At 71.9% G+C, this 55,185-nt stretch carries 52 protein-coding genes and 5 pseudogenes (1 of these 57 running past the window's edge); 23 read left to right on the top strand and 34 right to left on the bottom strand.

All coding sequences use genetic code 11. The annotated features are described in order from the left end of the window. The 3 genes in view from SSQG_RS34280 to SSQG_RS34270 are tightly spaced (each overlapping or abutting the next) and all read left to right on the top strand, a layout consistent with a single transcriptional unit that may run on beyond the window. Nucleotides 1-113 carry the 3' end of a GvpL/GvpF family gas vesicle protein gene (locus tag SSQG_RS34280; RefSeq protein WP_003994571.1) on the top strand. 739 nt of this gene lie to the left of the window's left edge, so 113 of the gene's 852 nt are visible here — the last part of the coding sequence; the start codon falls outside the window, past its left edge; its stop codon occupies nucleotides 111-113. Then, nucleotides 110-358 carry a gas vesicle protein gene (locus SSQG_RS34275; RefSeq protein ID WP_208865687.1) on the top strand — a complete coding sequence of 83 codons (249 nt, stop codon included), beginning with the start codon at nucleotides 110-112 and terminating at the stop codon, nucleotides 356-358. Before SSQG_RS34280 ends, SSQG_RS34275 begins: the two co-directional genes overlap by 4 nt. After that, the gene (locus SSQG_RS34270; protein ID WP_003994569.1) at nucleotides 355-648 is read left to right on the top strand and encodes a gas vesicle protein K; all 294 of its coding nucleotides are present in this window, start codon (nucleotides 355-357) and stop codon (nucleotides 646-648) included. Before SSQG_RS34275 ends, SSQG_RS34270 begins: the two co-directional genes overlap by 4 nt. A gap of 83 nt (nucleotides 649-731) precedes the next feature. Here SSQG_RS34270 and SSQG_RS34265 read toward each other — a convergent pair whose 3' ends face one another. Genes SSQG_RS34265 through SSQG_RS34255 form a run of 3 tightly spaced genes read right to left on the bottom strand, consistent with a single transcriptional unit; the run spans nucleotide 732 to nucleotide 4,097 of the window. Beyond that, a complete protein-coding gene (locus SSQG_RS34265; RefSeq protein ID WP_003994568.1) occupies nucleotides 732-1,478 on the bottom strand; it encodes a succinate dehydrogenase/fumarate reductase iron-sulfur subunit in 747 nt (248 codons plus the stop codon). Beyond that, nucleotides 1,475-3,424 (bottom strand): fumarate reductase/succinate dehydrogenase flavoprotein subunit, encoded by a 1,950-nt coding sequence (locus SSQG_RS34260; RefSeq protein ID WP_003994567.1) that lies wholly within the window; start codon nucleotides 3,422-3,424, stop codon nucleotides 1,475-1,477. The genes SSQG_RS34265 and SSQG_RS34260 overlap by 4 nt, the downstream gene beginning before the upstream one ends. Nucleotide 3,425: 1 nt before the next feature. Beyond that, complete coding sequence (locus SSQG_RS34255; RefSeq protein ID WP_039934237.1) at nucleotides 3,426-4,097, bottom strand: succinate dehydrogenase; 672 nt, start codon at nucleotides 4,095-4,097, stop codon at nucleotides 3,426-3,428. 118 nt (nucleotides 4,098-4,215) lie between these two features. On the opposite strand from SSQG_RS34255, the gene SSQG_RS34250 reads away from it, so the two are divergent. Then, a complete protein-coding gene (locus tag SSQG_RS34250) occupies nucleotides 4,216-5,100 on the top strand; it encodes a LysR family transcriptional regulator (RefSeq protein WP_003994565.1) in 885 nt (294 codons plus the stop codon). A gap of 95 nt (nucleotides 5,101-5,195) precedes the next feature. On the opposite strand, the gene SSQG_RS34245 is transcribed toward SSQG_RS34250, so the two are convergent. The 4 genes from SSQG_RS34245 to SSQG_RS43240 form a co-directional block, all read right to left on the bottom strand. Next, nucleotides 5,196-7,340 (bottom strand): putative bifunctional diguanylate cyclase/phosphodiesterase, encoded by a 2,145-nt coding sequence (locus tag SSQG_RS34245; RefSeq protein WP_003994564.1) that lies wholly within the window; start codon nucleotides 7,338-7,340, stop codon nucleotides 5,196-5,198. Next, nucleotides 7,337-8,149, bottom strand: a complete 813-nt coding sequence (locus SSQG_RS34240) for an SAM-dependent methyltransferase (protein ID WP_003994563.1) — start codon at nucleotides 8,147-8,149, stop codon at nucleotides 7,337-7,339. The genes SSQG_RS34245 and SSQG_RS34240 overlap by 4 nt, the downstream gene beginning before the upstream one ends. 334 nt (nucleotides 8,150-8,483) lie before the next feature. Next, the gene (locus tag SSQG_RS34235; RefSeq protein WP_003994562.1) at nucleotides 8,484-9,458 is read right to left on the bottom strand and encodes an SCO0930 family lipoprotein; all 975 of its coding nucleotides are present in this window, start codon (nucleotides 9,456-9,458) and stop codon (nucleotides 8,484-8,486) included. A 252-nt stretch (nucleotides 9,459-9,710) separates the two neighbouring features. Beyond that, nucleotides 9,711-9,875 (bottom strand): hypothetical protein, encoded by a 165-nt coding sequence (locus SSQG_RS43240; protein ID WP_244299341.1) that lies wholly within the window; start codon nucleotides 9,873-9,875, stop codon nucleotides 9,711-9,713. A 325-nt stretch (nucleotides 9,876-10,200) separates the two neighbouring features. Between SSQG_RS43240 and SSQG_RS43575 the strand changes: the two genes are divergently transcribed. The 3 genes from SSQG_RS43575 to SSQG_RS34215 all read left to right on the top strand — a co-directional run bounded on the left by SSQG_RS43575 (nucleotide 10,201) and on the right by SSQG_RS34215 (nucleotide 11,878). Next, entirely contained in the window at nucleotides 10,201-10,329 is a 129-nt protein-coding gene (locus SSQG_RS43575) for a hypothetical protein (protein ID WP_039934235.1), read from the top strand. Nucleotides 10,330-10,353: 24 nt separating this feature from the next. After that, the gene (locus tag SSQG_RS34220) at nucleotides 10,354-11,118 is read left to right on the top strand and encodes a DUF4239 domain-containing protein (RefSeq protein WP_003994560.1); all 765 of its coding nucleotides are present in this window, start codon (nucleotides 10,354-10,356) and stop codon (nucleotides 11,116-11,118) included. Between the two features lie 223 nt (nucleotides 11,119-11,341). Beyond that, entirely contained in the window at nucleotides 11,342-11,878 is a 537-nt protein-coding gene (locus tag SSQG_RS34215) for a hypothetical protein (RefSeq protein ID WP_003994559.1), read from the top strand. Nucleotides 11,879-11,999: 121 nt separating this feature from the next. On the opposite strand, the gene SSQG_RS34210 is transcribed toward SSQG_RS34215, so the two are convergent. After that, a complete protein-coding gene (locus tag SSQG_RS34210; RefSeq protein WP_003994558.1) occupies nucleotides 12,000-12,485 on the bottom strand; it encodes a hypothetical protein in 486 nt (161 codons plus the stop codon). Between the two features lie 352 nt (nucleotides 12,486-12,837). Between SSQG_RS34210 and SSQG_RS34205 the strand changes: the two genes are divergently transcribed. Then, a complete protein-coding gene (locus SSQG_RS34205; protein WP_003994557.1) occupies nucleotides 12,838-13,509 on the top strand; it encodes a class F sortase in 672 nt (223 codons plus the stop codon). Between the two features lie 36 nt (nucleotides 13,510-13,545). Here the strand turns inward: SSQG_RS34205 and SSQG_RS34200 are convergent. Continuing rightward, nucleotides 13,546-14,385: pseudogene (locus SSQG_RS34200) on the bottom strand (polysaccharide deacetylase family protein). A 63-nt stretch (nucleotides 14,386-14,448) separates the two neighbouring features. After that, nucleotides 14,449-14,817 carry a hypothetical protein gene (locus SSQG_RS34195; RefSeq protein ID WP_003994555.1) on the bottom strand — a complete coding sequence of 123 codons (369 nt, stop codon included), beginning with the start codon at nucleotides 14,815-14,817 and terminating at the stop codon, nucleotides 14,449-14,451. 88 nt (nucleotides 14,818-14,905) lie between these two features. On the opposite strand from SSQG_RS34195, the gene SSQG_RS34190 reads away from it, so the two are divergent. Continuing rightward, complete coding sequence (locus SSQG_RS34190) at nucleotides 14,906-15,367, top strand: universal stress protein (RefSeq protein WP_003994554.1); 462 nt, start codon at nucleotides 14,906-14,908, stop codon at nucleotides 15,365-15,367. Nucleotides 15,368-15,386: 19 nt separating this feature from the next. On the opposite strand, the gene SSQG_RS34185 is transcribed toward SSQG_RS34190, so the two are convergent. Next, nucleotides 15,387-16,541 (bottom strand): CapA family protein, encoded by a 1,155-nt coding sequence (locus tag SSQG_RS34185; protein ID WP_003994553.1) that lies wholly within the window; start codon nucleotides 16,539-16,541, stop codon nucleotides 15,387-15,389. A gap of 222 nt (nucleotides 16,542-16,763) precedes the next feature. Between SSQG_RS34185 and SSQG_RS34180 the strand changes: the two genes are divergently transcribed. The 6 genes and pseudogenes from SSQG_RS34180 to SSQG_RS43235 all read left to right on the top strand — a co-directional run bounded on the left by SSQG_RS34180 (nucleotide 16,764) and on the right by SSQG_RS43235 (nucleotide 21,254). Beyond that, complete coding sequence (locus tag SSQG_RS34180) at nucleotides 16,764-17,309, top strand: sigma-70 family RNA polymerase sigma factor (protein ID WP_003994552.1); 546 nt, start codon at nucleotides 16,764-16,766, stop codon at nucleotides 17,307-17,309. A gap of 152 nt (nucleotides 17,310-17,461) precedes the next feature. After that, a complete protein-coding gene (locus tag SSQG_RS34175) occupies nucleotides 17,462-17,974 on the top strand; it encodes a hypothetical protein (RefSeq protein ID WP_003994551.1) in 513 nt (170 codons plus the stop codon). A gap of 151 nt (nucleotides 17,975-18,125) precedes the next feature. Continuing rightward, a complete protein-coding gene (locus SSQG_RS34170; protein WP_039934232.1) occupies nucleotides 18,126-18,782 on the top strand; it encodes a zf-HC2 domain-containing protein in 657 nt (218 codons plus the stop codon). A 138-nt stretch (nucleotides 18,783-18,920) separates the two neighbouring features. Beyond that, the gene (locus tag SSQG_RS34165; RefSeq protein WP_039934231.1) at nucleotides 18,921-19,301 is read left to right on the top strand and encodes a hypothetical protein; all 381 of its coding nucleotides are present in this window, start codon (nucleotides 18,921-18,923) and stop codon (nucleotides 19,299-19,301) included. Further along, a pseudogene (locus tag SSQG_RS44155) lies at nucleotides 19,298-20,014 on the top strand (caspase family protein); the annotation flags it as partial. The gene SSQG_RS34165 and the pseudogene SSQG_RS44155, both read left to right, overlap by 4 nt. A gap of 163 nt (nucleotides 20,015-20,177) precedes the next feature. Next, nucleotides 20,178-21,254: a hypothetical protein gene (locus tag SSQG_RS43235; RefSeq protein WP_039934227.1), complete on the top strand. Its 1,077-nt coding sequence runs from the start codon at nucleotides 20,178-20,180 to the stop codon at nucleotides 21,252-21,254. Here the strand turns inward: SSQG_RS43235 and SSQG_RS34145 are convergent, their stop codons facing one another. Continuing rightward, nucleotides 21,255-22,118, bottom strand: a complete 864-nt coding sequence (locus SSQG_RS34145; RefSeq protein ID WP_003994547.1) for an Fpg/Nei family DNA glycosylase — start codon at nucleotides 22,116-22,118, stop codon at nucleotides 21,255-21,257. Between the two features lie 159 nt (nucleotides 22,119-22,277). Further along, a pseudogene (locus tag SSQG_RS34140) lies at nucleotides 22,278-24,370 on the bottom strand (SpoIIE family protein phosphatase). Nucleotides 24,371-24,591: 221 nt separating this feature from the next. Here SSQG_RS34140 and SSQG_RS34135 point away from each other — a divergent pair. Then, a complete protein-coding gene (locus SSQG_RS34135) occupies nucleotides 24,592-26,013 on the top strand; it encodes a lipase maturation factor family protein (protein WP_003994545.1) in 1,422 nt (473 codons plus the stop codon). On the opposite strand, the gene SSQG_RS34130 is transcribed toward SSQG_RS34135, so the two are convergent. Genes SSQG_RS34130 through SSQG_RS34095 form a run of 8 tightly spaced genes read right to left on the bottom strand, consistent with a single transcriptional unit; the run spans nucleotide 26,001 to nucleotide 33,893 of the window. Further along, nucleotides 26,001-26,834, bottom strand: a complete 834-nt coding sequence (locus SSQG_RS34130) for an amidohydrolase family protein (RefSeq protein ID WP_039934226.1) — start codon at nucleotides 26,832-26,834, stop codon at nucleotides 26,001-26,003. The genes SSQG_RS34135 and SSQG_RS34130 overlap by 13 nt on opposite strands. After that, entirely contained in the window at nucleotides 26,831-27,184 is a 354-nt protein-coding gene (locus SSQG_RS34125; protein WP_003994543.1) for an L-rhamnose mutarotase, read from the bottom strand. The genes SSQG_RS34130 and SSQG_RS34125 overlap by 4 nt, the downstream gene beginning before the upstream one ends. Beyond that, complete coding sequence (locus SSQG_RS34120) at nucleotides 27,181-28,179, bottom strand: aldo/keto reductase (RefSeq protein ID WP_003994542.1); 999 nt, start codon at nucleotides 28,177-28,179, stop codon at nucleotides 27,181-27,183. The genes SSQG_RS34125 and SSQG_RS34120 overlap by 4 nt, the downstream gene beginning before the upstream one ends. Further along, on the bottom strand, nucleotides 28,176-28,931 hold the full coding sequence (locus SSQG_RS34115) for an SDR family NAD(P)-dependent oxidoreductase (protein WP_003994541.1): 756 nt from the start codon (nucleotides 28,929-28,931) through the stop codon (nucleotides 28,176-28,178). The genes SSQG_RS34120 and SSQG_RS34115 overlap by 4 nt, the downstream gene beginning before the upstream one ends. After that, the gene (locus SSQG_RS34110; protein ID WP_003994540.1) at nucleotides 28,928-30,271 is read right to left on the bottom strand and encodes an L-fuconate dehydratase; all 1,344 of its coding nucleotides are present in this window, start codon (nucleotides 30,269-30,271) and stop codon (nucleotides 28,928-28,930) included. The genes SSQG_RS34115 and SSQG_RS34110 overlap by 4 nt, the downstream gene beginning before the upstream one ends. Before the next feature lie 31 nt (nucleotides 30,272-30,302). Beyond that, nucleotides 30,303-31,331: an ABC transporter permease gene (locus SSQG_RS34105; protein ID WP_003994539.1), complete on the bottom strand. Its 1,029-nt coding sequence runs from the start codon at nucleotides 31,329-31,331 to the stop codon at nucleotides 30,303-30,305. Continuing rightward, a complete protein-coding gene (locus SSQG_RS34100; protein ID WP_039934224.1) occupies nucleotides 31,324-32,823 on the bottom strand; it encodes a sugar ABC transporter ATP-binding protein in 1,500 nt (499 codons plus the stop codon). The genes SSQG_RS34105 and SSQG_RS34100 overlap by 8 nt, the downstream gene beginning before the upstream one ends. Next, nucleotides 32,820-33,893: a sugar ABC transporter substrate-binding protein gene (locus SSQG_RS34095; RefSeq protein ID WP_039934222.1), complete on the bottom strand. Its 1,074-nt coding sequence runs from the start codon at nucleotides 33,891-33,893 to the stop codon at nucleotides 32,820-32,822. Before SSQG_RS34095 ends, SSQG_RS34100 begins: the two co-directional genes overlap by 4 nt. Nucleotides 33,894-34,059: 166 nt before the next feature. Here SSQG_RS34095 and SSQG_RS34090 point away from each other — a divergent pair, with 166 nt between their 5' ends. Then, nucleotides 34,060-34,764, top strand: coding sequence for a FadR/GntR family transcriptional regulator (locus SSQG_RS34090; protein WP_003994536.1), 705 nt, complete (start codon nucleotides 34,060-34,062; stop codon nucleotides 34,762-34,764). 28 nt (nucleotides 34,765-34,792) lie between these two features. On the opposite strand, the gene SSQG_RS34085 is transcribed toward SSQG_RS34090, so the two are convergent. The 3 genes and pseudogenes from SSQG_RS34085 to SSQG_RS43790 form a co-directional block, all read right to left on the bottom strand. Next, nucleotides 34,793-35,266, bottom strand: a complete 474-nt coding sequence (locus SSQG_RS34085; protein ID WP_003994535.1) for a carboxymuconolactone decarboxylase family protein — start codon at nucleotides 35,264-35,266, stop codon at nucleotides 34,793-34,795. Nucleotides 35,267-35,362: 96 nt separating this feature from the next. Beyond that, the gene (locus SSQG_RS43795; protein ID WP_003994534.1) at nucleotides 35,363-35,542 is read right to left on the bottom strand and encodes a hypothetical protein; all 180 of its coding nucleotides are present in this window, start codon (nucleotides 35,540-35,542) and stop codon (nucleotides 35,363-35,365) included. A gap of 223 nt (nucleotides 35,543-35,765) precedes the next feature. Then, nucleotides 35,766-35,870: pseudogene (locus tag SSQG_RS43790) on the bottom strand (hypothetical protein); the annotation flags it as partial. A gap of 467 nt (nucleotides 35,871-36,337) precedes the next feature. Here SSQG_RS43790 and SSQG_RS34075 point away from each other — a divergent pair. After that, entirely contained in the window at nucleotides 36,338-37,684 is a 1,347-nt protein-coding gene (locus SSQG_RS34075; protein WP_039934220.1) for an amidase, read from the top strand. Nucleotides 37,685-37,889: 205 nt separating this feature from the next. Then, nucleotides 37,890-38,309 carry a VOC family protein gene (locus SSQG_RS34070; protein ID WP_003994530.1) on the top strand — a complete coding sequence of 140 codons (420 nt, stop codon included), beginning with the start codon at nucleotides 37,890-37,892 and terminating at the stop codon, nucleotides 38,307-38,309. Here the strand turns inward: SSQG_RS34070 and SSQG_RS34065 are convergent. Genes SSQG_RS34065 through SSQG_RS41140 form a run of 3 tightly spaced genes read right to left on the bottom strand, consistent with a single transcriptional unit; the run spans nucleotide 38,281 to nucleotide 39,613 of the window. After that, nucleotides 38,281-38,886, bottom strand: a complete 606-nt coding sequence (locus SSQG_RS34065) for a GNAT family N-acetyltransferase (RefSeq protein ID WP_003994529.1) — start codon at nucleotides 38,884-38,886, stop codon at nucleotides 38,281-38,283. The genes SSQG_RS34070 and SSQG_RS34065 overlap by 29 nt on opposite strands. A 16-nt stretch (nucleotides 38,887-38,902) precedes the next feature. Continuing rightward, nucleotides 38,903-39,385: a GNAT family N-acetyltransferase gene (locus SSQG_RS34060; RefSeq protein WP_003994528.1), complete on the bottom strand. Its 483-nt coding sequence runs from the start codon at nucleotides 39,383-39,385 to the stop codon at nucleotides 38,903-38,905. Nucleotides 39,386-39,439: 54 nt separating this feature from the next. Further along, nucleotides 39,440-39,613 carry a hypothetical protein gene (locus tag SSQG_RS41140; RefSeq protein ID WP_003994527.1) on the bottom strand — a complete coding sequence of 58 codons (174 nt, stop codon included), beginning with the start codon at nucleotides 39,611-39,613 and terminating at the stop codon, nucleotides 39,440-39,442. 340 nt (nucleotides 39,614-39,953) lie between these two features. On the opposite strand from SSQG_RS41140, the gene SSQG_RS41580 reads away from it, so the two are divergent. Both SSQG_RS41580 and SSQG_RS34055 read left to right on the top strand, forming a co-directional pair. Then, nucleotides 39,954-40,127 (top strand): hypothetical protein, encoded by a 174-nt coding sequence (locus tag SSQG_RS41580; protein ID WP_158681163.1) that lies wholly within the window; start codon nucleotides 39,954-39,956, stop codon nucleotides 40,125-40,127. Between the two features lie 25 nt (nucleotides 40,128-40,152). Beyond that, the gene (locus tag SSQG_RS34055; protein ID WP_003994525.1) at nucleotides 40,153-40,935 is read left to right on the top strand and encodes an SDR family oxidoreductase; all 783 of its coding nucleotides are present in this window, start codon (nucleotides 40,153-40,155) and stop codon (nucleotides 40,933-40,935) included. A 57-nt stretch (nucleotides 40,936-40,992) separates the two neighbouring features. Here the strand turns inward: SSQG_RS34055 and SSQG_RS34050 are convergent, their stop codons facing one another. From SSQG_RS34050 to SSQG_RS34025, 6 genes are all read right to left on the bottom strand, one after another. Then, nucleotides 40,993-42,495, bottom strand: a complete 1,503-nt coding sequence (locus SSQG_RS34050; protein WP_003994524.1) for an SDR family NAD(P)-dependent oxidoreductase — start codon at nucleotides 42,493-42,495, stop codon at nucleotides 40,993-40,995. Between the two features lie 105 nt (nucleotides 42,496-42,600). Next, a complete protein-coding gene (locus SSQG_RS34045; protein WP_003994523.1) occupies nucleotides 42,601-43,944 on the bottom strand; it encodes a wax ester/triacylglycerol synthase family O-acyltransferase in 1,344 nt (447 codons plus the stop codon). Between the two features lie 144 nt (nucleotides 43,945-44,088). Then, entirely contained in the window at nucleotides 44,089-46,707 is a 2,619-nt protein-coding gene (locus tag SSQG_RS34040; RefSeq protein WP_003994522.1) for a glycoside hydrolase family 2, read from the bottom strand. A 100-nt stretch (nucleotides 46,708-46,807) separates the two neighbouring features. After that, a complete protein-coding gene (gene glgC / locus SSQG_RS34035) occupies nucleotides 46,808-48,028 on the bottom strand; it encodes a glucose-1-phosphate adenylyltransferase (RefSeq protein ID WP_003994521.1) in 1,221 nt (406 codons plus the stop codon). Nucleotides 48,029-48,079: 51 nt separating this feature from the next. Beyond that, nucleotides 48,080-49,231 (bottom strand): glycogen synthase, encoded by a 1,152-nt coding sequence (gene glgA / locus SSQG_RS34030; RefSeq protein WP_039934218.1) that lies wholly within the window; start codon nucleotides 49,229-49,231, stop codon nucleotides 48,080-48,082. A 39-nt stretch (nucleotides 49,232-49,270) separates the two neighbouring features. Then, nucleotides 49,271-50,044, bottom strand: a complete 774-nt coding sequence (locus tag SSQG_RS34025) for a (2Fe-2S)-binding protein (protein WP_003994519.1) — start codon at nucleotides 50,042-50,044, stop codon at nucleotides 49,271-49,273. Between the two features lie 227 nt (nucleotides 50,045-50,271). Here SSQG_RS34025 and SSQG_RS40750 point away from each other — a divergent pair. After that, a pseudogene (locus tag SSQG_RS40750) lies at nucleotides 50,272-51,111 on the top strand (DMT family transporter); the annotation flags it as partial. A gap of 1,027 nt (nucleotides 51,112-52,138) precedes the next feature. Here the strand turns inward: SSQG_RS40750 and SSQG_RS34015 are convergent. After that, nucleotides 52,139-53,368, bottom strand: coding sequence for a peptidoglycan DD-metalloendopeptidase family protein (locus tag SSQG_RS34015; RefSeq protein WP_003994517.1), 1,230 nt, complete (start codon nucleotides 53,366-53,368; stop codon nucleotides 52,139-52,141). Between the two features lie 350 nt (nucleotides 53,369-53,718). Here SSQG_RS34015 and gndA point away from each other — a divergent pair, with 350 nt between their 5' ends. Next, nucleotides 53,719-55,158, top strand: a complete 1,440-nt coding sequence (gndA, locus tag SSQG_RS34010; protein WP_003994516.1) for an NADP-dependent phosphogluconate dehydrogenase — start codon at nucleotides 53,719-53,721, stop codon at nucleotides 55,156-55,158. The last annotated feature ends 27 nt before the right edge of the window (nucleotides 55,159-55,185 follow it).

Below are 55,185 nucleotides of genomic sequence, written 5' to 3'. Positions count from 1 at the left end.
GCGACGCCCACCGGTCGGCCTTGGAGGTCAGCATGTCGGGGCCCTGGATCCCGTACTCCTTCGCCCGCTCGGACGAGGCGGAGGGTGACGCGTACCAGGAGGCCGGCGCATGACCGTACCCGTCCCCGGCGGTGCCGACCGCACGGCGGTGCCCTGGGACGCCCCGGAGCCGTACGCACCCGTCGGGGTGCCGCTCGTCGACCTGCTCGACCGGGTGCTGGCGACGGGCGTCGTGGTCAGCGGTGACCTGGTGCTGGCCATCGCCGACGTGCCACTGGTGCGGATCTCCCTGCACGCCCTGCTGGCGTCGGTCAGTGACCGGGTCCCCGCGCCCTGGTCGGACAGCGGGCCGCTGTGACCGCCCCGCGCACCCACGCGCTGGACCTCGATCCCGAGCGCGTCACGAACGATCTGGCGGCCCTGGTGCTGACCGTGGTGGAGCTCCTGCGGCAGCTCATGGAACGTCAGGCGGTCCGCCGTTTCGACGAGGGCACGCTCAGCGCCGAGCAGGAGGACCGGCTCGGTACCGCGCTGATGCTGCTGGACGAGCGCATGGACGAACTGTGCGCACAGCACGGGCTGCGGCGCAGCGACCTCAACCTGGACCTCGGCCCGCTGGGACCGCTCCTCGCCGACCCCGGCGTGTGATGACGCCCCGGCAAGGGGCGCGGGGAACTGCGCGACCCGCCACAGTCCACCCGCAGCCGCCGAAGCACAAGAGCCCCTGGGCGCTACCGCTTCACCTTCCGCGCGGCCCGCAACCACTCCTTGTTCATGCTGGTGATGGACATGAGCGGAATCCCCTTCGGGCAGGCCGTGGCGCACTCGCCCGCGAGCGTGCACCCCCCGAACCCCTCCTCGTCCATCTGCTCCACCATGTCCAGCACCCGTGTCTCCCGCTCGGGCGCCCCCTGCGGCAGCACATTGAGATGGTTGATCTTGGCGGACGTGAACAGCATCGCCGCCCCGTTGGGACAGGCCGCCACGCACGCCCCGCACCCGATGCACTCGGCGTGCTCGAAGGCGAGGTCGGCGTCGGGCTTCGGCACCGGCGTGGCGTGCGCCTCGGGCGCCGCCCCGGTCGGCGCGGTGATGTACCCGCCGGCCTGAATGATCCGGTCGAACGCCGACCGGTCGACGACCAGGTCCTTGATCACCGGGAACGCGGATGCCCGCCACGGCTCGACGTCGATCGTGTCGCCGTCCTCGAACGACCGCATGTGCAGCTGACAGGTGGTGGTCCGCTCGGGCCCGTGCGCATCGCCGTTGATGACGAGCGAGCACGCCCCGCAGATGCCCTCACGGCAGTCGTGGTCGAAGGCGACGGGGTCCTCGCCCTTGACGATGAGCTCCTCGTTGAGCGTGTCGAGCATCTCCAGGAAGGACATGTCGGGCGAGATCCCGTCCACCTCGTATGTGGACATCGTGCCGTCGGCGTCGGCGTTCTTCTGCCGCCAGACGCGCAGGGTGAGCTTCATGCGTAGCTCCGCTGGGTGGGGTGGACGTACTCGAAGACCAGGTCTTCCTTGTGCAGGACGGGAGCCTCGCCGGTGCCGGTGAACTCCCAGGCGGCCGCGTACCCGAACTCGTCGTCCTTGCGGGCGGCCTCGCCGTCGGGCGTCTGGGACTCCTCGCGGAAGTGGCCGCCGCAGGACTCGGAGCGGTGCAGCGCGTCGAGGCACATCAGCTCGGCCAGCTCCAGGTAGTCGACGACGCGGTTGGCCTTCTCCAGCGACTGGTTGAACTCCTCGCCGGTGCCGGGCACCTTGATGCGCCGCCAGAACTCCTCGCGGATCTGCGGGATGCGCTCCAGCGCCTTGCGCAGCCCGGAGTCGGTGCGGGCCATGCCGCAGAACTCCCACATGAGTTCGCCGACCTCGCGGTGGAAGGAGTCGGGGGTGCGGTCGCCGTCGACGGACAGCAGCAGGTTGAGCCGGTCCTGGGTTTCGGCCAGCACCTCCTGGACGACGGGGTGTTCGTCGGTCACCGCGTCGTGGTGCGGGTTGCGGGCCAGGTAGTCGTTGATGGTCGAGGGGAGGACGAAGTAGCCGTCCGCGAGTCCCTGCATCAGCGCGGAGGCGCCGAGCCGGTTGGCGCCGTGGTCGGAGAAGTTGGCCTCGCCGATCGCGAACAGGCCGGGGACGGTGGTCTGGAGGTCGTAGTCGACCCACAGTCCGCCCATCGTGTAGTGCACGGCGGGGTAGATCCGCATCGGCACCTGGTACGGATCCTCGTCGGTGATCCGCTGGTACATGTCGAAGAGGTTGCCGTACTTGGCCTCGACGGCCGCCCGCCCCATGCGGGCGACGGCGTCGGCGAAGTCGAGGTAGACGCCCTGCCCGCCGGGGCCCACTCCCCTGCCCTCGTCGCAGACGTTCTTCGCGGCGCGCGAGGCGATGTCACGCGGCACCAGGTTGCCGAAGGACGGATAGATGCGCTCCAGGTAGTAGTCGCGCTCGTCCTCGGGGATCTCGTTCGGGGGCCGCCGGTCGCCCTTCGCCTTCGGCACCCAGATGCGCCCGTCGTTGCGCAGCGACTCGCTCATCAGCGTCAGCTTGGACTGGTGGTCGCCGGTGCGCGGGATGCAGGTGGGGTGGATCTGGGTGAAGCAGGGGTTGGCGAAGTACGCGCCGCGCCGGTGGGCTCGCCAGATGGCGGTGGCGTTGGAGTTCATGGCGTTCGTCGACAGGTAGAAGACGTTGCCGTAGCCGCCGGAGGCGAGGACGACGGCGTCAGCGAAGTACGTGCCGATTTCGCCCGTGACGAGGTCGCGGGCGACGATGCCGCGCGCCCGTCCGTCGACGACGATCAGGTCGAGCATCTCGGTGCGCGGGTGCATCTCGACGTTGCCCGCGGCGATCTGCCTGCTGAGCGCCTGGTAGGCGCCGAGCAGCAGCTGTTGCCCCGTCTGGCCCCGGGCGTAGAACGTGCGCGACACCTGGACGCCGCCGAAGGAGCGGGTGTCGAGCAGGCCGCCGTACTCGCGGGCGAAGGGCACGCCCTGTGCCACGCACTGGTCGATGATCTCGACGGAGATCTGCGCGAGCCGGTGGACGTTGGACTCCCGGGCCCTGAAGTCGCCGCCCTTGACGGTGTCGTAGAACAGGCGGTGGACGGAGTCGCCGTCGTTGCGGTAGTTCTTCGCCGCGTTGATGCCGCCCTGCGCGGCGATGGAGTGGGCGCGGCGCGGGGAGTCCTGGTAGCAGAACTGGACCACGTGGTAGCCCTGCTCGGCGAGGGTGGCCCCGGCGGAGCCGCCGGCGAGGCCGGTGCCGACGACGATGACGGTGTGCTTGCGCCGGTTGGCGGGGTTGACCAGCTTGGCTTCGAAGCGGCGCTTGTCCCAGCGCTCGTGAACGGGTCCCGAGGGGGCCTTGGTGTCGGTGACCGGCTCGCCGGTCGCGTAGTCCGTGTAAGAGGTCATGTCAGCTCACCACTCCGGTCATGACGCCCACGGGTACGGCGATGAAGCCGGCCGTGAGCAGCAGCGCGAGGACGTTCGCGACGGTCTTGAGGGCACGGTCCCGGCTGCGGCTGCCGACGCCGAGGGTCTGGGCGGCACTCCAGAAGCCGTGCCGGATGTGCAGGCCGAGCGCGAGCATCGCGACGATGTAGACGACGTTGCCGTACCAGGTGGAGAAGGTGTCCACGACGTTCTGGTACGGGTGACCGTGCTGGAAGCCGCCGGAGTGCACGGTGCCGGTCGTCAGGTCGAGGATGTGCCAGACGATGAACAGGCCGAGGATGACGCCGCCCCACCGCATGGTGCGTGTCGCGTAGGAGGCGCGCGGCTTCTTGTGCACGTACTTGCTGGGCCGGGCCCTGATGTCGCGGCGGCTGAGCTGGTACGCCGAGGTGGCGTGGGCGACGACGGCGACGACCAGCACGACGCGGACGAGCCAGAGCGTCCACTCGTCGTGCATGAACGGCTCACCGACGGTGCGCAGCCAGTGGGCGTAGTGGTTGAACTCGCCGGCCCCGAAGAAGATCTTCAGGTTTCCGATCATGTGGACGACCAGGTACAGCAGCATGATCAGCCCACTGACCGCCATCACGGTCTTCTTGCCGACGGTGGAGTCCCACACGGTGCGTGCCATGGACGGCCGTCGGTCCGTCCGCGTTGCCAGAGCCATGGCCAGAACGCTACGGACGCTCGGCCGATCGGTCCAAGACATGGTCCGGCTTGATTCCATAGGACGGGGCTATCGTACGAGTATGCAGTTCCAGCAGCTCCAGTACTTCGTGGCCGTCGCCGAGACCCGGCACTTCACCCGGGCCGCCGATCTGGTCCATGTCGCGCAGCCGTCGCTGTCGCAGCAGATCAAGGCACTGGAGCGGGAGCTGGGCGCGGACCTGTTCCTACGCGCACGCGGCAACATCACGCTCACGGACGCCGGGGAGGCGCTGCTGCCCCTGGCCAGACGCATCCTGGCCGACGCGGAGACGGCCCGGCACGAGGTGCAGGAGCTGGCGCAGCTGCGGAGCGGGCGGGTGCGGCTGGGGGCGACGCCGAGTCTGTGCACGGGACTGCTGCCGGATGTGCTGCGAGCCTTTCACGACCGCTATCCGGGGATTCGGCTGCTGATCGAGGAGGGCGGCTCGCACGACCTGGTGCGGGAGCTGGCGCGGGGTGCGCTGGACCTGGCGCTGGTGGTGCTGCCCCTGCCGACGCCGTCACCTGCGCTGACCACGGTGGAGCTGCTGCGGGAGGACCTGGTCGTGGTCTCGTCCCCGGACGCGCCGAGGCCCGGCCGGGGGCGGCGCACGGTGCGGGTCTGCGACCTGGAGGGCGAGCGGATGGTGATGTTCCGGCACGGGTACGACCTGCGGGAGCTGACGGTGGCGGCGTGCCGTGCGGAGGGGTTCGAGCCGGACTTCGCGGTGGAGGGTGGGGAGATGGATGCGGTGCTGGGGTTTGTGGGGGCCGGGCTGGGGGTTGCTGTGGTGCCGCGGATGGTGGCGGCGAGGTCGGATCGTGGCCTTCGGGTGACGCCGTTGGCCAGACCCGGCCTGCACCGCACGATTGCGCTGGCGCATCGCAGTGATGTGGCTCCGCCTCGGGCGGCTCGGGAGTTGCAGCGGATGTTGCTGGAACGTTGACTTTCCGGAGCGCCGTTGTGTGTCAGCGCCGTTCAGGGGTGCGGGTGCGTTGTGGCTGGTCGCGCAGTTCCCCGCGCCCCTAAAGGCATGACTCCCTAGCCCGTGGCGTCCACCAGGGCCAGTTCGTGCAGGCGTTCCGGTGGGCCCGGGCGGGCGTAGTACCAGCCCTGGGCCGTGTCGCAGCCCAGTACGCGGAGTTGTTCGGCCTGGGCTCCTGTCTCCACGCCCTCGACCGTCACCGCCAGGTCCAGGCTGTGGGCCAGGGAGACGATTCCCTCGACGATCTTGAGGTCGACGGGGTCGGCCGGGAACTGCTGCATGCTCTGGGTGAAGGAGCGGTCCAGTTTGAGGATGCTGACCGGGAGGCGGCGGAGGTTGGCGAGGTTGGAGTAGCCCGTGCCGAAGTCGTCGAGGGCGATGTCGACTCCCATTTCGGCCAGGCGGCGCAGCGGCTTCAGGAGGTCGTCGTCCGCGCCGATCAGGGCCGACTCCGTGACCTCGAGGCAGAGCGCGTCCGGTGCCATGCCCGTGCGTTCCAGGATGTCGACGGTGTCCTGGACCAGACCGGGGTGGGTCAGCTGGCAGGGCGAGAGGTTCACGTTGATCCGCAGCGGGCCCACGGCCTCCGCGCCGCCGTGCAGTTCCCGCCACTCGCGGGCCTGCCGTACGGACTGTTCCAGGACCCAGCGGCCGAGCGGCACGATCAGCCCGGTGTGTTCGGCGAGCGGGATGAAGCGGTCCGGGCCGAGGACGCCGTGCTGCGGATGCAGCCAGCGCACCAGGGCCTCCGCGCCGCGCACACTGCCGTCGCCGAGGTGCACCAGTGGCTGGTACTCGATGAAGAACTCGCCCCGCTCCAGGGCCGTCGGCAGCGCGGTCGTGAGCCCGTGGCGGGTGATCGCGCGGGCGTCCGCCTCCGGATCGGCCAGCTCGAAGCGGTTGCCTCCGGCCGACTTGGCCCGGTACATGGTGATGTCCGCGCTGCGCAGCACCTCCGCCGGGCCGCGCTCCCCGGCCGGGCCCTCGACGATGCCGATGCTGCCGCGCACGGTCAGCTCCCGGCCGTCGACGCTGATGGGGGCGAGCAGCGCGTTCATGATCCGGGCGGCGAGCTCGTCGACCTCGCGCTGGGTGTCGGGGCCGGTGGTCAGCGCCACGAACTCGTCACCGCCGAGCCGCGCGACCATCTCGCCGGGCGCGGTGGCGCAGGACTGGAGCCGGTCGGCGACCTCCACCAGCAGCCGGTCGCCGGCCGCGTGACCGAGACTGTCGTTGACGGTCTTGAAGCCGTCGAGGTCGAGGTAGCACAGCCCGAACCGCTGGCCCTTCCCGGCGCCCAGTGCCTTCTCCAGGCGCTCGAAGAAGAAGGTACGGTTCGGCAGGCCGGTGAGGGCGTCGTGCGTGGCCTCGTAGCGCAGGCGCAGGTTGAGCAGCCGCCGCTCGGTGGTGTCCTCCATGAGGGCGAGCTGGTACTGCGGTGCGCCGTCGGCGTCGCGCAGCAGGGAGACCGTCAGGTTGGTCCACAGGACCGTTCCGTCAGGGCGGTAGAACGCCTTCTCCAGGTGGTAGTGCTCCCGCTCGCCGCGCACGAGCTCCTCGTAGAGCCGCCAGGTCTGCGGCGCGTCGTCGGGGTGGGTCCACTCCATGACGTTGCGGCTGCGCAGCGCCTGTTCGGAGATTCCGAACATGCGCAGCAGCGCGCCGTTGACCTGGAGGATGTTGCCTTCGAGGTCGGCCATGCCGATGCCTATGGCCGCGCCCTCGAAGACGGCGCGGAAGCGGGCCTCGCTCGCGTGCAGGGCCTGCGCGACCACGCCCTGCGCCTTGAGGGCGGCCTGGGCGATGGCCTCCTGCTCGGCGAGCGTCCGGCTCCGCAGTGCCCGCGCGAAGCCGGCGGCCATCGCGTGCTGCAGTCGCGCGCAGCGGGCCCGCAGGTCCTCCTGGTCGCCGTCGCCGCCGCAGTACAGGACCAGGTAGGCGTCCACGCAGTCCAGCGTGCGGCTGAGCGCCTCCGGGTCGGTGCAGTGCGCCTCCACGAGGGCGGCGCCCACCGTCCGGCCCTCGTCGGAGTCGAAGGCGCGGGCCCGCAGTGCCTCGCTCAACCGCCGGGCCAGCGGCAGCAGTTGTTCCTCGAACTCCGGTCGGGTCGACGACGTCGAGGTCACCGGGAAGACCGCCCGGCTCCAGATCGTCGCGAACCGCCGCAGTCTGTCCTCCGGCCCGTCCGGTTCCGCGATCACGCCGTACGCCCCACGCCCGCGAACCCGGAGAACGCATACGGATCCTCGTCCTCCGGTGCGGTGTCGGGTCGCCAGCACGGCATCGCCACCAGTCCGGGTTCCACCATGTCGTACCCCTCGAAGAACCGCGCGATCTCCTCGCGCGAGCGCATGATCAGCGGACTGCGAATGTCCTCGTACACGCTCACCGCGCCCCCGGCCCGCTCCTGCGGCAGCGGTATGCCCTCGTAGGAGGCATGGGTGAGCACGAGCAGGCTGCCGGGGGCGAGCGCCTCGCCCAGCTCGGCCACCGCCCCGTACGGGTCGTCCTCGTCTTCCACGAAGTGCAGTATGGCAACGAGGAGCAGGGCCACTGGCTGATTCAGGTCGATCAGCCGCTCCAGCTCGACGCTGCTGAGGACGTCCTGGGGCTTGCGGAGGTCCGCGGCGACGATGCCCGCGTCGGCGTTGCCCTCCAGGACCGCCTGGCTGTGGGCGACGGCCACCGGGTCGTGGTCGACGTACATCACGCGCGCGCCGGGACTGGCGGCCTGGGCCACCTCGTGCACATTGCCGAAGGTGGGGATGCCGGAGCCGATGTCCAGGAACTGGGTGATGCCCTGGCCGGCCGCGTACCGCACGGCGCGGCGCATGAACGCCCGGTTCGCCTGCATGATCTTGGGCAGTCCCGGCATGAACTCCATGGCCCTGCGGGCCGCTTCCCGGTCGACCTCGAAGTTGTGCGATCCACCCAGGTAGTAGTCGTACATCCGGGAAACGCTGGGCACCGAGATGTCGATGCTCCGTGGAGCCCAGGCGGGACGCTCCATCTATCTCTCCAAGGCGTAGGCGATCCGGTGTTCGAGCAGAGGCTACTGATCGCCCGCCAATGGAGCGACCCGAAACGGAAATTGACCATCCGTTCCCGGTCACTGCCTGCGGCACGTGCCGAATTGATACCCGCCCGCATACGCTTCGAACACATGGCGAACAGTGTTCGAGGCATTTCCGGAGAGTTCCGGAGTGGAACGGGAAGAGCATCAGGAATTCGATGAGGTCAGGTGAAGCACGGCAAAACGGTCCGCCCCTCCGTGCGGCACGGAGGGGCGGACCGGGTCGGCGTCGCCGGGCGGCGAACTGATCAACCCTGGGGAGGTTTCACTACTACTCAGACGCGCCGACCAGCTTTCCGTCGGGCCGCACCGCGTACCAGGTGCCGCCGACGCCCTGGCCGTTGGTGTCACCGGGAGCCTTGTCACCGGCGAAGGTGTAGATGGGCGAGCAGTTGATCGTCTGCTGCTTGCCCTTGCCGTCGGTCCGGTCGAAGACCATGTAGCCCTTCTCCTGGATGCCCTTGGTGTCGGCGAAGTCGACGGGCTCCACGAGCGGCCACTTCTTCAGGCACTCGCCGATGCAGTTGGAGACGGGCTTCGGCCAGGCCTCGTCCTTCTTGAACCGGTAGACGGTCATGCCGTTCTTGTCGACGACGATCTCGCCGAGCTTGGGGTCCTTACGGGTGGACAGCCCGGCCTGCTCGGCCTCCCCCTCCCCGGCCCCGCCGCCCTGCGCCTTCTTGCCGTCGGGGGCGAGCGCGTACCACTTGCCGCCCACGCCCTGGCCCTTGACGTCACCGGCGTTGACGTCCTTGGCGTAGCGGTAGGCCGGCCAGCCGCCGACGGTCAGCTGCTTGGTGCCGTCGGCCCGGGTGACCGAGCCCAGCAGCGCCTTGTCGATGCCCTCGCCGGCCTCGGAGTCGTCCGCGGGGACCGGCGGCCAGGTCTTGGCGCAGTCGCCGTCGCAGTTCGACTTGGGCGGCTCTTCGGTGTCCTGGTCGAACCGGTAGAGGGTCAGGCCCAGGCTGTCGGTCACGACCTTGCCGACCTTCTCGGCGGTGGAGACGGACAGCTTGCCCGCGGGGTTGGACGGGCTGGAAGCGCTCGGCGAGGCCGGGGCGCTGGTGCCGGCCCCCACGCCCCCGGTGCCCGAGCCGGCGCCGATGCTTCCGTAGTCTCCGGGTGCCGCCGTGGCGCCCACGTTCTGACTGGCCGCCGGAGGGCTGTCCTGGCCGCACGCCGTCGTCAGCGCCATTACCGCCGCGGCGCTCGCCACGAGCGAAGCGCTCCGCCAGGAGGTCTTCATCGTCAACAACTCCCCATAATCGCAAGGGTGTTGCAGCGCCCTGCTGCGCCGCCGCACGGTCATGAGTACGCATGGGGACCGCGTCCGTGTTCAACGAACGGCCAAATTTCTTTCGGGAACCTGTGACGGGCACTGCCGCTGACCAAACCAGCCGCGCCCGGAAATCCCCCTTTCGGGGCAATTCCCTTGTATCCCGGCGCGTCCCGGCGGAACAAAGCTCATGATCTTCGTCGTGTATGGACCCCTATCGACTCAATCCGCCCTCGCCGCAAGGGCCTTGGCGGTGGCGACGCTGACCTGGGCGCTCGTCGGCGCACCGGCGGGACCGGCGACGGCCGACGCCTGCGCGTACGCCTCGACGGGGCCGGACGGCACAGAGGCGGTGGCGTACGCCGGGAGCAAGACCTGGCCGACCAAGCCGCCGTGCCCACCACCGCCACCGACCCCCACCCCCACGCCGCCGCCCCCTCCACCGAAGCCGACGCCGACGCCGACTCCGACACCAACACCGACTCCGACCCCGTCGCCGGAGCCCACACCGCCCCCGAAGCCCACACCTTGGCCGAAGCCCTCACCTCCGCCCCCGAAACCGTCACCCACGGCCCGGCCGAAACCGCCGCCGCCCGCTCCCCGCCCGGCTGCACCCCCGCCTCGGCCGGCCCCCAGGCCCGTACCTCCGCCACCCCCGGCCCCGGCACCCGCGCCGCCGGCCGAGCCCGCGCAGCGTCCCGCCGCCACGCCCGTGCACTACCCGGCGTACCGCATCGCGCCACGACCGCGACGCTCGAACAACACCATCTCGCCCCTCACCTTCGTCCTGCTCGTCACGGTGCCCGCGGTGGTCGCCGTCGCCGCGCTGCGCGCGCGCTGATCCCTGAAGCACTGGAGGCACCTCTTGCCGGAATGGCTTGTTCTCACCCTCGCGATGCTCGCCGCCTGCGTCGTGGTGGTCGTCATCACCTTCGTACGGCACCGCGCGGCGGCCGACGACGAGGACCCCAGCGAGACCCCGGACGTCATCGAATACATGACGATGTGGATCGGCGTGGTGTACGCCATCGTCCTGGGCCTGGCGATCGCCGGAGTCTGGGAGGGGCGCAGCGCCGCCCAGGACCACGTCCAGGCGGAAGCCACCGCACTGCACGAGATCTCGGAGCGGGTCCGGGTCTACCCGGCCGACGCACGCGACCGCATCCGGGAGGACATCCGGTCGTACGTGAGCCATGTCGTCACCACCGAGTGGGACACCATGGCCGACAAGTCCCAGGTCACGGAACGGGGCGACGAGCTCTTCGAACGCGTGCGCCAGGACGTCACCGACTACGAGCCGGCGACGGACTTCGAGGCCCAGGCCTACCAGCCGCTCCTCGACCAGGTGACCATGGCCAATCAGGCCCGGGTCGCCCGGGCGGAGTCGACCGGGGAGACCATGCCGGGCGTGGTGTGGTTCGGGCTGATCGCCGGAGCCGTCATCACCATCGGGATGATCTTCGCCCTGCAGATCCGCAGAACCACGCGGGAACTGGTCCTCGCCGGGCTGTTCTCGGCACTCATCGCCTTCCTGCTGTTCCTGATCTGGGACTTCGACTCGCCCTACGGCAGGGGCGTGACCGCCTCGGCGGACCCCTTCCTCAACCTCTTCCCGGGCGTCGGGGACTGACCGCCTCCGCACCACGGACGCGGACCGGGGGGCGAGCGACACACCGTCGCCGTCCCCCGACCGCCGTACGCGGGGTTCCCCCGGGCGGCCCACACGGGTGCCCCATTCGCGCGACTGCGATCGCGCCGTCGATCGCGAGTTCATAGCGTTTCGGGCATCGAGGTGCATTTGTGACGCGAGCGGAACAGGTCCGCGGCTGCTCCTCGGGGACCCGGAGGTCACCATGCGCGGGATATGCGTCGCCACGGCCGTACTGCTGGGCGCCGGCGCCCTCACCTCCTGCGTGCCGGCCGCCGACGCGGCGGTCCGGAGCGATTTCGGCTTCAGTGTCGATCCCTCCACCGTCAATCCGGGCGGCAAGGTCATTCTGCGGGTGGACCGCAACGCGTGCCGGGGGGAGGCGGCGGTCTCCTCGCCGGTCTTCGACGTGGTCACCATCGCGCCGTGGCAGTCGTGGACGACGGCGGTGGTCGACTGGAACGCCGAGCCCGGCGATGTCTACGACGTGGAGTTCGTCTGCGAGAGGACGAGCGGCACCGCACGCCTGACCATCTCCGGCCGCCCTCCGGCGGACCACCCGGGGCACCACCCCGGGCCCCAGGGCCGCCATCCGACGAAGGGCGTGCACGCCGGTGAGGGCGGCCCCTCGCCGGCTTCGACCTCAAGGAGATCGGACTCGGCGGTGTGCTCATCGCCGGTTCCGCTTCGGCGCGGCGTACAACTTCACACGCCGCTCGCACCGACTAGGAGGCCGCCTTGACCTGTCGCCCTGTGCCGCCTACAGGTCTTTCGCCCCGGATCCCCCCCCCCCCCCCCCGGGGCGAAGACCGTTCACGTGCGAGGCGACCGACCGTCCGGGAAGCGAGGAGCGAGACGTCGGGTCAGACGCGGCGCTCGGCACGGCGGCGCATCCAGAACACGCCGCCTCCGACGACCGCCGCGGCCACGAGGCCACCGCCGATGGCCATGTCGGTCGGGGTGGCGCCGGTGGTGCTGCCGCCGCCGACACCGCCGCGGACACCGCCGATGACGGTGAACGCCTGCGGCTTGGTCAGCCTCCTGCCGTCGCAGATGACCGTGATGTCGTACGGCCCCGGGCGGGCGTTGTTGTTGATGAGGGCGATGCCCCTCGCCGTGTTGTTGGCGCCGTGGATGGGCGTGAGTCTCGTCGGCGAGAACGCGTTGGAGGTCGCCGTGCCGCCATTGCGGCAGCCGTCGACCGTGATGGTCAGCTGGCCGCCGCGGGCGATCATGTTGGGCATCGCGACGATGTTGCTGGGCGTGTCCCAGGCGACGGCCGCGGGTGCGGAGAGGCCGAGGGCGGCGACCGCGGCGCCGGCGACCGCCAGGGCGCGAGTGTTGGGCATGAGAACCTCCGCGGAAGACGCCCCGGGACCCGTCCCCGGTCGATCGGCGAGAAAGCGCCTCCCAGAAAGACAGTCAGTTGCCTTTCCACGAGCCGCATTTCGGGAATGGTCCGTCCTGGTGATCAAGCATGCCGCGAAAAACCCGCGCAATCGGATATCGCCGCAGGTCACAGTGGGTCGGAAATTTCCGCGCGGCCGCAAACTCGGATGGCGCACCACTGCTCGGACGGCGCACCGACCCATGGGGCCGCCACCCGTTCGCCCCTGCTCCGTCGCCGCTTTCGCGCACGGCGCTTAGCGTTCTGGTATGCGCGAATGACACGGCGACGGCCGCGTCGAGAGGGGATGACGAATGTCTGCGTCCGAGCTGGCCGAGGCGGAGGAGGAGGCGCGGCGGAAGGCGAAGCGCGTCCCGTGGGGCGTGATAGCGCTTGTTCTGCTGACCGGCCTCGCGCTCATCCGGAACGGTTCGGGGGAGTTCGACGAGGGCCCGCCGCAGCCGGCGACCGCGGCCGCGGCGGACAGCCGTCTGCCCGGCGGCACCTTCGCCGGGGCCGTACGGCCGCTGCCCTTCGCCCCGCCGGCCCGGGTCAGGATCCCGGCGATCCGGGTCGACGCGCCCGTGCTGCCCGTGGGCCTGGACGCGGACGGCTGGGTCGGCGCGCCGCCGCCGGAGGACCCGAACCTGGCCGGCTGGTTCACCGGCGCCGTCACCCCCGGCGAGAAGGGCACCGCGGTCGTCGTCGGCCATGTCGACAACCAGCAGGGCCCCGCCGTCTTCTACGCGCTCGGCGCCCTGAAGAAGGGCAACCGCATCGAGGTCGCCCGGCAGGACGGAAAGACCGTCGTGTTCGAGGTATACGGCATCGAGGTGTTCGAGAAGGAGAACTTCCCCGGGGACCGTGTCTACGGTTCCAAGGGCGCGGCGGAACTGCGGGTCATCACCTGCGGTGGCGGTTTCTCCCAGCAGAGCGGATACGCGGGCAACGTCGTGGTCTTCGCCCGCCTGGTCGAGGTGCGCTGAGCGTCCCGAGCCGGGCGGGGGAAGGCCCGCTGTCACCTACGCGTAGTCCCGCCGGGGCACGGTGACGTGGTAGCCGGAGTCCAGCAGTTCGGGCAGATAGCGCCGCAGGGCGCGCACGCTCTGCGAGCGGTCGCCCCCGGCGTCGTGCGAGAGCACCACGACGCCGGGGGCGGCGCCGTCCTCGACCCGGTCGACGATGACCCGGGTGCCGGGCGCCGTCCAGTCGAGGGTGTCGACCGTCCAGGCGAGGGGTTCCATGCCGAGTTCGGCGCCGAGCCGGAACGCGGTGCGGTTCCAGGCGCCGTAGGGGGCGCGGAACCACTCGGGGCGCTCCCCGTAGGCGTCCTCGATGACGTCGCTGGTGCGTGCCATCTCGGAGTGGATCTGCCGGCGGCTCAGGCGGGTGAGCAGCGGGTGCGACCAGGTGTGGTTCCCGACGACATGGCCCTCGTCGGCCATCCGGGCCAGCAGTTCCCTGTGGTCGGCGGCCATCTCGCCGCACACGAAGAACATCGCGCGTACGTCGTACTCGGCGAGGGTGTCCAGGATGGCCCGGGGTGTAGCGGGGGTCCGGGGCCGTCGTCGAAGTTCAGCACCAAGGATGCGGCCGCGTCCGGAGAGGCGCAGCAGCGGTTCGCGGCGGACCAGGGTCCGGCGGGGCGCGGCGCGCGGCGGGGCGTATCCGGTCAGGGGCTGGAGCCGGTACGCGCTGGAGTTGAGCGGGCGGCGGGCCTGCGGGCCTGCCGCCGCGACGGACGACCCGGCGGAGCCGTCACCGGTGACTCCCGTGAGGACACCGGCCGTGGCGGCCGCTCCCACGGCACCGGCGCCGGCGATCAACACCCCGCGCCGGGTGAGCAACTGATCCTTCTTCATGACTCATCAGTCGCCCGGCGGGAGGCCGACGCACCTGAGCAACACCGGTGCGGCGGCACGGTTTCACCCGGACAGCCGACGCAGACGGGTCAGTGGCGGCGCACCAGGGGGAACGGCAGGGTCTCCCGGATCGTCAGTCCGGTGAGGAACAGGGGTGCGGGCCGGGACGCCGACCGGGTAGGGGTCGGTGGCGGCGGCGCGCGGCCGGTCGAGTTTGACGTGCCGGACGCGGACCTGGTCGGACAGCCCGGAGAAAGGGTCGGCGGGCTCGGTCCCGTCCCCTCCGGCGAGGCCGAGCACCGCCAACGACGGCAGCCCCTCCGTGGTGGCGGGCCGCCGTCCGCCCTTCGGGTGCCCCCTTCCCCACAACTTGCGCATCGACGGTACGGATACGAAGCCCTCGGCCGTCCCGGTGTCCGCGATGGCACTCATGTGTCGACTCCAGGAACACCCGGGTCCTCCCGCCCCTCGAGCGCTCCCGCGCGACGGCCGGACCTGCGGGTTCCGATAGCCTCGCGGCGTGACGGAACAGCACTCCCATCAGTTCGAGCGGGGCACGGACGGCCCGAAGGTGATCGTGGCCGGGGTGGACGGCTCCGACTCCTCCCTGCGGGCCGCGGCCTACGCCGGCGGTCTGGCCCGGCGGCAGCACGCGCTGCTCGCCGTGGTGTACGTGCAGCCGGTCCTGGCGGCCGGCGCCGCGCTCGGGGCGCCGGTGGCCGAGACGACCGACGAGATCGCCGAGGACCTGGTGGCGCAGATCCGGGACGCGGCCGAGCGGCTCAAGGGGGTGTTCGAGGTCCGCTGGGAGTTCCACACGTTCCGCGGCGATCCGTACAACGGCCTGGTACAGGCGGCGGACGAACTCAAGGCGGACGCGGTGGTGGTGGGCGCGTCCGAGCAGGCGGGCCACCGGATCGTCGGTTCGGTGGCCATACGTCTGGTGAAGGCGGGCCGCTGGCCGGTGACCGTGGTGCCCTAGAGGCGGGAGCGGGCCCCGCCTACTCCCCCATCACCAGGCCGTCCTGGGCCGCGCCCCTGCTGAGCACGACGTCGCGGATGCGGTCGCGGACGCCCTGTACCTCGGCGCCCTGGGCGATCGCCCGGTTGAGGTTGACGACCCGGCCGGCGTCGACGTCGAACAGCTGGGGGACGAACTCGGCCTTCGTGACCTCCCAGCGGCCGCCCGGCCGTGCTGGCGGGGCGAAGGTGAAGCGGCCGAGGCTGGACTGGTTGCCGCGCGGGTCCTGGGCGCCCTGGTGGTTGTACATCGCGCCGGCGATCTGGTCGCCCATGCCGTAGACGACCCAGGTGCCGTTGACCTTCTCGTACGCCTGCGGGACGTGTGCGTGGGTGCCGAGGATCAGGTCGACGTCCGGGCGTCCCCCGGTCCGCGCGGCGGTGAGGCTCCGGGCGAGGCTCAGCTGCCGCTCGTCGGGGGCGTCCTGCCATTCGGTGCCCCAGTGCAGGGAGACGACGACCACGTCGGCGCCCGCCCGGCGCGCGGCCCGGGCGTCGGCGAGGACCTTGGTCTCGTCGATGAGGTTGACGGCCCAGGGCTGCCCGGCCGGGAGCGGCAGGCCGTTCGTGTCGTAGGTGTAGGCGAGGTGTGCGATCTTCGCCGAACCGGCCCGGAGCATCGTCACCGTGTTCGCCTCGTCCTCGGTCCGGGCCGAGCCGGCGTGCCGTACGCCCGCGCGGTCGAGGGCGTCGAGGGTGCGGCGGATGCCGCCGGCACCGTCGTCGAGGGTGTGGTTGGAGGCGGTGGAGCAGCCGTCGTAGCCGGTGGCGGCGAGCGCGCCGGCCACCTCGGGCGGGGACTTGAAGGTGGGGTAGCCGGTGTAGACGCCGTTCGCGCCGTACACGGTCTCCATGTGGCACAGGGCCACGTCGGCCCGGGAGACGACGGAGCGGATCCCCGCGAGCATCGGCCCGAAGTCGTAGCCGGCACCGCCGGCGTCGAAGCGGGCGCGGTCGATGATCGTGCTGTGCGGGAGGACGTCGCCGGAGGCGACCAGGGTGAAGCCGCGGAGGGCGACGGCGGACGGTGCCGGGCGTACGGGGCGGGGCGGTTCGTGGCCGCGGGCCTGGCAGGCGGCGCCCGCGGCGAGGACGACGGTCAGAGCGAGGGCCACCTGTCGGCTGCGTGCGATCATCCGTTCACCCCATCGTGAGCACCATTGTCGTATTTACGGACAATCAGGAAAGAAGGCCCACGTCGCCTCACGCGGCTCCGACACGCTCTTTAGCCCGTCTGGCGCGCCCAGGGCGGACGGCCGCGACCGTTCGTCGAACCGTTCGTCGACGCGATCGACCGTCCGCCGCACAGCCGGGTACGTGGCCTGTCCCCGGGCCGCGCCCTGCGGTGGCATACGGCCATGACGGCCGGATCCACGCTCACGAACGGGACGACCGCCGAGCACGAGCTCGCCGCACTGCAGCGGGAGCACGGCCGGCCCCTCTTCGCACTCCTGCTCCGGCTCTCCGACGGCGACCGGCAGCGCGCGGAGGACCTCGTCCAGGAGACGCTCGTGCGCGCCTGGCAGCATCCCGAGGCCCTGCGCGCCGACGACTTCGAGTCCGTACGGCCCTGGCTGATGACCGTCGGGCGGCGCCTCGCGATCGACGCCCGGCGCGCCCGGCAGGCCCGGCCGGCCGAGGTCGGCGACGCGGTACTGGAGAACGCACGGGTCATCTCCGACCACGCCGAGCGGGCCGCGGCGACGCTCGACGTGCGCCGGGCTGTGAAGACACTCACTCCGGAGCACCGTGAAGTCCTGGTGCTCGTGTACTTCCAGGGGGCGAGTGTGGCGGAAGCCGCGGCGGCCCTCGGAATCCCGCCCGGTACCGTGAAGTCCCGCGCGTACTACGCGCTGCGCGCCCTGCGCCGGGTGCTTCCGGGCTACGCCACCGACCTGCGCTGAAACCAACGGGCGGGTCAAGCCTCCGTAAAGCGCCTTGCTGAGGACCCCGGTTGAGTAATCGGCTGTTCTCATCCGTGTTCCGGAGGGGGCTGTCAGCGCCCCCGGGGCCCGGTGTCGGGCGACGCGCACGTACCGGAGGAAGGCAGGAAGGGATGCAGCACAGAGGGCAGGAGAGCACGGACGGCAGCGGCGGTGAACTGACCGTTCCCATGGCGTGGTTGTACGCCGAGTACATCGCCGACGAGCTGCTGCGGACCGGCGATCTGATGCCGCCGACGTCCTTCGAGTTCCGCGCCGGGCGGGATGCCCTGGCGCTGACCATCTTCCTCTCCGACACCGAGGGGGAGCTGTCGGGCATCCGGGTGGTCACGCAGCTGGAGACCTGGCTGTCGCTGACCGCGTACGACCAGCCGTGGCAGGAGTGGGTGCGCGACCGGCTGGCCGAGCTCGCGGCCGAGGCCGCCGGGTCCGGCCGGCCCGCGCCGGACCTGGAACTGGCTCAGGAGGCGTGGCGCTGGCTCCAGGAGACGGAGCTGCTCGCGCCCGATCTGAACGCGGTGCCGGGCGGCGCTCCGGTGGTCGGCGAGGACGAGGGGCCGAAGGTCTGGACGCCCGCCTGGCAGCTCGGACTGCCGCTGGGGCACCTCGCCATCCATCTTTTTTAGATTTCTGCGACCCGGGACCAATCCGCGGGCCGGAGCGCTCCGAATCCTTAGGTTGCGATTGTGTCACCGGCTTGAGTGATTCCGCTGCCTGGTCCGTACCGGTGGGAGCAAGGAGTAACCCCACCCGCACCCAACGGCACGAGGATTCGGCATGAGGTCCCTGGAAAGGCATCGCGACGTCGGCGCCTACGCGCTCGGCGTGCTGGACGAGGCGGAGGCCTTCCGCTTCGAGGACCACCTCATGGAGTGCCCTCGGTGCGCTGCAGAGGTGACGGAATTCGGCGCGACGACACGGCAGTTGATGCTGTACCGGCGGTCGACTCCACGGTTCGTGCACCCCATGGCGCAGCCCGGTCCGCGCATGCTGGACGGGCTGCTGGCCGAGGTGGCGACGCGGCGCCGGGCCGGACGCCGGAGACTTCTGTTCGCCATGGCCGCGTCGGTGGCGTTCGCGGTGTCGGTACCGGGGATCGCGATGATGGCCGCGGGCAGTGACGAGGCGCCCGCGCGGATCGCGGCGACCGACGCGCAGACCGGAGTGTGGGCGCAGGTCACCACGGAGGACGGGGCCTCGGGCAGCCAGGTCGAGCTGAAGGTGAAGGACTCGGCGGACTCCCGCGCCTGCCATCTGGTCATCGTCGGTCATGACGGCAGCGAGGAGACCGCGACGAGCTGGCACGGGCCGGGGCACGACGCACAGCCGCACACGATGATGGCCAGCTCATCCAAGCACGCCGACGAGATCGCCCGCTACGAGATCCGCACGGCGACCGGCGAACGTCTGGTGTCACTGGAGCCGCCGCGCTGACCCCGTGCTGATTTGCCAGCCCACAGCGTCGGACGGACACTGAAAGTACCGACGCGGAGCGTCTGTTGGTCCGTTGAGGGTGGGCTCCGCGCCGCCCCTGCGAGCACGGACGAAGGGGCTGAGCCGGTGGAGAACCAATTGACGATCCTCCTTTCCGAGGAGGAGGCGGACGCCGAACGCGTGGCGGAGCTGACCGGCTATTTGCGTGAGGAACTACTCGACGTCGAGGTGGACGACGTCAGCGCGCTGCCCGCCGGGGAGGTGCCGCCCGGCGCGCGAGCCGTGGACGTGACACAGGTCGGTGCGCTGCTCGTGGCCCTGGGCAGCTCGGCGACCGCCCTGAACCAGGTCGTGACCGTGATCCGGTCGTGGCTGGGCAGGGCCCACGACACCCGTCCCTCGTTGCACCTGGAGATGGACGGCGACGTCCTGGAGGTGTCCGAGGCGACCGACGAGCAGGTCGAGGACGCGTTCAAGGCCTTCGTCCAACGCCATGCCCCGGCCGGAGCGCCGCCATGACCGACTCCCGGCACGCGCTGATCATCGCCAACGACCGCTACGCCGACCAGGGGCTCAAGAAGCTCCGGGCGCCCGCGCAGGACGCCGCGGCTCTCGCCGGGGTCCTGCACGACGCGCGGATCGGCGACTTCGAGGTGGAGGTGGTGCGCAACGCGTCCGCCGACGCCATGCGCAGGCACATCCAGCGCTTCTTCAACGACCGCCGTCGCGACGACACCCTCCTGCTGCACTTCTCCTGCCACGGCCTCAAGAGCGAGTCCGGCGAGCTGTACTTCGCCGCCGGCGACACCGAGCCCCCGCTGCTGGACGCCACGGCGATTCCCGCCCAGTTCGTCCGCGGGTGCATGTCCCGCACGAAGGCCGGCCGGACCGTCCTCTTCCTGGACTGCTGCTACGGAGGCGCCTTCTCCCGGGGCTCGTCCTCCGTGCGCGCTTCGGGGGATGTGAACGTCCTCGAGTCCTTCCCGAGCGACAAGCCGGCCGGCGGGCGCGGCTGGGCCGTCATCACGGCGTCCGACTCCATGGAGTACGCCTTCGAGGGGGACCAGCTCGCCGAGAACTCCGCTCCGCGCCCCTCGGTGTTCACGCACGCGGTGGTGCAGGGCCTGGGGACCGGCGAGGCCGACCTCGACGCGGACGGCGAGGTGTCCCTGGACGACCTGTACGACTACGTCTACGAGCACGTCCGGGAGCAGAACCCCAACCAGACGCCGAAGAAGACGGTGGAGATGCGGGGTGAGTTCCATCTGGCGCACAGCCGGCGCGGCCGCATCAAGATCGCCGCCGTGCCCACCCCGGTCTCGCTGCGGGCCGCCCCTCGAAAAGCGACAACGTCCTCACCCGGCAGGGGGCCGTCCTGGGAGCTGGACAACTCGGGTGCGGGACGAGAGCCTGCCCGTGGCGGAGGGGGCGCGCCAGACCCTGGTGGAGGTCGCGGGCTATTTATCATTTCGCCAGATCGCCGCTCTGGCACACCGCGCCCTGCGCGAGATACACCTCGCGCCGTCCCCGGACCGCCTGGACTTCGGCCTGGTGCCGAGGGGCTCGCCTTCGCAGGAGAAGTCCGTGACCCTGCAGGGCCCGCCGCTGGCCAGGCACTGCGTGGCCCAGCCCGCCCAGCCGTGGCTGCGCGTCGAGCCGGCCGCGGACGGCCTCCGGGTCCATGTCGACACGGCCGCCGAAGGGCGGCTGTCCGGAGAGATCACGCTGAAGGGCGTGGCCGACGAGGCGGTGATCCACGTCGAGGCCGTGGTGGGGCCGGCGCACGAGTCCGCACCCCCCGCCGGGCCCGACGTCGAGGCCCCGCCCCGCCCACCGCGACAGCGTGTGCCGGGCCAGGGAGCGCACGACCAGGAAACGGCGATCGTCGAGCCCCCGCCTTCCCGGCCGCCCGCGCGCGAGCCCGCGACTCCCCCGCCCTCCGCGCACACGCCCGCGACGTCCCCGCCCTCCGCGCGCAGGCCCGCGACCTCGCCACCCTCCGCGCGCAGGCCCGCGACATCCCCGCCCCCCGGGCGCAAGCCCCCGACCTCACCACCCCCGAGGACCCGCACACCGGCCCGGGGGCAGACCCGCCCCCTCGCCCCTGCCCTCGCCGGCACCGCCCTCGCCCTCGCCGTCACCGCGGTCATCACGCTCGTCATAGCCGTACAGGCCGCGGCGGTGGCCGTCGCGGAACGGAGCGACGAGGGGGTCGACGGCAACATCGAGGACAACCTGCAGGCCCACGGAGCGTTCACGCCGCTCATCCTGTCGCTGATCACCGCCGCGCTCGCCCTGGTCGTCGGCGTGCTCGCCCGGCGCGAGCTGGGACAACGGCGGGACCTCTACTCCGAGCGGGCCGCCGGCGGCACACGGACCCTGACCTCGGTCGCCAAGGGGCTGGCGATCCCGGTGCTGGTCCTGGCCGTCCTCATGGGCATCGCCTACCTGGTGGGCAGCGGCTCCTGGTGACTACTTCAGCAGCCGGGACATCCTGCGGTCCGCCAGCGGCTTGCCACCGGTCTGGCAGGTCGGGCAGTACTGGAGCGAGGAGTCGCTGAAGGACACCTCGCGGATGGTGTCGCCGCACACCGGGCAGGGCTCGCCGGCACGGCCGTGGACCCGCAGGCCGCTCTTCTTCTCGGCCTTCAGGCGGCCGGCCGCGACCCCCCTGGAGCGCTCGACCGCGTCGGTGAGGGTGTCGCGCAGGGCCGCGTACAGCCGCCCCGTCTCCGCCGCGCTCAGGGACGCGGCCAGTTTGAAGGGCGACATCTTCGCCGCGTGCAGGATCTCGTCGCTGTAGGCGTTGCCCACACCCGCGATCAGGCTCTGGTCGCGCAACGCGCCCTTGAGCTGACGCCGTTCACCGGCCAGGAGCTCCGCGAGGCGCCGCTCGTCGAAGTCGTCGGCCAGCGGGTCCGGGCCGAGCCGGGCGACGCCCGGGACCTCCTGCGGGTCCTCCACGACGTACACCGCGAGCCGCTTCTGGGTGCCGGCCTCGGTCAGGTCGAAGCCGGCGCCGGTCTCCAGGGCCGCACGCAGCGCGAGGGGGCCCTTGCCGGGGCGGGGCGGGCCGTCCGGGAGGCGATCCTTCCACTGGAGCCACCCGGCGCGGGCCAGGTGGGTCACGAGGTGCGGGCCGTCCGCGGTCGCGATGTCGAGGAACTTGCCGTACCGGCGTACGGCGGCGACCTCGTGGCCCTCGACGGCGGACAGCGGCGGGTCGAACGTCTTCAGCACGCTGATCGCGACGGGCAGCACGCGGACGATCTGGTGGCCGACGAGGTGCTCGGTCAGGAAGTCCTTGAGCGCCTCGACCTCGGGGAGTTCCGGCATGGGTCCAGAGTGCCACCAGGAGGGCCGTAGTGCCCCGACAGGCAATGTTCGCCCCGTCGCGACGCCCGGCACGCTCCCCCGAGCTCTTCGAGCAGGGGGCACCCCCACTCGCCGCACCGGACGCCGCTCCTCGACGGGCGAACGTCGCCCGCCGCGGCACTAGTCGCGTCCGGGCACCACGAACTCGCACCACACGGCCTTGCCGCCGCCCCGGGCCTCCACGCCCCACACGTCGGTGAGCAGGTCGACCAGCAGCAGGCCCCGCCCGGACACGCCCGACTCGCCCGCCTCGCGACGGCGCGGCAGGGCGCTGGAGGAGTCCTCGACCTCGACGCGCAGCCGGCGCTCGGAGCCGGTGAGGGCCCGCAGGGTGACGATCGCGGAGCCCTCGGTGTGCATCAGGGCGTTGGTGATCAGCTCGTCGGCGACCAGTTCGATCTCGTCGGCGCGGTCCCGGGCGCCCCAGGTGCCGACCGCGGTGCGGATCATGTGGCGGGCCTCGGTCAGGGCCGCCGGGTCGCCGGGCGCCACGTGCCGCTGGAGCCGGCCGCCGTACTGCGGGCCGTCGGGGCCGCGCCGGCGCAGCAGGAGCAGCGCCACGTCGTCGTCGCCGCCGCGTTCGGCGGCCACGTCGATGAGCCGGTCGGCGAGGTCCCGTACGTCGTCGGGGCCGGTGGCGACGAGCGCGGTCAGGGTGCGCATGCCGTCGTCGAGGTCGGCGCCGGGCTGCTCCACCAGGCCGTCGGTGCACAGCAGCAGGGTGTCGCCGGGGTCGAGCTCCAGGGTGGCCACGGGGTAGTCGAGGCGGCCGAACTCGGCGGACAGGCCGAGCGGCAGTCCGCCCGGGACGGTGGCCCGGCGGCAGCTGCCGTCGGTGTGGCGCACGAGCGGATCGATGTGGCCGGCCCGGACCATCTGGAGGACGCCCGTGGTCAGGTCGGCCTCCGCGTAGAGGCAGGTGGCGGACCGGTCGGTGTCGAGTTCGTGCAGGAAGACGGAGGCGCGGGCCATCACGGCGGCCGGGGTGTGCCCCTCGGCGGCGTAGGCGCGCAGCACGATGCGCAACTGGCCCATGACGGCGGCCGCGTGCGTGTCGTGGCCCTGGACGTCGCCGATGACGGCGCCGACCCGGCCGCCGGGCAGCGGGATCAGGTCGTACCAGTCGCCGCCGATGTCACGGCCGACGGAGCCGCCGATGGTGGCGGCGCGGTAGCGGACGGCCACGTCGGCCCCGGGCACGCTCGGGATGGTCCGGGGCAGCATGGCCTGCTGGAGGCCCTGCGCGAGATCCATCTCCTGCTCGTAGAACATCGCCCGCTGCATGCTCTGCGCGATGCTGCTGCCGAGGGCGACGAGGACATCGCGCTCCTCGGAGGTGAAGCCTCGCCGGTCGCTGTAGAGCAGGCCCATCGCGCCGATGGGCCGGGCCTGGACGATGAGCGGCAGATAGGCGGCCGACGTGATGTTCAGGTCGGTGAGGTGCGGCCCACCAGCACCCGGATAGCGCTCGGCGAACTTCCTCCGGCGACTCGATGAAGCAGGGGCCGAGGGTCCGTACGGCCTCGCTCATCTTGGTAGGGCTCGTCGATCCGGGTGACCCGGGTGCCGGGGACGAAGCTGCCCACGGGCCCCTCGGCGACCAGGCGGATGCGGTCGGCCTCGACCAGGCCCATGACGAGGCTGGTGGCACCCAGGTGGGTCACGCCGTGGGTGTCCTTGAGGACGTCGATGACGTCCTGGACGGTGCGGGCGTGGGCGAGGGCGGCCGTGGTGAGTTCGACGACGCTGGCCTGCTGCCGGCGGGCCCCGTCCTGGGCGGCCTGGCCGAGGCGGGCGTCGCTGTCGCCGAGCTCCTGGGTGGCGTCCCGGATGATGCCGATGATGCGGCGGGGGCGTCCGGTGTCGTCGCGCCGGATGTAGCCCTGGGTGTGGGTCCAGCGCAGCGTGCCGTCGCGGCGGCGGAGACGGAAGTAGGCGCCATAGTTCTCGCTGCCGTCCTTCAGGGCCTGGGAGACGGCCGTGTCCAGACGCCGGGCCTCGTCGGGCGGGACGCGCTTGGAGAGGGTCTCGGGGTGGTCGTCGTACTCATCGGGGCGCACGTCGAAGACCGCGTGGGCCTGGGCGTCCATCGCCATCAGGCCGGTGTCCAGATCCCAGTCGAAGCTGCCCATCCGGTTGAGCGCGAGGATCGGGTCCGGCTGGGCGGGCCAGTCGTCCGGGGGTGACAGGGCGCTCGCTCCCCGATCAGCCATGGGCCCACCTTGCCAGGATTCGTCCGATTCTTCGACCGGATGCGCCGAGTCTACGGGCCTCTCGGCGGCACCGGTCCCCTTCTGTTGGTCAAGACCCCCGCGGGGGTGCCGGGCGGACCGTCCGCGGCGTTCGGTTCACTCGCCCGGGGTACGCGTCCGGAGCGGTGGTACACGGAGCGTGACACTGGGGTCCGGCGCCGCACCGGGAGGAGCACACGGCAGTGGACTGGTTCACCGCATCCGAGTACTGGCTGAGCCGGCTGGTCTTCCAGCGGGCGCTGGCCGGCGTGTACCTGGTCGCGTTCCTGACGGCCGCGTTGCAGTTCCGGGCGCTGATCGGGCGGCGCGGCATGCTGCCGGTGCCGCGGTTCGTCGAACGCGTACCGTTCAAGCGCGCGCCGAGCCTGTTCCAGCTGCACTACTCGGACCGCTTCTTCGCGCTCTGCGCCTGGGCGGGGTGCGCGGTGTCGGCGGCGCTGCTGGCCGGGGTGGACTCGCTGCTGCCGCTGTGGGGCGGCATGCTGCTGTGGCTGGTGCCGTGGGTGCTGTACCTGTCGATCGTCAACGTGGGGCAGACCTGGTACTCGTTCGGCTGGGAGTCGCTGCTGCTGGAGGTCGGCTTCCTCGCCGTGTTCCTCGGCAACGACGAGGTGGCGCCCCCGGTCGTCGTGCTGTTCCTGCTGCGCTGGATCCTGTTCCGGGTGGAGTTCGGCGCCGGGCTGATCAAGATGCGCGGGGACGAGTGCTGGCGGAAGCTGACCTGCCTGGACCACCATCACGAGACCCAGCCGATGCCGGGCCCGCTGAGCTGGTTCTTCCATCATCTGCCCGGGCCGGCGCACCGCGTCGAGGTGGCCGCGAACCACGTCACCCAGCTCGTGGTGCCGTTCCTGCTGTTCGCCCCGCAGCCCGTCGCGACGGCCGCCGCCGCACTGATGATCGTCACCCAGCTGTGGCTGGTGCTGTCGGGCAACTTCGCCTGGCTGAACTGGATCACGATCGTGCTGGCCCTGCCGGTGGTGCGCTTCCCGGCCGATCCGCCGGAGGTGCCCGGCGCTCCGCTGTGGTACGTGGTCGTGGTCCTCGCGGTGGCGGCGCTGCTGCTGGGCCTCAGCTACCAGCCGGTGCGCAACATGGTCTCCCGCCGCCAGGTGATGAACCGCTCCTTCGACCCGCTCCACCTGGTGAACACCTACGGGGCGTTCGGCAGTGTGAGCCGGGTCCGCCACGAGGTGGTGGTCGAGGGCACCCGGGACGACGTGCCGCGTGCGGACTCGGACTGGCGTGAGTACGAGTTCAAGGGCAAGCCGGGCGATCCGCGGCGCTGGCCGCGCCAGTTCGCGCCCTATCATCTGCGGCTCGACTGGCTGATGTGGTTCGCGGCCCTCTCCCCCGCCTACGCCGACTCCTGGTTCGGCACGTTCGTGGAGCGCCTCCTGGAGAACGACCGGGACACGCTGAAGCTGCTGCGCCGCTCGCCGTTCCCGCCGGACGAGCCCCCGCGCTATGTGCGCGCCCGGCTGTTCCGCTACCGATACACGACGTGGCGCGAGCTGCGGGAGACGGGCGCGTGCTGGGAGCGGACGTTCGTGCGGGAGTACCTGCCGCCGACGCGGCTGGCGAAGACCGCTCAGAGGCCGTAGACGCGGGTGGCCGTGGTCGTGAGGATCTGCTCGTGTTCGGGTGGGGACGTCAGCTCGCGGGTGAGGTCGAGGGTGCCGCCGTAGGCGACGCCGAGCGTGCAGACCGGCCAGTCCGAGCCGTACATCAGACGGTCCGGTCCGAGGGCCTCCAGCGCCACCTCGGCGTACGGGCGCAGGTCCGCCACGGTCCAGGAGGCGACATCGGCCTCGGTGACCAGGCCGGAGAGTTTGGCGACGGTGTTGGGCAGGGCGGCGAGGGCGCGCAGGTCCGACGCCCAGGGTTCGAGGGTGCCGGCGGCGACGGGCGGTTTGCCCAGGTGGTCGAGGACGAAGGTGAGGCCGGGCAGGGCGGCGGCCGCTCGCGCGCAGGCCGGGAGCTGGTGCGGCAGGACGACGAGGTCGTAGACGAGTCCGGCGTCGGCGACGGCGGCCAGCCCCCGCTGGACGTCCGGGCGCAGCAGCCATTCCGGGTCGGGTTCGCCCTGGACCTGGTGGCGGATGCCCTTGAGGTACCGCCCGCCGGGGAGTTCCCGCAGCCGGGCCAGTTCGCCGGCGACGTCGGGGCGGGTGAGGTCGGTCCAGCCGACGACACCCGCGATCAGCTCGTGCGCCTCGGCCAGGGCCAGGAACTCCGGGGTCTCCTCGGGCACGGTGACGGTCTGGACGAGGACCGTGCGGCCCACTCCGGCGGCCCTCGCCTCGGGGTCGAGGTCGTCGATCGTGAAGTCGCGGCGCAGTGGGCTGAGTTCGGGGCCGGTGATCCAGTCCTGGTCCCGTACGGACAGGTCCCACACATGGTGGTGGGCGTCGACCACGGTCATGACGGCAGCTCCCACACCACGGGCAGACCGGCGTCCGCGCCCTCGCCGGAGGAGTCGTGCACGACCTCCAGCAGTTCCGCCCTACGGGCCTGCCAGGCGACGTTCACGGGCAGTTCCTCCAGTGCGGCGAGGAGACGGGCGTAGTTCTCGCGCTCCAGGACGTGGAACAGGTCGGCGCCTCCCCCAAGCTCTCGGCTTCGCTCGAGCAGGGGCCCCCATCGCCAGATCGTCCAGGAGGTGGCACCGGCGGCGCGGATGGCGTCGGTGAGTTCCTCGGGGACTGCGCGGTGGGCGGCTTCGTACGCGGCGACACGGTCGGCTCGGACCTTGGTGTGCAGGGCGACTCTCATGACGGCTCCTTGGACGTCTCCTCGGAGGGGACGGGGGCGTCGGCGGGCAGCAGGCCCTTGGCGCGCAGCTCCTGCCAGAAGCCGTCCGGCACGTGGGCGGCGAACTGGTGGGCGCAGTCGCGCACTTCGTGCGCCGAGCGGGCACCGACGAGGACGCTCGCGACGGCCGGGTGGGCGGCGCAGAAGGCCAGGGCGGCGGCGCGCAGCGTGGTGCCGTGGCGGTGGGCGACGGACTTCAGCCGCAGGGCCCGCTCGACCAACTCGGACGGTGCCGCCGTGTAGTTGTACGTGGCGCCGGGCTTGGGGTTAGCCAGCAGGCCGGAGTTGAAGGCGCCGCCGATGACGACGGACACGCCGCGCTCGTGTGCGGCGGGCAGCAGGCCGGTGAGGGCGCTCTGGTCGAGCAGGGTGTAGCGCCCGGCGCAGAGCACCACGTCGACGTCGGTGTCGCGGACGAAGCGGGTGAGCATCTCGGCCTGGTTCATCCCGGCGCCGATCGCGCCGACCACGCCCTCGGAACGGAGCTTCTCCAGGGCCGGGTAGCCCTCGCGGAAGGCCCACTCGGCGTGCTCGTCCGGGTCGTGGAGGTAGACGACGTCCACCCGGTCGAGGCCGAGGCGTTCCAGGCTGGACTCCAGGGTGCGGCGGATGCCGTCGGCGCTGAAGTCCCAGACGCGCCGGTGGGTGGCGGGTACGGCGAATCCGCCCGCGAGGTCGTCGCCGGTGCCGTCCGCGGGCTCCAGGCGGCGGCCCACCTTGGTGGAGACGGTGTACCGGTCGCGGGGGTGCTCGCGCAGGGCGGCGCCGAGGCGGCGTTCGGACAGGCCGAGGCCGTAGTGCGGGGCGGTGTCGAAGTAGCGGACGCCCCGCTGCCAGGCGGCCTCCACGGCCTCGTGGGCCTGGGCCTCGCCGACCTCGGTGTACAGGTTGCCGATGGCGGCGGCGCCGAAGGACAGGGCGCTGACCTCGACGCCGCTGCCGCCGAGCCGGTTCACCGGGCCACCGGGCGCAGCCGCAGGCCCTGCATGCCGCCGTCGACGGCGAGCGCGGTGCCCGTGGTGGCGCCGGACAGGGGGCTCGCCAGGTAGGCGATGGCGCCGGCGACCTCGGCGGCGGCGACCAGCCGTCCGGTGGGCTGGCGGGCCTCCAGGGCCGCGCGTTCGGCGGCCGGGTCGGGGGCGGCGTCCAGGAGGCGGCCGACCCAGGGGGTGTCGACCGTGCCCGGGTTGACGCAGTTGACGCGGATGCCCTCGCGGACGTGGTCGGCGGCCATGGCGAGGGTGAGGGAGTACACGGCCCCCTTGGTGGCGCTGTACAGGGCGCGCTGCGGCAGGCCCGCGGTGGCGGCGATGGAGCAGGTGTTGACGATCGCGGCGTGCGCGGAGGAGCGCAGGTGGGGCAGGCAGGCGCGGGTGGTGCGGACCATGCCGACGACGTTGACGTCGTAGACGCGGTGCCAGTCGTCGTCGGGGTTGTCCTCGACGGTGCCCTGGGCGCCGATGCCCGCGTTGTTGACCAGGATGTCGAGCCCGCCGAGGTCGGCGACCGCGGCCGCCACGGCCTGGCGCACGGACGCGTCGTCGGTGACGTCCGCGCGGTGGGCGAGCAGTGGCCTGCCGACCGGCGACGGGTCCAGGTCGAGGACGGCGACCTGGGCGCCGCGCTCGGCCAGGAGGTCGGCGGTGGCCCGGCCGATGCCGGAGGCGCCGCCCGTCACCAGGGCTTTGAGGCCCTCGAAGTCGCTCATGCGGACTGACCCTTCTTCCGCTCGTCGAGGTCGGCGGCCCAGAACTCGCCGCCCGGGTAGGTGTAGCGCGCCAGCGACTCGGGACGCATGGCGGCCGAGAAGCCCGGCGCGGTCGGTGCCGTGTAATGACCTTCGCGGATGACCACCGGGTCGAGGAAGTGGTCGTGCAGATGATCGACGTATTCGATGACCCGGTCCTCGGTGGTTCCGGACAGGGCCACATAGTCGAACATCGACAGGTGCTGGACGAGTTCGCACAGGCCGACACCGCCCGCGTGCGGGCAGACCGGGACGCCGAACTTGGCCGCGAGCAGCAGGATCGCGAGGTTCTCGGGGACGCCGCCGACACGGGCCGCGTCGATCTGGACGACGTCGAGCGCGCCGGCCTGGAGGAGTTGTTTGAAGACGATCCGGTTCTGCACGTGCTCGCCGGTGGCGACCTTCACGGGGGCGACGGCGCGGCGGACCGCCGCGTGGCCGAGGATGTCGTCGGGACTGGTCGGTTCCTCGATCCAGTACGGGTCGAACTCGGCGAGGGCCTTGGTCCAGCGGATCGCCTCGTCGACATCCCAGCGCTGGTTGGCGTCGACGGCCATGCGCAGGTCGGGGCCGATGACGGACCGGGCGACGCGGCAGCGGCGGATGTCGTCGTCGAGGTCGGCGCCGACCTTGAGCTTGATCTGCCGGAAGCCGTCGGCGACGGCCTGGGCGGCGAGCCGGGTGAGCTTGTCGTCGTCGTAGCCGAGCCAGCCGGGCGAGGTGGTGTAGGCCGGGTAGCCGCGCTCCAGGAGCCGGGCGGTGCGCTCCTCGGCGCCCTGTCCGCCCTGGCGCAGGAGGGTCAGGGCCTCCTCGGGGGTGAGGGCGTCGGTGAGGTAGCGGAAGTCGATCTGGCGCACCAGCCATTCGGGCTCGGCCTCGGCGAGCAGCCGCCACAGCGGCAGGCCGGCACGCTTGGCCGCGAGGTCCCACACGGCGTTGACGACCGCGCCGATCGCCATGTGCATCACGCCCTTCTCGGGCCCGAGCCAGCGCAGCTGGCTGTCGCCGATCAGGTCGCGGTTGAGGGTGGACGGGTCGGCGCACAGGTCGTCGACGGAGCGGCCGAGCAGGTGTCCGCGGAGTGCGTCGATCGCGGCGACCTGCACGTCGTTGCCCCGCCCGATGGTGAAGGCGAATCCGTGCCCCTCGTGCCCGTCGGCCGCGTCGGTGCGCAGGACGACGTAGGCCGCCGAGTAGTCGGGGTCCGGGTTCATCGCGTCGGAGCCGTCGAGCTCGCGCGAGGTGGGGAAGCGGATGTCGTGGGTGTCGACCGCGGTGATGCGGGCGGGCGTCGGGGACACGGGGGGCCTTTCGGTTGCAGGGGCGGGGGCGTCAGTCCTGGGCCCGGCCGGTGGTGACCCGGGCGATCATGAGGGCGACCAGGATGATCCCGCCGTAGATGGCCTGGATCCAGAACGACGGCACCTGGGCGAGGGTGAGCAGGTTCTGCACGACCCCCAGAAGGAGTACGCCGGTCAGGGCGCCGAACATGGTGCCCTTGCCGCCGTCGAGGGCGATGCCGCCGATCACCGCGGCCGCGAACACGGTGAAGATCATGTTCTGGCCCTGGTTGGCGCTGATCGCGCCGACGTACCCGGTCTGCATGATGCCGCCGACCGCGGCGAGGACACCCGCGACGACGAACACGCCGAGCATGACCCGTTCCACCCGGATGCCCGCCGCCCGGGCCGCGTCCGCGTTGCCGCCGATGGCGTACAGGGCGCGCCCGACGCGGTGGTACTTCAGGACCAGCCCGGCGACGGAGAAGGCGAGCGCGGCCACCCACACCGACAGCGGGACGGTGAGGAAGGTGGTGGTCGCCAGCGAGTAGAAGCTGTCGGGCATCCCGAACAGCGTCTTGCCCTTGGTGGCGCCGACCAGCAGGCCGCGCAGCACGATCAGAATCGCGAGCGTCACGATGAACGCGTTGAGCTTGAACTTCACGACCAGGACGCCGTTGAAGGCGCCGACGGCCGCGCCGGCCACCAGGACGGCCGGCAGTGCGAGTGCGGCGGGGAGTTCGGTGCCCCAGCCGGACTGGGCGGCGGGCAGCACGAGCAGCGCGCCGACGGCGGGCGCGATGCCGACGACCGATTCCAGGGACAGGTCGAACTTGCCGGTGATCAGTACGAGCGACTCGGCGAGCACGACCATGGCGAGGGCGGCGGAGGCGCCGAGGATCGAGATGAGGTTGCGCTCGGTGAGGAACGAGTCGTTGACCACCGCGCCGAGCACGAGGAGGAGCAACAGGGCGGGGACGAGGGCGAGTTCGCGGGCCCGGCGGAGCAGGACTGCCTTGGCGGCGCGCGGGTCGGTGGCTCGCGCGGGCGCGAGCGGCGGGGCCGCCTTGGTGTCAGCCATGGTCCACTCCTTCGATGGAGGCGATGAGCTCGTGGTCGCGCCAGCCCGCCCGGTGCTCGGCGACGACCCGGCCGTGGAAGAGGACGAGGACGCGGTCGCAGCGCCTGAGGTCGTCGAGTTCGTCGGAGACGACGAGCACGGCGGTGCCGTCGTCGCGGGCGCTGTCGACCCGGGCGAGCAGGGACTCCTTGGACTTCACGTCGACGCCCGCGGTGGGGTTGACGAGGACGAGGAGCCGGGGGTCGGAGGCGAGGGCCCGGGCCATGACGACTTTCTGCGCGTTGCCGCCGGACAGGTCGGAGACGGGCTGGTCGGGTCCCGCGGCGTGGATGTCGAGGCGTTCGATCAGGGCGGTGGCGACATCGCGCTTGGTGTCGGTGCCGACGAAGCCGAAGCGGCCGAGCCGGTCCAGGACGCTGAGGGTGGCGTTGTCGCCGATGGACATGCCGAAGACCAGGCCCTGGTCGTGCCGGTCGCGGGGGACGAAGCCGACGCCGGCCTTCAGCGTGGCCTGGACGTCGCCGAACGGCAGCGGCGTGCCGTCGATGCGGGCCGTGCCGCTCGTGGGAGTGTGCAGCCCGGTGAAGGACTCGGCCAGCTCGATCTTGCCGCTGGCGCTGGAACCGGCGAGTCCGACGACCTCGCCGCGGCGGACGGTGAGGTCGATGTCCCGGTACGCCGGTGAGGTGAGCCCACGGACATCGAGGAGCACGGGGGCGTCGCGGTCGTCGTCCCCGGGGTCCACGGCCTGCTCGGCGAGGACCTCGATCGACTCCCCGGCCATGGCCTCCACCAGGTCCCGGCGCGGGAGGTCGGCGACCGGCGCGGTGGTGATCCAGCGGGCGTCGCGCAGGACCGTGACGGTCTGGCAGACCTCGTACACCTCCTGGAGGTGATGCGAGATGAACAGGAAGGTGACGCCCGAGTCCTGGAGGGCCCGCATACGGCTGAACAGCCGCTCGATCTCCCGGTTGTCGAGCTGGGCGGTGGGTTCGTCGAGGATGATGAAGCGGGCGCCGAAGCTCAGGGCCCGGGCGATCTCGACCATCTGCCGGTCCTCGACCTTGAGGTCGGCGGTGCGGGCGTCGGGGTCGACACGCACGTCCCAGGTGTCGAGGAGCCGGGCCGCCTCGGCCTTCAGGCGGCGCCAGCTGATGAACCCCCGCTTGAGCGGCTGACGGTTGATGAACAGGTTCTCCGCGACGGTCAGTTCGGGGACGACGGTCGGGTGCTGGTAGACGCAGGCGACCTTGGCGCGCCAGGCGTCGCGGTCGGTGAGCGGGGGCGCGGGGTCGCCGTCGAAGCGGACGGCGCCCTCGTCGGGTGCCTCGAGACCGGTGAGGATCCTGACGAGTGTCGACTTGCCTGCGCCGTTGCGGCCGACGAGGGCGTGGGACTCGCCGGGCAGGACGGCGAGCCGGCCGTCGGCGAGGGCGGTGGTGGGGCCGTACCGCTTGACGACGCCGCGCGCTTCAACCAGTGGGGCGCTCATTTGACCGTGTTGCCCCAGAGCTTGGGGTCGTCGACGTTGTCCTTCGTCACCAGCGGCGCGGGCAACTGGTCCTCCAGGATGCCGCTGGGCAGCTTGACGATGGTCGAGTCGTGGTCGGTCGGGCCGGGCTTGAAGGTCTTCCCTGCCATCGCCGCCTTGATGTAGTACATGCCGTACTTGGCGTAGGCGTCGGCGGGCTGGGAGACGGTCGCGTCGATCTCGCCCTTGCGGATCGCGTCGAACTCCTGCGGGATGCCGTCGTTGGAGACGACGGTGATGTGGCCCTTCTGCCCGGCCTTCTTCAGCATGCCCTTGGACTTGAGGGTCTGGAGGGTCGGTGCGAGATACACACCGCCCGCCTGCATGTAGATGCCCTTGATGTCGGGGTTGGCGTTGAGGAGGGTGTCGAGTTTGGAGGCCGCGGTGTCGGACTCCCACTTGGCGGGGATCTCCAGGACCTTCAGCTTCGGGAAGTTCTTCTTCGCGCAGGTGCGGAACGCCTCGGAGCGGTCGCGGCCGTTGACCGAGGCGAGGTCGCCCATGATCTGCACGACCTTGCCGGAGGTGATGTGCTCGCCGAGGTACTGGCAGGCCTTCTCGCCGTACGCCACGTTGTTCGCCCGGACCACCATGGCGACCTTGCCCTTGTCGGGCGCCACGTCCACGGCGACGACCGGCACGCCCTTGCGTTCGGCCTGGTCGAGGCCCGCCTCGATGGCGGCACTGTCCAGCGGGGCGACGACCAGACCCTTGACGCCCTGGTTGAGCTGGTTGTTGATGTCGGTGATCTGCTGCGAGGGGTCGCTGTTGGAGTTGACCGTCTTCATCGCGTCGACGCCCTCGGATTTCGCCATCTTCGGCACGTAGTCGTTGTACGACTGCCAGAACGGCGAGGTCAGCAGGGGCAGGACGACCCCGACCTTGCCGCTGCCGCCACCACCGCCGGCCCCGGAGGCGCCGGTGTCCTTGGTGCTGCCGCACGCGGCGAGCACCAGCGAGGCTCCGGTGGCCAGGACCACCGCGCCGAGGATCCGGGACGTGTTCCGCTTCCGCACTGTGCTTGCGGGCATCTCAGGGGGCTCCCATCGACCGGGTGTTCCAGCAGATGCCGCATACTTATCAGACCACTCCCCCGCCAGAACACCCCGCGACGTCAGATTTCCGCGTTCCCGGCTCATAGTGGTCCGACCACCCTGCTGGTTAGACTGCGCCGGAGCGCGTGATCGGAGGAACGGCGTGGACGACGAGACAGCCCCGCAGAAGGGCACCGTGACCCAGCGCGCCATCGAGCGGATCAAGGCGATGATCGGCGAGGGCCTGCTGGAGCCGGGACAGCGGCTGCCGACCGAACGGGACCTGGCCGCCCAGCTCGGCATCTCCCGCAGCTCGATGCGGGAGGCGATCCGCGCGCTCACCGTGCTGGGCGTGCTGGAGGCCCGGCACGGGTCGGGCATCTACGTGACCCTGCTGGAGGCCGGCGACCTGCTGGAGACCTTCGGTGTGGTGGCGGACCTGTCGCGCGGTCCGCGCCTGGTGGAACTGCTGGAGGTACGGCGGATCCTGGAGTCGACGGCGACGGCGCTGGCCGCCGCCCGTATCAGCGAGGAACAGCTCGCCGAGGTCGAGCGGCACCTGGCGGCGATGAACGCCACGGACGATCCGGAGGAGATCATCGCCCACGACCTGGCCTTCCACCGTGTGATCGCGGCGGCGGCGGGCAACGACACCATGGCCGCGATCCTGGAGGGCCTGTCGTCACGGACCTTCCGGGCCCGCGTCTGGCGCGGCTACCAGGAGGAGGGCGCCTTCGCCCGCACCCGCCGCGAACACGCGGCGATCCACCGCGCCCTGGCCGCCCACGACCCGGAGGCGGCCCGCGCGGCGGCGGCCGCTCACGTGGGCGAGGTGGAGGAGTGGATGCGAGCGCAGCTCGGGCCCTAGGACCGGCCCAGGGCCCGGTGGGTCGCCGCTACTTGAACTGGCCGGGCCGGTAGTCCCCGGCGGGCTGCTGGAGGACGACGTTCAGCCGGTTCGCCGCGTTCATGAAGGCGATCAGGGTCACCAGCGCCATCAGCTGGTCCTCGTCGTAGTGCTTGACGGCCCGCTCCCAGACCTCGTCCGGGACCCCGCCGGCCCCGTCCGCGATACGCGTTGCCTGCTCGGCCAGCTCCAGCGCGGCCCGCTCGGCCTCGGTGAAGACGGTGGCCTCCCGCCACCCCGCGACCAGATGCAGACGTACGGAGGACTCGCCCGCGGCGCCGGCCTCCTTGGTGTGCATGTCGATGCAGACCGCGCACCCGTTGATCTGGCTGACACGCAGCGAGACCAGTTCCCGGGTCGCGGCCGGCAGCGGTGACTCCACCACCAGCCGCCCCACGGAGGTGAACTGCTTGACGAGCTTGCCGGCACTCGCGGTGGCGAAGGGGTCCAGACGCGCGCTCATGATGAGCTCCTCTGTCGTTGTCGGTGCGTACACCCCTATGAGTCGGCGGCTCCCCACGATGTGACATCGACCCATGTGACCTGCGCCACGAACCCGTCAGACCCGGGACCGGTACAGCCCGAACTCGGCGATGCGCACGGGACCTCGCGCCCCGGTCACCCGCACCCGCGACCGCCGGGCGCGCACGGCGGCGGGCAGTGGCAGGATGCGGCTCGCGCCGATCACCCCTGCCCGGGCCACCTCCGTCCAGCCCCCATCGCGATACACCTCCACCACGAAGGCCTCGACCTGCTGACCGTGCCGGATGTCCTCCCTCCCCCAGCCGGACCCGGTCCACCTCCCGCTCCCGGCCGAGGTCGACGGTGCCCCGGCCGGGCGAGGCCACGGTCCGGGCGCCGTGGCGCAGACGCCGACCCCCGTGTTCCCTGTGGCGCGGCACGTCGACGGTGCGTCCGGCGGGGGCGCGGTCATCCTGCGCCAGGAGCTGGAGGAGGGTCCGGGTGCCGTAGAGGGCGTCGGTCTCGGTCGCGCCGGTGACCGAGAGCCGTGGGCCCGCATGGAGTTCGTAGCCCTCCGGGCCGAGCGCTCTCCTGCCCGGCCTGATGTCGACGACGATGTCACCGGCCCGGGCGGCTCCCCCGGCGACAGGGACCGTACCGTGGCCGGGTGTTCCGGCCGTAGGCGTAACTGCCGGGTTCCGGGGACCAGTCGGTGAGTGCGGGCACGGTGACCGGTGTTCGGGGCCTGTCCCGCGCGACCGCCGGAGCCGCCGGTGCCGCGGTGAGGAGCAGCGTCAGCGCCGCCACGATGCCGGGCCACCGCACCCGCCGTCTTCCACGCTCAGTCGGCTCCCCATTCATCGGGTGTCTGATCGTTGATCTGGCACCGGTCACTGTCAATGGGCCGTGCAGGCCTGCTCGTTGAGTGATTGATCGGATGTCCGAGGGCGCGTCGGGCGAGCAAAGGCGCATCGACCGGCCGGTGGCCTCGACGCGCGCCCCTCTCCGGTGCACAGTTCTCCCTACGTACTCGCCAGTAAGCCTGTCCCGCCGCACACTCCGAGGAGCTCCTGTGACCACCTGGGCCGGCCGCACCGCCGCCGAGATATCCGCCGCCGTCCGCGAGAAGCGGGTCACCCCTCGCGAGGTGGTCGCCGAGCACCTCGACCGGATCGGGCGGCTCGACGCCCGGGTCGGGGCCTTTCGCACGGTGCGTGCCGAGGCGGCACTGGCCGAGGCCGACGAGGTGGCGGCGCGCGGCGACTTCGCCGAACTGCCCCTGGCCGGGGTGCCGGTGGCCGTCAAGGACAACCTCGCGGTGCGCGGCGAGTCCGTCCGTGTCGGCTCGGCCGCGACCCCGGACACACCGGCTGATGAGGACCATGTGACGGTGGCCCGGCTGCGGGCGGCGGGCGCGGTGGTCGTGGGCCTGACGAACGTGCCGGAGCTGTGCGTCTTCGCCACCTCGGACGGGGTGTTCGGCACGGCACGCAACCCCTGGGACCCGAGCCGTACGGCGGGCGGTTCGTCGGGCGGCAGTGCCGCCGCCGTCGCCGCCGGGATGGTGCCGGTCGCCCTTGGTAACGACGGCATGGGCTCTTTGCGCATACCGGCCGCCAACTGCGGTCTCGTCACCATCAAGCCGGGCCGGGGGCTGGTTCCGGCGGGTGTCGGTGACAGCGACTGGTTCGGCATGTCGGAGAACGGGCCGCTCGCCACCACCGTCGAGGACGCCCGGCTGATGCTCGCGGTGCTCGCGGACGACCCGCGGGCCCCGCAGCGCGCCGAACCCGGGGCCCTCAGGGTCGCCGTGTCGCTGCGCAGTCCACTGGCCGGCGTCACCGTCAGCCGGCCGTACGCGGCGGCCACGCGGGAAGCGGCCGGGGTGCTGATGAAGGCGGGCCACCAGGTCCGGCGCGCCGACCCGCCCTACCCGGCGTCGCTGCCCCTGACGTCGCTGGCCCACTGGACGGCGGGCACCGCGACGGACGCCCGGCACCTCGATCCCCGTCTGCTGGCCCGGCGCACCCGGGTCCACGCGGGACTCGGCCGGCCCTTCGTCGCCACCGTGCGCTCGGGGACGAGCCGGGAGCGGCTGCGTCGGCGGCTGGAGCCGTTCTTCGCCGAGTACGACGTGCTGCTCACGCCCACGCTCGCCCGCCGCTCACCGAAGGCCGGGCCCTGGCACGAGCGGGGCTGGCTGAGCAACCTGCTGGCCAACACCAACCACTCGCCCATGACGCCCCCGTGGAACCTGACCGGCTGGCCCGCCATGTCGATCCCGTGCGGAATGCTTCCCTCCGGTGCGCCCTGCGCCGTGCAGCTGGTCGGCCGCCCCGGCTCGGAGCAGCAACTCCTCGCTCTGGCCGAGCAGTTGCAGGAACGAAACCCGTGGCGGCGTACGGCGCCGATGGACTAGGGTCGGCCGGGTGACTGCCGGGTCGGCCGTAGGCCATGCACGAGTGAGGCGCCCGGCCTCGGCGTGAGCGCGGCGGGGGCGACCCCGCGCAGGCTCCGCCGAGAGCCGGAGAGGGCACGAGCCCCGCCTCCCGTCTCCGTGTCCCCCTCCCCTCGCGCCACCGCGGCGCGGCACACGGATCCCAAGACTGGAGACGCACCCACGCATGTCCCACGCACAGCACGCGCCCGAACCGCCCACGACGGTCGCCCACCTGAACCACACCGCTGTCCTCGCCTCGGACCGCCGCCTGTCCGCCGAGTTCCTGGCGGCCGTCCTGGGCCTGGAGGTGGGCGCCCCCTTCGGCCCGTTCCTCCCGGTCGACCTGGGCAACGGTGTGACCCTCGACTACTACGAGAAGCGCGACGAGCCGGTCCAGTCGCAGCACTACGCGTTCCTGGTGCCCGAGGACCAGTTCGACACCATGATCGCCCGCCTGGAGACGCTGGGGGTCACCTACTACGCCGACCCGGCCCACACCGACCCCGGCCGGGTCAACGACCTCTTCGGCGGTCGCGGCGCCTACTTCGACGACCCCGACGGCCACAACATGGAGATCATGACCCGCCCGTACGTCCGTCCCTGACGGCCGCCGGCAAAACCGTCCGGGCGACCACCCAGTGGTTCTTGCCGAGGCGCCGGACCCGCTCGAAGCCCTGCCGCTGGAACAGCGCCACCGTGCCGCTGTAGAGGAAGGACGCGGAGACCGACCGGCCCTCGGCATCCTCGGGGTAGCCCTCCACATCGCCGCCGCCGAGCCGCGCGATCTCCTGGAGGGCGCCTTCGAGGGCGGCGGCGGCCACGCCCCTGCGGCGGTGGGCCCGGTCGGCGAAGAAGCAGGTGATCCGCCAGTCCGGAGGGGTGCCGACGTCCTTGTCGTAGGCCCGCCGGTGTTTGATGCGGGGCAGTTCGGAGGGCGGCCCGAACTGGCACCAGCCGACGCAGTCCGGGCCGTCGTAGACGAGGGCGGCGTGTGCGCGGCCCTGGCGGACCCGGGCCTCCTTCTCGGAGCGGTTCTGCTCCGGGGTCCTGGCGCGGCCCACGCCCTCGGCGTGGAAGGCCATGCACCAGCAGCCGCCCCACACACCCTTGTGCCGCTCGACGAGGTCGGCGAAGTCCGGCCAGGTGGCCGCTTCCAGAGGTCTGGTCGCGAAGCCGGCCATGAACCCTCCCGATGCTCTAGAGCGCCCGGTACATGATGTGCAGCCCCACGAGGCCGTGTCGGGGATGCTCGAACGCGTCGGGCACCGTGCCGAGGATCGTGAAGCCCAGGGAGGTCCACAGTTTCACGGCCGGGTTGGTCTCGACCACGGCGTTGAACACCATGCCGCGGTAGCCGGCCGCCCCGGCTTCGGTCAGGAGGTGTTCGGCGAGGGCCCGGCCGTAGCCGCGGCCGCCCCGGCCGGGGTCGACCATGAAGCCGGCGTTGGCGATGCCAGAGGCGGGGCCACCGTAGTTGGGGGTGAGGTAGGCGGAGGCGACGACGGTGGCGTTGTCGTCCTCGACGACGTAGACGCGTTTCGCCGGGTTCATCCACAGAACCCGGGCCTCCTCCTCGGAGGTGCCCGGGTCCCAGGCGTAGGTCTCGCCCGCGGCGACGATGCGGCGCCAGAACGGCCAGATGCGAGTCCAGTCGTCAGCCGTTGCTTCCCTGATCAGCATGGGTGCGAGTCTGGCACGCCCATGCGTTCGGCGATCGCGAAGGGGCCGCCCCCGTCAGTCGACGCTGGGCAGGATGTGGGGCTCGGCGAGGTCCTCCTCGTAACCCGCGAGGCGGATCGGGGCCGACCGGGCCCACACATCGAGGCTGCCGAGCTTGTCGGACCGGCGGCCCTTGCCCTCGGTGCGTTCCTTGGGGCGTTGCTCGCGATTCGTCTTCTCCGGTGTCACCGCGCACTCCTTATGTGTCGGTCACCCTCGGGACGTGTGCGCCGGTCCTGCTGCGCCTGACGCCCACGGGGGCTTCTGATGCCAAATGCAGTTCGGACGCGGTGGCGCCGGTAACTCGCGGGAGCGCAGGCAGTGGTGAACCGGCTTGTCCCATGACGGACCCTGGGTGTGGGTAGGACCCGTGCTGCTGTCCGCCTGCCTCAGATTAACCAAATGAGCAGGCCACCGCTCGATGGGGCTGAAAACGAGCGGTAACAATCGCGCGTCATCTGGTGTTCACCCCGGGTTTAGGAACCGATTCGTCACTCTGAGTCCCTTTCGCGGATCACCCGATCGGCGTATGCCCACGGCGACGTTTTCGAGCCGATCGCGCAGCGACGACGACCTCCTCACCCTGCGCTTGGCGGCCGAGGAGGGCCGCACGGCCGGGTTCGACGCCGGGGTCCTGGAGGACTGGCGCACGGTCCTGGAACGGCCGGCGGCCCGCAACTCCCGTCGCGGGGCTGTCGACTGACGGCTCGTCATGAGACGGTACGCCGATGACACCGGCACCGTACGGACTTCAGGGCAGAGCCGCCGTGATCACGGGCGCCACACGCGGCATCGGACGCGCGGTCGCTCAGGCCCTCGCGTCGGCAGGGGCGCTGGTGTGCGTCACCGCGCGGGACGCCGACGAGGTGCGGCGCACCGCCGCGGAACTGGGCGGCGTCGGCCTCGCCGGCGACGTCGCCGACCCCGGCCACCCCCGCCGCCTGACCGACCTGGCCCTGCGCGAGTTCGGCCGCCTCGACATCCTGGTCAACAACGCGGCGACGAACCAGCCGTACGGGCCGCTGATGGAGGCCGACCCCGGAGACTGGCGCACGGCCTTCGTGATCAACGTCGAGGCACCCCTCAGGCTCGCGCAGTGCGCCTGGCGTGCCTGGATGTCGGAGCACGGCGGCACGGTGATCAACGTGTGCACGGAGGGCGCCGCACACGTCGGCCCGAACGTGGGCGCCTACGGCACGAGCAAGGCGGCGCTGCTCCACCTGACCCAGCAGCTCGCGGGCGAGCTGGGACCCCGGGTCCGGGTGAACTCCGTCTCCCCCGGCCTGGTACGCACAGAGATGGCCCGGTTCGTGTGGGAACCGACCGAATCAGAGGTGTCGGCGGCCCTGCCGCTCGGCCGGATCGGCGAGCCGGAGGACATCGCACGAGCCGTCCTATGGCTCGCCTCGGACGCGGCGGAGTGGGTGACGGGAGCAGACCTGGTGGTAGACGGCGGCACCCGCGTAAGGGCAGCGCGTACCCCGACCCTTCAGGGGCGCGGGACCGTGTAGAGGTGCGGCTCCGCCGCGTGGGTGCGAGCAACCACACTCAACCCGCACCCGAAGCCCCTACCACTTCCCGGGCGCGTAATCCTTCAAGAACACCCCGTACAGATCCTCCCCGGCCTCCCCCCGGACGATCGGGTCATACACCCGCGCCGCCCCGTCGACCAGGTCCAGCGGCGCATGGAACCCCGCGTCGGCAAGCCGCAGCTTGTCGTAGTGAGGCCGCTCGTCCGTGATCCACCCCGTGTCGACCGAGGTCATCAGGATCCCGTCGGTCTGGAACATCTCCTGCGCACTGGTGCGCGTCACCATGTTCATCGCGGCCTTCGCGGCGTTCGTGTTGGGATGCCCGGCACCCTTGTAACCGCGCCCGAAGACCCCCTCCATCGCCGAGACGTTCACGACGTACGCGCGCCCGCTCTCCGCCTTCTTCGCGGCCACGGCCATGGCCGGGCGCAACGCGCTGATCAGGATGAACGGCGACGTGTAGTTGCAGAGCTGCGTCTCCAGCAGCTCCACCGGGGAGATCTGGTCGATCGTCTGGACCCAGGTGTTGGAGTCGACGACGTCGGGGACCAGGCCGCCCGCGTCGATGGCCGTGCCGTCGAGGTGCCGCTCGACGCTGGCGTTGCCCGCGACCAGGGCCAGGTCGGCGACCTTCTGGGCGTCGAGCCCGCTGGTGCCGAGGGGCAGGGCGGCCAGGCCGTCGACCGCGCCGGAGTTGAAGGCGCCGATGACGTGGTGGGCGGGCAGCTCTCCCGCGGGCAGCGGGGCGCTCTCGCCCTCGACCAGGGCGGCGTAGGCGGACGGCAGCCGGCGTACGGTCTGGGTCGCGTTGTTGACGAGGATGTCGAGCGGGCCCGCCTCGGCGACCTGCTCGGCGAGCGCCACGGCCTGGGCCGGGTCGCGCAGGTCGATACCGACGACCTCCAGGCGGTGCATCCAGTCCGCCGAGTCGTCCATGGCCTTGAAACGGCGGATGGCGTCCTTGGGGAACCGGGTGGTGATCGTGGTGTGCGCACCGTCGCGCAGCAGCCGCAGCGCGATGTACATGCCGATCTTGGCGCGGCCGCCGGTGAGCAGGGCGCGCTTGCCGGTGAGGTCGGCGCGGACGTCGCGCTTCTCGCGGTTCACGCGGGCGCAGTCCGGACAGAGCTGGTGGTAGAAGTAGTCGACTTCCACGTACCGGGTCTTGCAGGTGTAGCAGGAGCGCGGGCGCTGGAGTATCCCCGCGATCCTGCCCTCATCGGTGTTCGACGACGGCAGCAGGCCCTCGGTCTCGTCGTCGATGCGCTGGGCCGACCCCGTCGCCGTGGCCTCCGTGACCGCCTTGTCGTGGGCGGTCTTGGCGGCCCGGCGCTCCTGGCGGCGGCGCTGCTTGACCGTGCGGTAGACGCCCGCGGTGGCCCGGCGCACGGCGATGGCGTCCGGGTGGTCGACCTCCAGCTTGTCGAGTTCCTCGAGCACGCTGAGGCAGACGGCCAGGCGCTCCGGGTCGATGCCGGGTCCGTACGAGAGCCCGCTCGCCTCGTCCATGGCCTGCGGGCCGTCCTGTGTCACCGTCATCGCCGCTGTCGTTCCCTGCTCTGCCGTCGCGGCGCGCCGGTCGCGCCCGCATTCGAAGGGCGGATTTTACTTCAGTGCCCGGCCGCACCGCCAAACCCGCTCGATTCAGGAACGGCAGGCCGCACTCAGCGTCCGCACCTCCTCGAAGAAGGCGGCGGCGAGCCGGTCGAGGTCCGGCACGGCTCTGCCGTCGGCCACGAGGCCGTAGTGGACACTCCCCCGGTACGTCGAGACCGCCACGGCCAGTGAGTGGCCGGGGGCGAGCGGGGCGAAGGGGAAGACGGCGGTGAGCGGGTTGCCGCCGAGCCTCAGGCCGAGGCTGGGCAGCGGCACGCTGGTGACCAGGATGTCGAACCAGAGCCGGGCCGCCTGGCCGACCAGGGGTCCGCCGAGCCGGTGGCCGAGCGCCGGGACGTGGTCGGCGAGCAGCGCGACGGCGCCCGCGCCCCGGTTGGGGCCGGCGTCCTTGTTGCGGTCCATGGCGGTGCGGACCGCGGCGAGACGGGCCAGCGGGTCCGGGTCGTCCACCGGAAGCCGTATCAGGTAGCCGGAGAGCCGGTTGCCCTGCGGGTAGGCGGTGCGCGGGCGGCGCTTGGAGACAGGGATCAGGGCGCGGGGCGCGACCTCCTCGCTGCCGTCGCCGCGCTCGTCGAGCCAGCGGCGCAGGGCGCCCGCGACGACCGCGATCAGGACGTCGTTGACGGTGCCGCCGACGGTCTTGCGGACGCGGTGCACGTCGTCGAGGTCGAGGAGTACTCCGGCGGTGCGGCGGGTGCCGCTCGGCTCGCAGGTGAGCGCGGGGCTGGAGCGCGCGTCGAGGGAGGAGCGGGCGACGGAGGCGCCGATGTCCAGGGCCCGGCCCACGTCGGAGAGGGCACCGCGCACCAGGCCCGGGAGCTCGCGCACGTCGGGCAGCAGCGGGCGGGCGGGCTCGGCGGGGCGGGGCCGTGGGGTCGGCAGGTCCATGGGGTCCAGGACGCCGGCGGCGAGGGTCAGGGCCCGCAGCCCGTCGGCCAGGGCGTGGTGGAACTTGAACAGCACCGCGTAGGAGACGCCGTCCTCGCCCGGCACCACGTGGGCCTCCCACGGAGGCCGTCCGCGCTCCAGCGGGCGCTCCATGAGCCGGCCCGCCACCTCGTGGAAGTCGGCGGTCGGGGCGTGCAGCCGCACGTGGTTCAGGGGGTCGAAGTCCGGGTCGGGCTCGCGGGCCGCGCCGCCGAAGGCGAGCGGCCGGCGCAGGGCGGCGGCGAGTGGCTGCCACACGTCACGGATGCGCATGCGCAGGCCGGGCACGCCGGCGGCACGGGCCGCGAGCAGGTCCGCCGCATGGGCGCCGGCGGCCGGCGAGTGGGCGGTGAAGATCCCGAGCGCGCCGAGGTGCATCGGGTGTTCCGCGGACTCGATGTTCCAGAACGCCAGGTCGAGAGGAGCGAGCAGGTCAGCAGTCAAGGGCTTGCCTCGCGTCGACGACGGGTGGGCCAGCAGTCAATCGCCCTACGCCGATTACGGTCAAGTACGATCACGCTACATACAGTTAACAGCAGATTAAGTCCCGCCCCCACGAGAGGGGCGGGACTTATGGTGCATGTGTGATCAGTCCAACACAGGTTGCGGCGCCGGGCACCCCGTGGGAGTCACCCGGGAGGCGTCACGGATCAACGCCTCGTGGGCGGACTTCAGCCGGGCCGTGTCCGGTTTCAGCACGGCCCGGTCGTAGGTGAGGAAGCCGTTCAGCTCGCCCTCGACGTCCGCGATCTGGGTGTACACGGCGCCGTTGCCGCCCTCGCAGGCCAGCGCCCGGACCTCGTCCAGCTTCGTCAGGTAGTCCTCGGTGTAGGTGGCCGGGTCGACGTCGACGTACGACTGCTGCACCGACCAGGCATGGCCGGGCACCGCCAGCCCCAGGCCGCCGTACTCGCCGCTGACCAGGGCGCGCTCGCCGTCGGGGCGGGGCGGCAGGGCCGGGCTGGGATAGCCGTGCTCGTCCATGATGTCGCCGGTGCCGCCGTCGGCGCCGAGGTTGAGGCCGGACTGGCCGTTGACCAGCCGGGTGGGGTCCCAGGCCTTGGCCTGTTCGGCCACCCGGCCGACGTCGTACTGGCCCCAGCCCTCGTTGAAGGTCACCCACATGACGACCGAGGGGCTGCTGATGTGCTCGTCGATCATCTCCTTCATCTCACGCTCGTATCGGGCGCGGGAGGCGGTGCTCGGGTTCACCCCGGCCGTCATCGCCGGCATGTCCTGCCACACCAGCAGACCCAGCCGGTCGGCCCAGTAGAACCAGCGGTCCGGCTCGACCTTGATGTGCTTGCGGACCGCGTTGAAGCCGAGCCGCTTGTGCGCCTTCAGGTCGTAGGCGAGGGCCTCGTCGGTGGGCGCGGTGTGCAGGCCGTCCGGCCAGAAGCCCTGGTCGAGGGTGGCCATCATGAAGACCGGCTTGCCGTTGAGGACGGTGCGCGGCACGCCGTCGACCTTCTCGACGGCGATGGAGCGCATCCCGAAGTAGCTGCCGACCCGGTCGGCGCCGGCCTTCACCTCCAGGCGGTAGAGGAAGGGGTCGTCGGGCGACCACAGGTGCGGGTCGTGGACGGTCAGGGTCAGGGGACGGCCGGTGCGGCCGCTAGCCGTGGCCACCTTGCGCCGGCCGTCGTACGCGGTCGCCGTGACCGGTACGCCGTCCCGGACGCCCCGGGCCTCCACGGTCAGCTTCTCGCCCGCCACGTCCGGCGTGAGCTTGAGGGAGTCCACGTGATCGCGGGCCACCGGCTCCATCCAGACCGTCTGCCAGATGCCGGAGGACGGGGTGTACCAGATGCCGCTCGGGTCGAGGCGCTGCTTGCCGAGCGGCGGGTTCTCGCCGGACGCCGCGTCGGTCGGGTCGTACACACCGACGATCAGTTCCTGGGTGCGGCCGGGCTTCAGCGCGTCCGTGACGTCGGCGGCGAACTTGTCGTAGCCGCCCTCGTGCGTGGCGACCTTCGTGCCGTTGACGTAGACCTCGGAGCGCCAGTCGACGGCGCCGAAGTTGAGTTTGAGCCGCTTGCCGGAGCCGATGTGCCAGTCGGCCGGGACCGTGAAGGTGCGGCGGTACCACATGCGGTCCTCGTGCCGTTCGACGCCGGAGAGCTGGGACTCCACCGGGTACGGGACGAGGATGCGCTCCTTCAGCGTCCTGCCGACGGGCGGCTGCTCGCCCGGCTGGGCGGCGGCGAACTGCCAGCGGCCGTTGAGGCTCTGCCAGGCGTCCCGGGTCAGCTGCGGGCGCGGGTACTCCGGGTGGGCGTTGCCGGGTCCGACCTCGTCGGCCCAGCGGGTGCGCAGCTGGTACGTCGAGTGGTTGGAGCCGCTGCTCAGGAACTCCTTGACAACGTTGCCGTCGGTATCGGAGAGGCCGCCTCGGCCGTCGTAGCGGATGTCCGCCGTGCCGCGGGCCGTGCCGGTCTTGTTGCCGACGACGGGTTCGTCGAGGGCGACCAGGAGGGACGTGGGGTCGGACGGGTCCGGACGTGCCTCACCCAGGGGCCACTCGGCGCCGCCGATCACGGCCTTGAGGTGGTCGGTGAAACCCGCCGGGGGTGCGGCGAGGGCCTGTGCGAAGTCGAGCTTCAGGGTGCGGCCGGTGGACTGGACGGTGGCCGCGAGGGCCCCGTCGTAGTCGAAGCCGGCGGGGAGGCGGAAGGCCGACTGCGGTACGGGCTCCTTGCCGCCGCCGGGCTGGGTCCAGCGCAGGTGGAGGTTGGAGCCGCCGTAGTGCTCGAAGTACTCGACCTTGATGTCGTAGGCCTGGCCGGCGGTCAGCTCGACGGGCCGGGCGCTCTGTTCACGGTCCCAGTCGTCCACCCAGTGGTCGATGGCGAGCTCTCCGTCGATCCACAGGCGGAAGCCGTTGTCGCCGATGATCGAGAAGGTGTGGGCGCCGGTCTTCTCGGGGACGATCCTGCCGGTCCAGCGGACGCTGACGTCGTCCGACCGGCCGGTGGTGAAGTTCAGGCGCGGCTCCAGGTTGTCGAAGTCGAGGTACTGGTCGAAGGTCGTCGCCTTGAGGGTGTGGAAGTCGAAGGCGCCGGGGGCGGACTGGGTGTAGTACTCCCCCTTGAGGCCGTGGATCTCCTCGGGGTCGTCCGCCAGGGCGGGTGCCACGGTCAGGCCGGTGAGGGCGAGGAGCGCGGCGAGCAGTAACGCGGTCCGGTTTCTGAGGCGTCCGGTACGCACGGAACCTCCGTAACAACGTTGTCATGTACAGGAGGTGGCATGACAACACGGATTCCGCTCTTCGTCCAGTGGCAGGACAAAGTTGCCGGGCCGCGTCCCGTCAGGTGACCAGCTGCCCCTTCCCCAGGGCGATGACCCCGCCCCGGGACACCGTGTACAGCTCGGCGTCCCGCTCCGGGTTGACGCCGATCGTCGCGCCCGGCGGCACGTCCACGTTCTTGTCGAGGACGGCGCCGCGCACCACGGCGCCCCGGCCGATGTGCACGTTGTCGTGGAGCACCGAGCCCTGCACCACGGCTCCCGGGTCGACCACGACACCGGGCGACAGCACGGACCGCGTGACCTGCCCGCGGACGAGGCAGCCCGCGCTGATGATGGACTCGCTGGCGATGCCGCCGGCGTTGAAGCGGGCCGGCGAGAGCTGGTACGAGTGCGTGTAGATGGGCCAGTCGCGGTTGTACAGGTTGAAGGCGGGGCGCTCGGCGATCAGGTCCATGTGGGCCTCGTAGTAGGCGTCGAGCGTTCCGACGTCCCGCCAGTAGCCCTGGTCGCGAGTGGTCTCGCCGGGCACGTGGTTGGCGCTGAAGTCGTACAGCGCGGCCTCGCCCCGGTCGGTGAGCTGGGGCAGGATCGAGCCGCCCATGTCGTGCACGGAGGACTCTTCCTCCGCGTCCCGCCGGAGCGCCTCGATCAGGGCCTTCGTGGTGAAGATGTAGTTGCCCATGGAGGCGAAGACGGAGTCGGGGTCGTCGGCGAGGCCCGGCGGGGCGGTGGGCTTCTCCAGGAAGCGCTCCACCGTCTGGCCGTCGGAGCCCGGCGTGATCACCCCGAAGGCCGAGGACTCGGTGCGCGGCACCCGGATCCCGGCCACCGTGACGCCCGCGCCGCTCTCGATGTGCTGGGCGAGCATCTGGCGCGGGTCCATGCGGTAGACGTGGTCGGCGCCGAAGACGGCGACGTACTCGGGTTGCTCGTCGTAGACGAGGTTCAGCGACTGCAGGATCGCGTCGGCGCTGCCCAGGTACCAGTGGGGGCCGAGGCGCTGCTGGGCGGGCACGGGCGTGACGTAGTTGCCGAGTAGGTTGGACATCCGCCAGGTGGTGGTGACGTGCCGGTCCAGCGAGTGCGACTTGTACTGCGTCAGGACGCAGATGCGCAGGATGTCGCCGTTGACGAGGTTGGACAGGACGAAGTCCACCAGGCGGTAGGTACCGCCGAAGGTGACCGCGGGTTTGGCGCGGTCCGCGGTCAGGGGCATCAGACGTTTGCCCTCACCGCCGGCCAGCACGACTCCCAGGACCGAAGGACCACCACGCCGCATGGCCGCTCCCCTCACGCCGATTTCCCGATGCCTGCCCCTGAGCAGGACGGGCTAAGCCTGTTTCAGGATTTCCTCGTAGAGCCGGACCGTGCGGCGGGCCACCGCGTCCCAGCCGAACTCGGCGACCGCGCGTTCCCGCCCGGCCGTGCCCATCCGCCCGGCGGCCTCCGGATCGCCCAGGACGGTGTCCATGGCCCGGGCGAGCCCCGCCTCGAAGTCGTCGCCGACCGGGACCAGCAGGCCCGTCCGGCCGTCGTCCACGACCTCGGGGATGCCGCCGACCGCCGAGGCCACCACGGGCGTCCCGCACGCCATCGCCTCCAGGTTCACGATGCCGAGCGGCTCGTAGACCGACGGGCAGACGAACAGGGCGGCGTTCGTGAGGAGCTGGATCACCTCCGGGCGCGGCAGCATCCTCGGGATCCAGAACACGCCGTCGCGGACCCGGCTCAGCCCCCCGAACAGCTCGCGGAACTCCTGGTCGATCTCCGGCGTGTCCGGTGCGCCCGCGCACAGCACGACCTGCGCGGCCGGGTCGATGTCCCGTACCGCGCGCAGCAGGTGGGGTACGCCCTTCTGGCGGGTGATCCGGCCGACGAACAGCACGTACGGGCGGGAGCGGTCGAGGCCGATCCGGTCCAGGACGTCCGTACCGTGGTCGGGCCGGTACAGATCCGTGTCGATGCCGTTGTGCACGACGTGGACCCGCTCCGGGTCCAGCCCTGGATAACAGCCGAGGATGTCCTCGCGCATGGCGGCCGACACGGCGACCACCGCGTCGGCGGCCTCGATCGCGGTGCGTTCCGCCCAGCTCGACAGCTCGTAGCCACCGCCGAGCTGCTCGGCCTTCCAGGGGCGCAGGGGCTCCAGGGAGTGGGCGGTCATCACGTGCGGTATGCCGTACAGCAGCTTGGCGAGGTGGCCGCCGAGGTTGGCGTACCAGGTGTGGGAGTGGACCAGCTCGCGGCCTTCCAGGGCGGCCGCCATGGCGAGGTCGACGGAGAAAGTGCGCAGCGCGTCGTTGGCGCCGTCCAGCGTCGACCACGGCCGGTGGCGCCGCACGCCGTCGACGCGGCCCTCGCCCCAGCAGTGCACGTCGAGGTCGACCAGGGATCTCAGCTCCCGGGCGAGGAACTCCACGTGGACGCCGGCACCGCCGTACACGTCCGGCGGGTACTCCCGGGTCAGCAGTCCCACTCGCACCCGCAACTCCCTGCTCTCAGCGGCTGTTCCCTTTCATGGTCACCCAGATGGGGCGCGTGGGGAAGAGCGAGGCGGCCGTGTGAAGCAACAGTCGCCACAGACGCCCCCGCCGGGCACCCGGTAGTAGAGGCAGCAGCTGCGGCGCCGGAAGGAGGTGCCGGTGAGCGTTCCGGTACCGGTGAGCGTTCCAGTGCCGGTCAGCGTTCCGGTGCCCGCGAGCAGGGGGTGCGCGAGGAGGTCCACGGTGAGGGAACGGGCCCGGGCCGCGGTCTGCGTACGGCCGTGCCGCCGAGCCCAGCGGTCCAGCTCGCGGGCGGCGCCCACCAGGGCGGAGGCGGCGTTGCCCCGCAGCAGGCCGCGGGCGAGGCGGTGGTGGGCGCGCAGGGCCGCCGACAGGGGCTCGAGGTGGCCGTGCAGGACGACATCCGCGAGGGTCGGCGCGTCCCCGGGGAGCGGCCGTACGTCCGTGAGCCACAGGTCGTCGGGGGCGCTGCCGTCCGCGTCCCAGCGCAGCAGCCGGGGGTCGAGGTCGGGGACGCGGCCGTAGAGCGCGGCGCAGCCGAGGGCCACGGACCACAGGCGGGCCGCGAGCCCCTGGTGGGCGACGGACGCGGCGACGCGCAACTCCGGGGCGCGCAGGGCGTTCGCGACCTTGCGCACCCGGAAAATCAGGGGATTTCCGCACACGTCCGGTGACGCGTCGGCGTAGGCCTGTGCGAGAGTGGGAAGAGGCCCTGGCGCCGCTCCTTCCGTGCCCAGCACGAAGAAGCCGCCGAGCGGGCGGAGCGCGGCGAGGTCGGGGTCGAGGTCCACGAGAGCAGTAGTACCAAGACCCCTAAGGGACGCGACCCGGTGACCCCCGACCGGTGCCGCCCACCCTGGGGATGACGGGGTTCCCCGCGTACTCCATCGGCAGTAGGACCCAATGAGTGCTCAGGGACGACGACGGGAAGACCTGGACACGGCAGGGTGTTGGTCATGAAAGCCGACAGTTCGCCGCGCCGGGTCGAGAGACCCCGCCTGCCGCAGAGGAGCAGCCGATGAGCTCCCTCGCGTTGTCCGTTCTGCTGTCCCTCGTCTCCGCGGTCGCCTACGCGGGCGGGGCGATCGTGCAGGAGCGGGTGGCGGAGTCCTCGCCGGGCGAGCAGTACGCGCCGCTGCGCCGGCCGGGCTGGTGGGCGGCTGTCGGGCTCAACGGCCTCGGCGGACTGCTGCACGTGGTGGCGCTGGCCTACGGCCCGCTCAGCCTGGTGCAGCCGCTGGGTGCGCTGACCATCGTGGTGGCCCTGCCCATGGCGGCGCTGTTCGTCGGCCGCAAGGCGGGCTCCACGGCCTGGCGGGGCGCGATCATGGCGACGGTGGGGCTCGCCGGTCTGCTGTCCCTGGTCGCCGCGTCCGACGTGCGGTCGCTGGACACGGCGCAGCGGGTGGCCGTCGCTGTCGTCACCGCCGGTGCGGTCGTGGCGCTGATGGTCGCCGCCCGGGCCGCGCATCGGCACCCGGCGGTCCGCAGCATGCTCCTGGCGACCGCCTCCGGTGTCGCGTTCGGCATGTCCTCGGTGTTCACCAAGACCGTCGCGGTCGACTGGACCGGCGGGGTGTCGGCGGCGGACGTGCCGTCCCTCGCCGTGATCGGTGTCCTCGCCACGGCCGGCATACTGCTGTCGCAGGCCTCCTACCGGGGCGCCGGCCTCGCGGCCCCGCTGGCCACGCTGACGGTCGTGAACCCGGTGGTGGCGGCCGCCGTCGGCATCACGATGTTCGGCGAAACCTTCCGCTACGGCACGACCGGCACCATGCTCGCCCTGAGCTGCGGTGTGGTGGCGGCGGGCGGCCTGATCCTGCTGACGACGGAGCGGCTCGCGCAGGCCCGGCCGGAGCGGCCGGGGACGGGCCTGGAGGTCGCCGGGACGGGTCTGGAGGTCGCCGGGACGGGTCTGGTCCCGGTCGGCACGGGGCTCGCGGACAGGGATCTCGCGACGCCGGTCATCCTGCCCGGACCGGCCAGGGAAACGACCGGGGGCGGGAAGCGCCTGCCGGAGCCGGTGGGGGCCGCGTTCGAGCGCGGGGGCAACCTGGCCGGGGTTGCGAGCACCCTCCTCGGAAGCGACGCCGCGCCGACCGAGACGCTGGGCGCGCCGCGCGACGGATTGGCCGGGGTGGGCGCCTCGCTGGAGGGATTGGGCCCCTCGGCGGATCCCGTGGGCGCCTCGCCCGGGGCGGGCGCGCTGTCTGAGAGCGTGGGCGCGCTGCTGGGGGCCGGGGGTGCGATGCCTGAGAGCGGGGGCGCACTGCCCCGGAGCGGGGGCGAAACCGCGCCGGGGAACCCGCGCAGCGCTGCGGGCAGTCGTGCCGCTGGGGCGATGGGGGTCCCCCCTGCTCGAGCGAAGCCGAGAGCTTGGGAGAGGGTGGGGGCAGCGGCACCCACCGCCGGGCTGCCCATTGCCGTCGGCACGCTCGCCCAGACCACGGGCACGCTCGCCGAGACCACGGGCGCACAACCCGAAACCGGGGGCGAACCCGAGACCGTGAGCGCGCCGCCCATCCCCGTCGGCACGCTCGCCGCATCCACGGGCACGCTGCCCGAGAGCACCAGCACACCCTCCGAAACCAGGGGCGCGCTCCCCGAGACCGTGGGCGCGCCACCCGTCTCCGTCGGTGCGCTGTCCAAGGCGTTGGGCGGAGCGGATGGTGCGCGGTCCGGAGGGACCGGAGCGGGACGGGACGGTGAGGAACCGGTGTTCATGCATCGGCCCCTGGCTGCCGATGTGCCCGGGGCCGGCCCGGACGTCGCGTACGAGAGCGGGGAAGCGCCGGCGGCCTCCGACGAACGCCCGTTCTCCTACGTGCCCTTCTTCGGCATTCCGTACGTCGCCCTGCCCACCGTCGACCGGCACCGCAGGCGCGTCAGATCCTGACCCCGGCGGCCCTCAGGTAAGCGATCGGGTCGACGTCCGTGCCGAAACCGGGCCCCGTCCGCACCTCGAAGTGCAGATGCGGGCCCGAGCTGTTGCCGGTGGAGCCGGACCGGCCGATGCGCTGACCGGCGCTCACCGTCTGCCCGTCCCGCACGGAGATCGCCGACAGGTGGGCGTACTGGCTGTAGCGCCCGTCGCCGTGCCGGACCACCACCTGGTAGCCGAACGAACCGCCCCACCCGGCGCTGACCACACTGCCCGCCGCGACCGACCTGACGGACGTGCCCGTGGGCACGGGGAAGTCGACGCCCGTGTGATAGCCCTTCGACCAGGCGGAGCCCGCCTTGTGGTAGGGCGTCCCCAGGGACGCGCTGACGGGCGCGACGAGGCCCTGCCGGGTTGTCGTGGACCGTGCGGCGCGTTCCTTGCTCTCGCCCTTCGACCGCTCCTTGGCGCGTTCGTCGGTGCGGGACGTGGACGGCTTCTTCGACGACGGCTTCTTGGGCGACGGCTTCGCCGACGGAACCCGCTCGGACGCGGGCCGCGTCTTCGTGGCGCCCTCGCCGCGCAGGGCGAGCCGCTGCCCCGGCACGATCAGGTCGGGGTCGGCTCCTATGGCCGAGCGGTTCGCGGCGTACAGGCCCCGCCAGCCGCCCCGCACCTCGCGCTCCTGAGCGATACCGGAGAGGGTGTCGCCGCGGACCACGGTGTACATCTCGGCGCTGCCCGCCCGGGCCTGCGGTGTGGACTGCGGGCGCACGTCCTCGATGGACGTCTTCGCCTTCTTCTTCGCGTGCTTCCCGGTCCGCTCCGCCGCCGGCCTGATCTCCGGCTCGGCCCCGCCCCGGGTCAGTCCCGCCCGGACCGAGCACACCGGCCAGGCGCCCGGCCCCTGCCCGTCGAGCACCTTCTCGGCCACCGCGATCTGCTGGTCCTTGCCGGCCAGATCCGCACGTGCCGCGTAGGCCCGGCCGCCGTAGGCCTCCCAGGTGGACTGGGTGAACTGCAGCCCGCCGTAGAACCCGTTGCCGGAGTTGATGTCCCAGTTGTTGCTGGACTCGCAGGCGGCGACCTTGTTCCAGATGCCCACGTCCGCCGCCTGGGCGGTTCCGGCGCCCATGAGGGGGAGCGCCATACCCGCGCCGCCCGCCGTGACAGTGAGCGAGGCGCGGTTGATCCTGTTCGGCTGGTACCGGCGATGCCGGCCGCGTACGGCCATCGAGAGCCCCCCTAGACATGCGTCAGGAGGGGCAAAAGTAAGCGCTGCTAACCGGCCAGGACAAGGCGCCTATCGGCCGCCCGGTTGCCCAAATGGCCGGTATGAGGCCCCTGTTGCGCGACGTGCGCCACGGCTCTGCATCGTGTACGCCACGCCGTGCGCGGGTGCGGCGTGCGCGGGGACGCATACATCGGCTGAGTGCGACGGGGGCTCTTGTGCGTATGTGCCTGCGCGACGTCGTGCGACCCGCGCGTGCGGCCGAAATAGCGGCACGTCAGGATGGTCGGCGGGGCATGCTAGTGGGGCCCCACGCGGCAGCACCGATACCGAGGTATTTAGGAGCCAACCGAATGAGCAGTACAGCGCAGATCGGCGTCACGGGTCTCGCGGTCATGGGCCGCAACCTCGCCCGCAACTTCGCCCGCAACGGCTACACGGTGGCGGTGCACAACAGGACGCCCGCGCGCACCCGGACGCTGGTCGAGGAGTTCGGCGACGAGGGGGACTTCGTCGCGTGCGAGACGGCCAAGGAGTTCGTGGCCGCGCTGGAGCGGCCGCGGCGTCTGGTCGTGATGGTGAAGGCCGGTGAGCCGACGGACGCGGTGATCCAGGAGTTCGCCCCGCTGCTGGAGCCCGGCGACATGATCATCGACGGCGGCAACGCGCACTTCGCGGACACCCGGCGCCGGGAGCGTGACCTGCGCGAGCAGGGCATCCACTTCGTCGGCATGGGCGTCTCCGGCGGTGAGGAGGGCGCGCTCAACGGCCCGAGCATCATGCCGGGCGGCCCGAAGGAGTCGTACGACTCGCTGGGCCCGATGCTGGAGAAGATCTCGGCGAAGGCGGCCGACGGCTCGCCGTGCGTGTCCCACGTGGGTCCTGACGGTGCCGGGCACTTCGTGAAGATGGTGCACAACGGCATCGAGTACGCCGACATGCAGCTCATCGGCGAGGCGTACCAGCTGCTGCGGGACGTCGCCGGCTACTCCCCCGCCCAGATCGCGGAGATCTTCCGCACCTGGAACCAGGGCCGTCTCGACTCCTACCTGATCGAGATCACGGCCGAGGTGCTGTCGCACGTGGACGCGGAGACGGGCAAGCCGTTCGTCGACGTGGTGGTGGACCAGGCCGAGCAGAAGGGCACCGGCCGCTGGACGGTCCAGATCGCCCTCGACCTGGGCGTTCCGGTGTCCGGTATCGCGGAGGCCGTCTTCGCCCGCTCCCTCTCCGGCCACGCGGCTCTGCGGGACGCCTCCCGCGGGCTGGCGGGGCCGCAGGCGAAGCCGCTGGGCGAGGCGGAGGCCCGGGCCTTCGCCGACCGGGTGGAGCAGGCGCTGTACGCCTCGAAGATCGTGTCGTACACGCAGGGCTTCCACGAGATCGACGCGGCGCGCGGCGAGTACGGCTGGGACATCGACCTGGGTGCGGTGTCCGCGCTGTGGCGGGGCGGCTGCATCATCCGCGCGGCGTTCCTCGACCGGATCCGGTCCGCGTACGACACCCGGCCGGACCTGCCGAGCCTGCTGTCGGACGCGACGTTCGCGCAGGAGATCGCGGACGCGCAGGACGACTGGCGCGAGGTGCTGGTCGCCGCGACGCGGCAGGGCGTGCCGACGCCGGGCTTCTCCGCGGCCCTCGCCTACTACGACGCCCTGCGCGCCGAGCGGCTGCCAGCGGCGTTGACGCAGGGGCAGCGGGACTACTTCGGTGCGCACACCTACCGGCGGGTCGACAAGGACGGGTCGTTCCACACGCTGTGGGGTCAGGACCGGTCGGAGGTCTCCGCGTAGGCACTCCGCGCTGAGAAACCGGGACGG

Origin of the sequence: Streptomyces viridochromogenes DSM 40736 (genome assembly GCF_000158955.1) — a bacterium.
In the GTDB taxonomy this organism is placed as follows: domain Bacteria; phylum Actinomycetota; class Actinomycetes; order Streptomycetales; family Streptomycetaceae; genus Streptomyces; species Streptomyces venetus.
Note: the sequence above shows the minus strand (reverse complement) of the source record. Positions and strands in the feature narration are given on the sequence as shown.

Coding starts and splice junctions, on each gene's coding strand:
- SSQG_RS34275 (WP_208865687.1), top strand. CDS start 110: ATGACCGTACCCGTCCCCGGCGGTGCCGACCGCACGGCGGTGCCCTGG.
- SSQG_RS34265 (WP_003994568.1), bottom strand. CDS start 1,478: ATGAAGCTCACCCTGCGCGTCTGGCGGCAGAAGAACGCCGACGCCGAC.
- SSQG_RS34260 (WP_003994567.1), bottom strand. CDS start 3,424: ATGACCTCTTACACGGACTACGCGACCGGCGAGCCGGTCACCGACACC.
- SSQG_RS34255 (WP_039934237.1), bottom strand. CDS start 4,097: ATGGCACGCACCGTGTGGGACTCCACCGTCGGCAAGAAGACCGTGATG.
- SSQG_RS34250 (WP_003994565.1), top strand. CDS start 4,216: ATGCAGTTCCAGCAGCTCCAGTACTTCGTGGCCGTCGCCGAGACCCGG.
- SSQG_RS34240 (WP_003994563.1), bottom strand. CDS start 8,149: ATGGAGCGTCCCGCCTGGGCTCCACGGAGCATCGACATCTCGGTGCCC.
- SSQG_RS34235 (WP_003994562.1), bottom strand. CDS start 9,458: ATGAAGACCTCCTGGCGGAGCGCTTCGCTCGTGGCGAGCGCCGCGGCG.
- SSQG_RS34215 (WP_003994559.1), top strand. CDS start 11,342: ATGCGCGGGATATGCGTCGCCACGGCCGTACTGCTGGGCGCCGGCGCC.
- SSQG_RS34210 (WP_003994558.1), bottom strand. CDS start 12,485: ATGCCCAACACTCGCGCCCTGGCGGTCGCCGGCGCCGCGGTCGCCGCC.
- SSQG_RS34205 (WP_003994557.1), top strand. CDS start 12,838: ATGTCTGCGTCCGAGCTGGCCGAGGCGGAGGAGGAGGCGCGGCGGAAG.
- SSQG_RS34195 (WP_003994555.1), bottom strand. CDS start 14,817: ATGAGTGCCATCGCGGACACCGGGACGGCCGAGGGCTTCGTATCCGTA.
- SSQG_RS34185 (WP_003994553.1), bottom strand. CDS start 16,541: ATGATCGCACGCAGCCGACAGGTGGCCCTCGCTCTGACCGTCGTCCTC.
- SSQG_RS34180 (WP_003994552.1), top strand. CDS start 16,764: ATGACGGCCGGATCCACGCTCACGAACGGGACGACCGCCGAGCACGAG.
- SSQG_RS34175 (WP_003994551.1), top strand. CDS start 17,462: ATGCAGCACAGAGGGCAGGAGAGCACGGACGGCAGCGGCGGTGAACTG.
- SSQG_RS34170 (WP_039934232.1), top strand. CDS start 18,126: ATGAGGTCCCTGGAAAGGCATCGCGACGTCGGCGCCTACGCGCTCGGC.
- SSQG_RS34145 (WP_003994547.1), bottom strand. CDS start 22,118: ATGCCGGAACTCCCCGAGGTCGAGGCGCTCAAGGACTTCCTGACCGAG.
- SSQG_RS34130 (WP_039934226.1), bottom strand. CDS start 26,834: ATGACCGTGGTCGACGCCCACCACCATGTGTGGGACCTGTCCGTACGG.
- SSQG_RS34125 (WP_003994543.1), bottom strand. CDS start 27,184: ATGAGAGTCGCCCTGCACACCAAGGTCCGAGCCGACCGTGTCGCCGCG.
- SSQG_RS34115 (WP_003994541.1), bottom strand. CDS start 28,931: ATGAGCGACTTCGAGGGCCTCAAAGCCCTGGTGACGGGCGGCGCCTCC.
- SSQG_RS34105 (WP_003994539.1), bottom strand. CDS start 31,331: ATGGCTGACACCAAGGCGGCCCCGCCGCTCGCGCCCGCGCGAGCCACC.
- SSQG_RS34100 (WP_039934224.1), bottom strand. CDS start 32,823: ATGAGCGCCCCACTGGTTGAAGCGCGCGGCGTCGTCAAGCGGTACGGC.
- SSQG_RS34095 (WP_039934222.1), bottom strand. CDS start 33,893: ATGCCCGCAAGCACAGTGCGGAAGCGGAACACGTCCCGGATCCTCGGC.
- SSQG_RS34085 (WP_003994535.1), bottom strand. CDS start 35,266: ATGAGCGCGCGTCTGGACCCCTTCGCCACCGCGAGTGCCGGCAAGCTC.
- SSQG_RS34070 (WP_003994530.1), top strand. CDS start 37,890: ATGTCCCACGCACAGCACGCGCCCGAACCGCCCACGACGGTCGCCCAC.
- SSQG_RS34065 (WP_003994529.1), bottom strand. CDS start 38,886: ATGGCCGGCTTCGCGACCAGACCTCTGGAAGCGGCCACCTGGCCGGAC.
- SSQG_RS34060 (WP_003994528.1), bottom strand. CDS start 39,385: ATGCTGATCAGGGAAGCAACGGCTGACGACTGGACTCGCATCTGGCCG.
- SSQG_RS41580 (WP_158681163.1), top strand. CDS start 39,954: ATGCCCACGGCGACGTTTTCGAGCCGATCGCGCAGCGACGACGACCTC.
- SSQG_RS34055 (WP_003994525.1), top strand. CDS start 40,153: ATGACACCGGCACCGTACGGACTTCAGGGCAGAGCCGCCGTGATCACG.
- SSQG_RS34050 (WP_003994524.1), bottom strand. CDS start 42,495: ATGACGGTGACACAGGACGGCCCGCAGGCCATGGACGAGGCGAGCGGG.
- glgC (WP_003994521.1), bottom strand. CDS start 48,028: ATGCGGCGTGGTGGTCCTTCGGTCCTGGGAGTCGTGCTGGCCGGCGGT.
- SSQG_RS34015 (WP_003994517.1), bottom strand. CDS start 53,368: ATGGCCGTACGCGGCCGGCATCGCCGGTACCAGCCGAACAGGATCAAC.
- gndA (WP_003994516.1), top strand. CDS start 53,719: ATGAGCAGTACAGCGCAGATCGGCGTCACGGGTCTCGCGGTCATGGGC.